At 73.4% G+C, this 56,058-nt stretch carries 50 protein-coding genes (2 of these 50 only partly in view); 14 read left to right on the top strand and 36 right to left on the bottom strand.

Going from position 1 to position 56,058, the window contains the following annotated elements:
* Both ABZ854_RS01815 and ABZ854_RS01810 read left to right on the top strand, forming a co-directional pair.
* Positions 1 to 237, top strand: partial view of a hypothetical protein gene (locus ABZ854_RS01815; RefSeq protein WP_129307274.1) — the 3' portion only. Its footprint begins 57 nt before the window's first position; the window shows 237 of its 294 coding nt (coding positions 58-294); the start codon falls outside the window, past its left edge; its stop codon occupies positions 235 to 237.
* A 229-nt stretch (positions 238 to 466) separates the two neighbouring features.
* Positions 467 to 748, top strand: a complete 282-nt coding sequence (locus ABZ854_RS01810) for a hypothetical protein (protein WP_361202603.1) — start codon at positions 467 to 469, stop codon at positions 746 to 748.
* 107 nt (positions 749 to 855) lie between these two features.
* On the opposite strand, the gene ABZ854_RS01805 is transcribed toward ABZ854_RS01810, so the two are convergent.
* From ABZ854_RS01805 to ABZ854_RS01750, 12 genes are all read right to left on the bottom strand, one after another.
* Positions 856 to 1,200, bottom strand: coding sequence for a hypothetical protein (locus ABZ854_RS01805; RefSeq protein ID WP_361202600.1), 345 nt, complete (start codon positions 1,198 to 1,200; stop codon positions 856 to 858).
* A gap of 179 nt (positions 1,201 to 1,379) precedes the next feature.
* Complete coding sequence (locus ABZ854_RS01800) at positions 1,380 to 1,688, bottom strand: hypothetical protein (RefSeq protein WP_361202597.1); 309 nt, start codon at positions 1,686 to 1,688, stop codon at positions 1,380 to 1,382.
* Between the two features lie 149 nt (positions 1,689 to 1,837).
* Entirely contained in the window at positions 1,838 to 2,272 is a 435-nt protein-coding gene (locus ABZ854_RS01795; RefSeq protein WP_361202594.1) for a hypothetical protein, read from the bottom strand.
* Between the two features lie 46 nt (positions 2,273 to 2,318).
* Entirely contained in the window at positions 2,319 to 2,558 is a 240-nt protein-coding gene (locus ABZ854_RS01790) for a hypothetical protein (RefSeq protein WP_361202591.1), read from the bottom strand.
* Between the two features lie 199 nt (positions 2,559 to 2,757).
* The gene (locus ABZ854_RS01785) at positions 2,758 to 4,170 is read right to left on the bottom strand and encodes a condensation domain-containing protein (protein ID WP_361202588.1); all 1,413 of its coding nucleotides are present in this window, start codon (positions 4,168 to 4,170) and stop codon (positions 2,758 to 2,760) included.
* 136 nt (positions 4,171 to 4,306) lie between these two features.
* Positions 4,307 to 5,281 (bottom strand): ABC transporter substrate-binding protein, encoded by a 975-nt coding sequence (locus ABZ854_RS01780; RefSeq protein ID WP_361202585.1) that lies wholly within the window; start codon positions 5,279 to 5,281, stop codon positions 4,307 to 4,309.
* Between the two features lies 1 nt (position 5,282).
* Complete coding sequence (locus ABZ854_RS01775; RefSeq protein WP_361202582.1) at positions 5,283 to 7,244, bottom strand: ABC transporter permease subunit; 1,962 nt, start codon at positions 7,242 to 7,244, stop codon at positions 5,283 to 5,285.
* Positions 7,244 to 8,476: a glycine betaine/L-proline ABC transporter ATP-binding protein gene (locus ABZ854_RS01770; RefSeq protein ID WP_361202579.1), complete on the bottom strand. Its 1,233-nt coding sequence runs from the start codon at positions 8,474 to 8,476 to the stop codon at positions 7,244 to 7,246. The genes ABZ854_RS01775 and ABZ854_RS01770 overlap by 1 nt, the downstream gene beginning before the upstream one ends.
* Positions 8,476 to 10,005, bottom strand: a complete 1,530-nt coding sequence (locus ABZ854_RS01765) for a GMC oxidoreductase (protein ID WP_361202576.1) — start codon at positions 10,003 to 10,005, stop codon at positions 8,476 to 8,478. Before ABZ854_RS01765 ends, ABZ854_RS01770 begins: the two co-directional genes overlap by 1 nt.
* 60 nt (positions 10,006 to 10,065) lie before the next feature.
* Positions 10,066 to 11,586: an aldehyde dehydrogenase family protein gene (locus tag ABZ854_RS01760; protein WP_361202573.1), complete on the bottom strand. Its 1,521-nt coding sequence runs from the start codon at positions 11,584 to 11,586 to the stop codon at positions 10,066 to 10,068.
* A 190-nt stretch (positions 11,587 to 11,776) separates the two neighbouring features.
* Positions 11,777 to 12,226 (bottom strand): DUF664 domain-containing protein, encoded by a 450-nt coding sequence (locus ABZ854_RS01755; protein WP_361202801.1) that lies wholly within the window; start codon positions 12,224 to 12,226, stop codon positions 11,777 to 11,779.
* Positions 12,227 to 12,237: 11 nt separating this feature from the next.
* Complete coding sequence (locus ABZ854_RS01750; protein ID WP_361202571.1) at positions 12,238 to 13,632, bottom strand: MFS transporter; 1,395 nt, start codon at positions 13,630 to 13,632, stop codon at positions 12,238 to 12,240.
* 163 nt (positions 13,633 to 13,795) lie between these two features.
* Between ABZ854_RS01750 and ABZ854_RS01745 the strand changes: the two genes are divergently transcribed.
* Positions 13,796 to 14,770 (top strand): LysR family transcriptional regulator, encoded by a 975-nt coding sequence (locus ABZ854_RS01745; RefSeq protein ID WP_361202569.1) that lies wholly within the window; start codon positions 13,796 to 13,798, stop codon positions 14,768 to 14,770.
* Here ABZ854_RS01745 and ABZ854_RS01740 read toward each other — a convergent pair.
* Positions 14,735 to 15,658, bottom strand: a complete 924-nt coding sequence (locus ABZ854_RS01740; RefSeq protein WP_361202567.1) for a helix-turn-helix domain-containing GNAT family N-acetyltransferase — start codon at positions 15,656 to 15,658, stop codon at positions 14,735 to 14,737. The genes ABZ854_RS01745 and ABZ854_RS01740 overlap by 36 nt on opposite strands.
* 110 nt (positions 15,659 to 15,768) lie before the next feature.
* Positions 15,769 to 16,821, bottom strand: a complete 1,053-nt coding sequence (locus ABZ854_RS01735; protein ID WP_361202565.1) for a hypothetical protein — start codon at positions 16,819 to 16,821, stop codon at positions 15,769 to 15,771.
* Positions 16,822 to 17,013: 192 nt separating this feature from the next.
* Between ABZ854_RS01735 and ABZ854_RS01730 the strand changes: the two genes are divergently transcribed.
* The 4 genes from ABZ854_RS01730 (at position 17,014) to ABZ854_RS01715 (ending at position 24,608) form a co-directional block, all read left to right on the top strand.
* The gene (locus tag ABZ854_RS01730; protein WP_361202563.1) at positions 17,014 to 20,007 is read left to right on the top strand and encodes a type 2 lanthipeptide synthetase LanM family protein; all 2,994 of its coding nucleotides are present in this window, start codon (positions 17,014 to 17,016) and stop codon (positions 20,005 to 20,007) included.
* A 59-nt stretch (positions 20,008 to 20,066) separates the two neighbouring features.
* On the top strand, positions 20,067 to 20,270 hold the full coding sequence (locus ABZ854_RS01725; RefSeq protein ID WP_361202561.1) for a hypothetical protein: 204 nt from the start codon (positions 20,067 to 20,069) through the stop codon (positions 20,268 to 20,270).
* Between the two features lie 143 nt (positions 20,271 to 20,413).
* Positions 20,414 to 23,359 (top strand): AAA family ATPase, encoded by a 2,946-nt coding sequence (locus ABZ854_RS01720; RefSeq protein ID WP_361202559.1) that lies wholly within the window; start codon positions 20,414 to 20,416, stop codon positions 23,357 to 23,359.
* Between the two features lie 124 nt (positions 23,360 to 23,483).
* Positions 23,484 to 24,608, top strand: coding sequence for a hypothetical protein (locus ABZ854_RS01715; RefSeq protein ID WP_361202557.1), 1,125 nt, complete (start codon positions 23,484 to 23,486; stop codon positions 24,606 to 24,608).
* A 112-nt stretch (positions 24,609 to 24,720) separates the two neighbouring features.
* On the opposite strand, the gene ABZ854_RS01710 is transcribed toward ABZ854_RS01715, so the two are convergent.
* The 4 genes from ABZ854_RS01710 to ABZ854_RS01695 form a co-directional block, all read right to left on the bottom strand.
* Positions 24,721 to 24,870, bottom strand: coding sequence for a hypothetical protein (locus ABZ854_RS01710; protein WP_164992316.1), 150 nt, complete (start codon positions 24,868 to 24,870; stop codon positions 24,721 to 24,723).
* A 31-nt stretch (positions 24,871 to 24,901) separates the two neighbouring features.
* Positions 24,902 to 25,066, bottom strand: coding sequence for an LxmA leader domain family RiPP (locus ABZ854_RS01705; RefSeq protein ID WP_361202555.1), 165 nt, complete (start codon positions 25,064 to 25,066; stop codon positions 24,902 to 24,904).
* A 215-nt stretch (positions 25,067 to 25,281) separates the two neighbouring features.
* The gene (locus tag ABZ854_RS01700) at positions 25,282 to 25,428 is read right to left on the bottom strand and encodes an LxmA leader domain family RiPP (protein WP_361202553.1); all 147 of its coding nucleotides are present in this window, start codon (positions 25,426 to 25,428) and stop codon (positions 25,282 to 25,284) included.
* Positions 25,429 to 25,458: 30 nt separating this feature from the next.
* Entirely contained in the window at positions 25,459 to 25,617 is a 159-nt protein-coding gene (locus ABZ854_RS01695) for an LxmA leader domain family RiPP (RefSeq protein ID WP_361202551.1), read from the bottom strand.
* Between the two features lie 204 nt (positions 25,618 to 25,821).
* On the opposite strand from ABZ854_RS01695, the gene ABZ854_RS01690 reads away from it, so the two are divergent.
* Positions 25,822 to 27,063 (top strand): helix-turn-helix transcriptional regulator, encoded by a 1,242-nt coding sequence (locus ABZ854_RS01690; protein ID WP_361202549.1) that lies wholly within the window; start codon positions 25,822 to 25,824, stop codon positions 27,061 to 27,063.
* Positions 27,064 to 27,105: 42 nt separating this feature from the next.
* Here the strand turns inward: ABZ854_RS01690 and ABZ854_RS01685 are convergent, their stop codons facing one another.
* The 5 genes from ABZ854_RS01685 to lxmK form a co-directional block, all read right to left on the bottom strand.
* Positions 27,106 to 27,954: a hypothetical protein gene (locus tag ABZ854_RS01685; RefSeq protein WP_361202547.1), complete on the bottom strand. Its 849-nt coding sequence runs from the start codon at positions 27,952 to 27,954 to the stop codon at positions 27,106 to 27,108.
* Positions 27,955 to 28,246: 292 nt separating this feature from the next.
* The gene (locus ABZ854_RS01680; protein ID WP_361202545.1) at positions 28,247 to 28,858 is read right to left on the bottom strand and encodes a flavoprotein; all 612 of its coding nucleotides are present in this window, start codon (positions 28,856 to 28,858) and stop codon (positions 28,247 to 28,249) included.
* A 175-nt stretch (positions 28,859 to 29,033) separates the two neighbouring features.
* Positions 29,034 to 30,017, bottom strand: a complete 984-nt coding sequence (locus tag ABZ854_RS01675; protein WP_361202543.1) for an LLM class flavin-dependent oxidoreductase — start codon at positions 30,015 to 30,017, stop codon at positions 29,034 to 29,036.
* Positions 30,018 to 30,037: 20 nt separating this feature from the next.
* A complete protein-coding gene (locus ABZ854_RS01670) occupies positions 30,038 to 31,180 on the bottom strand; it encodes a T3SS effector HopA1 family protein (protein ID WP_361202541.1) in 1,143 nt (380 codons plus the stop codon).
* Positions 31,177 to 32,343 (bottom strand): class V lanthionine synthetase subunit LxmK, encoded by a 1,167-nt coding sequence (gene lxmK / locus ABZ854_RS01665; protein ID WP_361202539.1) that lies wholly within the window; start codon positions 32,341 to 32,343, stop codon positions 31,177 to 31,179. The genes ABZ854_RS01670 and lxmK overlap by 4 nt, the downstream gene beginning before the upstream one ends.
* A gap of 152 nt (positions 32,344 to 32,495) precedes the next feature.
* On the opposite strand from lxmK, the gene ABZ854_RS01660 reads away from it, so the two are divergent.
* The 3 genes from ABZ854_RS01660 to ABZ854_RS01650 are packed head-to-tail and all read left to right on the top strand — an operon-like array spanning position 32,496 to position 36,947.
* A complete protein-coding gene (locus ABZ854_RS01660; RefSeq protein WP_361202537.1) occupies positions 32,496 to 34,301 on the top strand; it encodes an ABC transporter ATP-binding protein in 1,806 nt (601 codons plus the stop codon).
* On the top strand, positions 34,294 to 35,595 hold the full coding sequence (locus ABZ854_RS01655; RefSeq protein ID WP_361202535.1) for a pitrilysin family protein: 1,302 nt from the start codon (positions 34,294 to 34,296) through the stop codon (positions 35,593 to 35,595). The genes ABZ854_RS01660 and ABZ854_RS01655 overlap by 8 nt, the downstream gene beginning before the upstream one ends.
* Positions 35,592 to 36,947 (top strand): insulinase family protein, encoded by a 1,356-nt coding sequence (locus ABZ854_RS01650; RefSeq protein ID WP_361202533.1) that lies wholly within the window; start codon positions 35,592 to 35,594, stop codon positions 36,945 to 36,947. Before ABZ854_RS01655 ends, ABZ854_RS01650 begins: the two co-directional genes overlap by 4 nt.
* An 87-nt stretch (positions 36,948 to 37,034) precedes the next feature.
* Here the strand turns inward: ABZ854_RS01650 and ABZ854_RS01645 are convergent, their stop codons facing one another.
* From ABZ854_RS01645 to ABZ854_RS01620, 6 genes are all read right to left on the bottom strand, one after another.
* A complete protein-coding gene (locus tag ABZ854_RS01645) occupies positions 37,035 to 38,024 on the bottom strand; it encodes a malate dehydrogenase (RefSeq protein WP_361202531.1) in 990 nt (329 codons plus the stop codon).
* A 415-nt stretch (positions 38,025 to 38,439) separates the two neighbouring features.
* Positions 38,440 to 39,552 (bottom strand): DUF2690 domain-containing protein, encoded by a 1,113-nt coding sequence (locus ABZ854_RS01640; protein WP_361202798.1) that lies wholly within the window; start codon positions 39,550 to 39,552, stop codon positions 38,440 to 38,442.
* Positions 39,553 to 39,812: 260 nt separating this feature from the next.
* Positions 39,813 to 40,499, bottom strand: coding sequence for a response regulator transcription factor (locus tag ABZ854_RS01635; RefSeq protein ID WP_361202529.1), 687 nt, complete (start codon positions 40,497 to 40,499; stop codon positions 39,813 to 39,815).
* A complete protein-coding gene (locus ABZ854_RS01630; RefSeq protein ID WP_361202527.1) occupies positions 40,496 to 41,659 on the bottom strand; it encodes a sensor histidine kinase in 1,164 nt (387 codons plus the stop codon). Before ABZ854_RS01630 ends, ABZ854_RS01635 begins: the two co-directional genes overlap by 4 nt.
* A gap of 221 nt (positions 41,660 to 41,880) precedes the next feature.
* Positions 41,881 to 42,456, bottom strand: coding sequence for a DUF3017 domain-containing protein (locus tag ABZ854_RS01625; protein ID WP_361202525.1), 576 nt, complete (start codon positions 42,454 to 42,456; stop codon positions 41,881 to 41,883).
* The gene (locus tag ABZ854_RS01620) at positions 42,443 to 43,300 is read right to left on the bottom strand and encodes a bifunctional methylenetetrahydrofolate dehydrogenase/methenyltetrahydrofolate cyclohydrolase (RefSeq protein ID WP_361202523.1); all 858 of its coding nucleotides are present in this window, start codon (positions 43,298 to 43,300) and stop codon (positions 42,443 to 42,445) included. The genes ABZ854_RS01625 and ABZ854_RS01620 overlap by 14 nt, the downstream gene beginning before the upstream one ends.
* A gap of 288 nt (positions 43,301 to 43,588) precedes the next feature.
* Between ABZ854_RS01620 and ABZ854_RS01615 the strand changes: the two genes are divergently transcribed.
* Positions 43,589 to 44,158 (top strand): RDD family protein, encoded by a 570-nt coding sequence (locus ABZ854_RS01615; protein ID WP_361202521.1) that lies wholly within the window; start codon positions 43,589 to 43,591, stop codon positions 44,156 to 44,158.
* Positions 44,159 to 44,564: 406 nt separating this feature from the next.
* On the opposite strand, the gene purH is transcribed toward ABZ854_RS01615, so the two are convergent.
* Positions 44,565 to 46,136 carry a bifunctional phosphoribosylaminoimidazolecarboxamide formyltransferase/IMP cyclohydrolase gene (gene purH, locus ABZ854_RS01610; protein WP_361202519.1) on the bottom strand — a complete coding sequence of 524 codons (1,572 nt, stop codon included), beginning with the start codon at positions 46,134 to 46,136 and terminating at the stop codon, positions 44,565 to 44,567.
* Complete coding sequence (gene purN, locus ABZ854_RS01605) at positions 46,133 to 46,771, bottom strand: phosphoribosylglycinamide formyltransferase (protein ID WP_361202517.1); 639 nt, start codon at positions 46,769 to 46,771, stop codon at positions 46,133 to 46,135. The genes purH and purN overlap by 4 nt, the downstream gene beginning before the upstream one ends.
* 336 nt (positions 46,772 to 47,107) lie before the next feature.
* On the opposite strand from purN, the gene ABZ854_RS01600 reads away from it, so the two are divergent.
* Entirely contained in the window at positions 47,108 to 47,944 is an 837-nt protein-coding gene (locus ABZ854_RS01600; RefSeq protein WP_361202515.1) for a hypothetical protein, read from the top strand.
* 110 nt (positions 47,945 to 48,054) lie between these two features.
* On the opposite strand, the gene ABZ854_RS01595 is transcribed toward ABZ854_RS01600, so the two are convergent.
* Positions 48,055 to 49,755 (bottom strand): DUF6350 family protein, encoded by a 1,701-nt coding sequence (locus tag ABZ854_RS01595; RefSeq protein WP_361202795.1) that lies wholly within the window; start codon positions 49,753 to 49,755, stop codon positions 48,055 to 48,057.
* Positions 49,756 to 49,868: 113 nt separating this feature from the next.
* Here ABZ854_RS01595 and ABZ854_RS01590 point away from each other — a divergent pair, with 113 nt between their 5' ends.
* Positions 49,869 to 50,747 (top strand): sigma factor-like helix-turn-helix DNA-binding protein, encoded by an 879-nt coding sequence (locus ABZ854_RS01590; protein ID WP_361202513.1) that lies wholly within the window; start codon positions 49,869 to 49,871, stop codon positions 50,745 to 50,747.
* 239 nt (positions 50,748 to 50,986) lie between these two features.
* Here the strand turns inward: ABZ854_RS01590 and sucD are convergent, their stop codons facing one another.
* The 4 genes from sucD to ABZ854_RS01570 form a co-directional block, all read right to left on the bottom strand.
* Entirely contained in the window at positions 50,987 to 51,871 is an 885-nt protein-coding gene (gene sucD, locus ABZ854_RS01585; RefSeq protein WP_361202511.1) for a succinate--CoA ligase subunit alpha, read from the bottom strand.
* A gap of 27 nt (positions 51,872 to 51,898) precedes the next feature.
* Positions 51,899 to 53,080: an ADP-forming succinate--CoA ligase subunit beta gene (gene sucC / locus ABZ854_RS01580; protein WP_129307312.1), complete on the bottom strand. Its 1,182-nt coding sequence runs from the start codon at positions 53,078 to 53,080 to the stop codon at positions 51,899 to 51,901.
* 680 nt (positions 53,081 to 53,760) lie between these two features.
* Positions 53,761 to 54,981: a VWA domain-containing protein gene (locus tag ABZ854_RS01575; protein WP_361202509.1), complete on the bottom strand. Its 1,221-nt coding sequence runs from the start codon at positions 54,979 to 54,981 to the stop codon at positions 53,761 to 53,763.
* 157 nt (positions 54,982 to 55,138) lie between these two features.
* Positions 55,139 to 56,058 carry the final stretch of a DUF5682 family protein gene (locus tag ABZ854_RS01570; RefSeq protein ID WP_361202507.1) on the bottom strand. 1,534 nt of this gene lie beyond the right edge of the window, so the window shows 920 of its 2,454 coding nt (coding positions 1,535-2,454); its start codon lies off the right edge, out of view; its stop codon occupies positions 55,139 to 55,141.

Below are 56,058 nucleotides of genomic sequence, written 5' to 3'. Positions count from 1 at the left end.
GCCAGCGGTACCGCCTACGCCGGCGGCATGGGCGGCGAGCACGGCGGCGACCACGGCGACCGCTTCAACATCACCCAGAGCTCCCAGTGCCGGTCGCACGACCTGAACCTGGACGTGCTCGGCGAGGTCGGCCTGCTGAACGGTGTTCTGGGCAACGCCCTGAACGGCGAGGGCAACCCGGGCGCCCAGGCCACCAACCTCGGTTCGACCATGGGCTGCAACAACAGCGCGTTCTGAGACCTTGTCCGGCGCTGCGGCGCGGGACGGTGAATGGTCCCGGCACCGGGCCGAAGGCCGGGTGCCGGGACCATTTGTGTGCGCCGGAATTGCCGAACCCGTCAAACCCAGTGAAAAACAATCGGTTTCGGCGCGTCGCACGATATTTTCGAGAATTTCGTATCAGCCTTTATGGCACAGCTGGCGATTTCGCAAAAGATCGCACCCACCTCATTTCACCGGAGATCACATGCACAAGCTCCGCACCACCGCCGTTCTCCTGGCCGCGTTCGGAAGCCTCGGCCTCCTGGGCGCCGGAACCGCCTATGCCGGCCAGGGCGGGGGCCACGGTGACGAATTCCAGATCACGCAGAGCAGCACCTGCCGGTCGCACGACAGCAACGTCGACATCCTCGGGGCGGTCGGCATCCTCAACGGCCTGGGCGGCAACCTGCTGAACGGCGAGGGCAACGCGGGTGCGCAGCAGTCGTCCCTGGGTTCGAGCATGGGCTGCAACAACTCGTTCAAGTAGGACGAGCAAGCACGGCACGCAGGGCCGAAGAACGACGGTCCCCGGCGCTCCGACCAGTGGTCGGGACACCGGGGACCGTCGTCTGTGCGGGCGGTCCGCGCGGGTGCTCACCACTCGATGTGCGGCTTCTTGAAGCCCTTGGGCAGCTTGGCCGTGTTGGAGCAGTCGATGTGCTCGCCGACGCTGGTGGAGCCGCCGTCCGTCAGCCGGTCGTCGGGGAACACCACGCGCGGGCGGTCGGACGTGGAGCAGTCCTGCGCCTGCCTGATGACGTGCTTGCCGTCCTTGTCCTGCAGGGTCTCGCTCTTGTGCACACAGACGGTGCCGCCCTGCGCGGTGGTCTCGCAGCCGTCGGCGGACCCGGCGGCGTACGCGTGTCCGGCGCCGACACAGAACGCGGCGAGGCTTCCGACGAGCCCGGTGACCGTGGCGATCTTCCGTGTAGCGAACATGAGTTGTCTTCCTTTGCGGCGTGAGTTGTTTGGGGAGTTCCGTCGGGAGTACGAGGGAGCCCGGGCGCGCGTGCCGTCACCGGCCGTGCGCCCGGGCCGGAGAGGTCCAGACAGCGGCGCGGCCCGGACGCCCGCCCCCGACAGGGTCGACGTGCGTCCGGGCCGCCTTGGGTGCGTACTTACTGGTCACCCTGGTTCTGCTCGTAACCGCCCTGCTCCGGACCGGCGTTGCCCTGCACCTGCGGCTGCGCCTCGGGCTGGGCCTGCTGCTCCTCGGGCTGAGCCGCGGGCTGCATCTCCGGCTGGGTCGCCGGCATGTTGTAGAGGTAGTCGCCGCCGGTGGCCACGGCGTTGGCCGTCGAGTTGGCCACAGCGGTGATCTGCGGGGGCGCGTCCTCGCCGCCGGCGGCGGAGCTGACCCCGGCACCGAGGAAGGAGATCCCCGCGACGGCCGCCGCTACGACTGCAACGCGCTGAAACTTACGCATGGAAAGACCCTTTCGTGTCCGGGCGGACGCCCGGCCTGACTACTTAGTGTGAGCATATACACACAAAACGTAGTTCCCGAGGATCTGGCCACGCTCATGCGGCGCGTATGCCCCGACTGCCGTACGGAGTTACGGTGCCCCGAGCGGAATCAGGGTGCCTCCACCGGAAGGATCCGGCCCATGGGGCGCATCGCCGCGTCTCCGGCCCAGCCCGGCTCGTCGGCCCTGAGCGGCGCCACACCCATCGTGGGCTGCGTCGGGGCGACGCCCATCGTGGGCTGCGTGGGAGAGACCCCCACCGTCGAGGGGTTGCAGGTCACCGTGGGGCCGTACAGCTCCGAGCCGTTGCCCAGGACGGCGGGCACCCGCACCGGCTGCTGCTGCTTGCAGGTGTCCTGGTGCGGCAGGCTGCCACCCTCGGGAACCTCGCCCTTGATCCGCTGCGTGCAGCTGAGGTTGCCCAGGAGGTCGCGCGTACAGGTTCCCGGGTCTGCGGCGGCGTGCGCCGGAGTGAGGCCCAGGCAGGACGCGGCGAGGCCGCCGACGAGTCCCGAGACGGCCGCGATCTTCTTCCTGCTGAACATGTGGTGCGCTCTCCTTGGTAGGGATGCCCGGATGACGCGACCGGACTCAGCCGGCGATGTTGTACTGGCGGCAATTGGTGTTCACGGTGCCGGCGTAGCCGAGGACGGGGACCGGGACGTCGTTCTCGGACACGGTCTGCGGGCTGCACTCCTGGTAGGGGCGGTACGTGGTGGTCGCCTGCGGCTCACTGCCGTAGCCGTCCGCCATGGCGGGGGCGGCGCCCACGGCGGACAGTCCGCCTGCGACCGCCACTGCTGCGATCACGACCTGCTGAAGCTTGCGCATGGAACCCTCGGTCCTTTGCTCATACGGCGAATTGATGGCCCAGTGCGGCTGCAACGCGCACTGGCGGTGGTGGTGAAACCCGCTTCGTACGGACTATCCGTCCCAAGTGGGATGTGGTTACCCGGAATCACCCGTTGGGTGTCAACCGGCCTCAACCAGACACATCAGATGACGAATCACCCGGGGGCGGGAACGGGCGTCAGGAGAGTGCCGGCTCCGCGAGCAGCGGGCGCTCGGGTGCGGGCACGGAGAGGATCAGGTCGCGCAGTCTTTCGACGTACCGCCGTACGTTCTTGTACGCGATGTCGGTGTCGGGGTAGCGGCAGGCGAACCACAGGCCCTCGTTGAGCCGGTTGACCCAGGCGCACAGCTGGTCGCCGTACGACACCCGGATCAGCCCGTACGCCTTCTGCTCGGCCCAGTCGGCGGCGCCGGGGAGCAGCCGGGCGTCCACGTACGAGATGATCGAGTACATGTCGGGCGAGGTCGGCCGGAAGTCCGCGCCGAGCAGCCTGAGCACGCGCGCCAGCGGAATGCGTGCCAGCGTCCGGTTGGCCCGCAGTTCGGCACGTACGGTGCTGAGCGCGGTCTGCAGGTCCGGCGCCGCGGGCACCTCGATCGGCGCTCCGCCGACGTACCAGCCGACCGAGTCCGACCACGCCGACTTCAGCCGGGTGTGGAACGGCACGACGGTGCGGTAGACCGGCTGCCCGCCGAGTTCGTGGACGATCAGGCTGGTCGCGGCGAGGATGCCGACGAGGCTGCCGCCGTAGGGCCGGCAGTACGCCTCGAACGCGGCGGCGGCGTCCGCGTCGACGAGCGGCTCGCACACCAGCTTCTGGGTGGGCAGCTCGCCGCCCGGCTGCAGACCGAGGTCGACGGGGAACTCCGGGAGCCGGCCGTCGCACCGGGCGATGAACTCCCGCCAGCGCGCGACGATCGCGTGGGTATCGTCGATGCCGTCCGCGTTCGCCCGCTCCTGCTCGCAGAAGTCGACGTAACTGCCCACGGACGGGCTGCTCACGGGCACGCCGGTGACGTCCGCCGTGTACAGCGCGGTGATCTCCTCCGGGATGCGGTGGATCGAGTAGGCGTCGACGTTGGTGTGGTCGAAGGCCAGGTACACGCTGGTGGTGTCGTCGCGAACGACCGCCGCGTAGATGAGGTTGGGCCAGCCGAGCGCGTCCGCCGTGGCGTCGAACCGGTCCTGGAGATAGCGGACCAGCGCGGCCGGGTCGGTGAAGTCGCCGACCTCCTCGCGGTGCAGGGACACGTCGTTCTCGTCCAGCGTGAACCGCTGCATCTCGTCGCCGGCCCACCGGAAGCCGCTGCGCAGCGTCTCGTGCCGCAGCGTCCAGCCGCGCAACGCCCGTTCCAGGGCGTCGAGGTCGGCCCGGCCGGGCAGGTCGAAGGCCGCGCCGAGCCAGGTCGGTACGAACAGCCCGTCCTCCCGTACCGACCGGGCGGTCCTGATGTGCGACTCCTGGATGTACGCCGGCGGCCGCGGATCCGGTGGCAGCGCCGCCGCGGCCGCGATGGTCGCCGGGCTGAACCTCCACTCGACGAGCCGTCCTGGCCGGACCTCGCAGCGCTGGATGTCAGAAATTCGCACGGTGGCGTCTCCTTCGCAGAAGACACCAGCTTGCTGAAGGGCGGGCCGTACGCGGGCCACGGGCGCGGTGGAGATCCGCTTTTCAGCGGGATGTGTGATGCCTCGAACGAGGAAGCGAGGCATCACGACATCGGTGTCAGGACAGCCACTTCTTCCAGACGGACGGGTGGCTGTCCACCCACTTCTTCGCCGCGTCCGCCGGTTTCATCTTCTTCTCGGCGATCATCAGCGAGACCTCGTTCTGGTCCTCGGTCGTCCACTTGAACTTCTTCAGGAACCGAGCCGCCTTCCCGCCCGACTTGGCGAAACCGGCGTTGAGGTACTTCTGCAGCGGGGTGCGCGGGTAGGCGCAGGCGACCTTCGCCGGGTCGGCGTCGCAGCCCTCCTTGTACGGCGGCAGCTTCACCTCCGTCATGGGCACCTTCTCGAACAGCCACTGCGGGGCGTACCAGTACGACAGGAACGGCTTCTTCTCCTTGGCGAACTGCTTGATCTGGGTGATCTGCGCCGCCTCGGAACCGGCGAAGACGACCTGGTAGTCCAGCTTCAGGTTCTTCACCAGCGCCTTGTCGTTGGTGACGTAGGACGGGGAGCCGTCCATCAGCTGGCCCTTGCCGCCGCTCTCCGCGGTGCGGAAGAGGGAGGCGTACTTGTTCAGGTTCTTCCAGTTCGTGATGTCGGGGTGCTGCTTGACCAGGTAGGTGGGGACGTACCAGCCGATGTGCCCGGTGACCCCGAGGCCGCCGGCGGGCGCGATCGTCTTCTTGTCCTCGACGTACCGCTTCTCCTGGTCGGGGTGGCCCCAGTCCTCCAGGATGGCGTCGACGCGGCCCTGGCTGAGCGCGTCCCAGGCGGGCACCTCGTCGACCTGGACGGTGTCCACGCGGTAGCCGAGCTTGTGCTCCAGGAGGTACTGGGCCACGGCCACGTTGGACTGGGCGCCGACCCAGGACTGCACCGACAGGGTGACGGTCTTCGAACCCCGCGCGTTGGCGAACGGCGAGGCCTGCTTGGTCATGTCGGCGGCGCCGCAGCCGGTGAGCAGCGTCAGCGCGGACGCGGCGGCGACGGCCACCGACACGGTCGTACGGATGTGGGTGCGTGTACGCATGTCAGGCTCCCTTCCTCGCGCGACGATCCGTCGGCTGCGTCACCCGGTCGAGCATCAGGCCGAGGCAGACGATGGCGGCACCGGCGACCAGGCCGGTCGCCAGGTCGCCCTGGGCCAGGCCGAAGACGACCTGGTAGCCGAGCGCGCCACCGCCGACCAGGCCGCCGATGATGACGACCGCGAGGACGAGGACCACGCCCTGGTTGACGGCGAGCAGCAACGAGCGGCGGGCCAGCGGGAGTTGCACCTGCCAGAGCTGCTGGCGGCTGGTCGCGCCGAGCGAACGGGCGGACTCCAGCGCGGCCGGGTCGACCTGCCTGAGGCCCTGCGCGGTGATCCGGACGACGGCCGGCAGCGCGTACACGACGGCCGCCGCTGCGGCGGGGGCGCGGCCCACGCCGAACAGGGCGACGACCGGGATCAGGTACACGAACTGCGGCATCGTCTGGAAGACGTCCAGGACCGGGCGCAGGGCGCGGTCGACGCGGTCGCTGCGGGCGGCGGCGATACCGGTCGCGAAGCCCAGGACGAGGGTGACGGCGACGGCGGCCAGCACCTGCGACAGCGTGTCCAGGGACGGATTCCACACGCCGAGCACGCCGATCGCGGCCATCGCGAGCACGGCCGTCAGGGCGGTGCGCCAGGTGCCGATCAGCCAGGCCAGCGCGGCGACGACCAGCAGCACCGCCCACCAGGGCAGCCCCTGCAGGCCGGAACGGACCGGGTTCAGGACCCAGGTGGTGAAGTGGGCCGCCCAGTCTGCGGTGCCGCCGACGACCGGGACACCGGAGTAGAGGTGGGAGGTCATCCAGTCGACGGCCCGGTCGACGGGCGAGGCGATGTCCACGGTCCAGGAGGCGGGCCAGTCGGGCCGGCCCAGGAGCCGGGCGGCGAGCGCGACGGCGACGGTACCGCCGAGCACCGCGGCGAGGACTGTGGCCCGGGCGTACGGCCCTCCGAGCGGGCCGGAGTGCTCGCGGCCGGCACCGGCCGCGCCGGTCACGCGGTCCAGGACCACCGCCAGCAGCACGATCGGGATGCCGGCGGCGAGGGCCGCGCCCACGTCGACGGAGGCGAGGGCCTGGTAGACGCGGTCACCGAGCCCGCCCGCGCCGATGACGGAGGCGATGACGGCCATGGACAGCGCCATCATGATCGTCTGGTTGAGGCCGAGGAGGAGTTCCTTGCGGGCCAGCGGGATGCGGGCGGTCAGCAGCCGCTGGCGGGCGGTGGTGCCGAGCGACTCCACGGCCTCCAGGACCTCGGGGTCGGCGCCGCGCAGGCCGAGCGCGGTGAGGCGGGCCATCGGCGGGGCGGCGTACACGACGGTGGCGAGGACGGCCGCGGGGACGCCGATGCCGAAGACCAGGACGACGGGGAGGAGGTACGCGAACGCCGGGAGCACCTGCATGGTGTCCAGCACCGGGCGCAGGGCGCGGTCCATGCGGTCGGAGAGGCCGGCGGCGAGGCCGAGGAGCGCGCCGACGGCCACGGAGACGAGGACGGCTACGACCATGAGGGCGAGGGTCTGCATCGTGGGCACCCACATGCCGAGCGCGCCGCAGGTGAGGAAGGCGACCGCCGTGCCGAGGGCGAGCTTGATGCCGCCCAGGCGCCAGGCGAGGAGGGCGCCGAAGGCGGTGACTCCGGCCCAGCCCGCGGCGAGGAGGGTGAGGTAGACGGCGCGGACCGCGATCACGACGGCGTTGCTGATGTAGCCGAAGAAGTAGAGGAAGAGGGGGTGGCTGTCGCGGTTGTCGATGATCCAGTCGTTGACCTTGCCGAGGGGGTGGGAGAGGTCGACGGTGAGGGGGGTGGGCCAGTTGCCGCTGCCCCAGTGGGCGTTGAGGATCGGGGCGAGGATCGCTGCCGCCAGGGCGAGGACGAGGAGTTTGCGGGCGGCCCGGGATTTCAGGAGGGCCGGGGTTCTCGTACTGGACGTCGTCGCTGTGAGCGTTGCCATCAGACGGCCTCCGTGGTGGGGTCGGCCGGGGGCGGGGTCGCTTGCCCGTGCTTACGGGGTGCCGCTGCGCCCACCCGTGCCGCCCCAGCGGCACGATTGCCCGCAGCTACGGAGGCGTCGGTGTCCGCTGCCGGGTGGGCTGTCGCCCCAGCTGGACGACTGCCCGCAGCTATGCCGGCCACTACTCCGAGCAACTGCTCGTGGTCCACCACTCCCAGGCAGCGGCCCTCGGTCATGACTCGGGCCGGGGTGCCCGTGCGGGCTACTGCTTCTATGGCTTCGGAGACTGTGGTGTCGGGGGTGACGGCGGGGCCGCCGGTGGTTTCGGCGGGGGTGGCGGGGCGCATCGCGGTGCGGCAGGTGAGGACCTGTTCGCGGGGGACGTCGCGGACGAACTCGCGGACGTAGTCGTCGGCCGGGGAGCCGACGATCTCCTCCGGGGTGCCGAGCTGGACGACCTGGCCGTCGCGCATGAGGGCGATGCGGTCGCCGAGTTTGAGGGCCTCGGCGAGGTCGTGGGTGATGAAGACCATGGTGCGGCCCTCCTCGCGGTGGAGGCGGGTCACCTCGTCCTGCATGTCACGGCGGATCAGCGGGTCGAGGGCGCTGAACGGCTCGTCGAAGAGGAGTACCTCGGGGTCGACGGCGAGGGCGCGGGCGAGACCGACGCGCTGGCGCTGGCCGCCGGAGAGCTGGCCGGGGCGGCGCTTCTCCATGCCCTCCAGGCCGACCTTGGCGACGACCTCGGCGGCCCGTGCGCGCCGCTCGGCCTTGCGGACCCCCTGGACCTCAAGGCCGTACGCCACATTGTCGAGGACCGTGCGGTGCGGGAGCAGGCCGAAGTGCTGGAACACCATCGCGGCCCGGTGGCGGCGCAGTTCGCGCAGCCGGGAGCGGTCCATGGCGCGGACGTCCTCGCCGTCGATGGCGATCGTGCCGGCCGTCGGCTCGATGAGGCGGGTCAGGCAGCGGACGAGGGTGGACTTGCCGGAGCCGGACAGGCCCATGACGACGAACACCTCGCCCTTGCGGACGTCGAAGGAGACGTCCCGGACGGCGGCCGTGCAGCCGGTGCGGGTGCGCAGCTCGGCGGGGTCCAGGGCGGCCAGTTCCGGGTCGGCGGGGACGCGGTCGGCCTTGGGGCCGAACACCTTCCACAGGCCGTCGACGGAGAAGACGGGCGTGGCGGCGTCGTCGGTGGGGGGCTTGCGGGTGGGGACCGTGAGCGCCATCAGGCGTCACCTCCTATCAGGTCGACGGCCTTCTCCCCGACCATGAGGACGCCGATCATCGGATTGACGGCGGGCATGGTGGGGAAGACGGACGCGTCGGCGATGCGGATGCCGTCGAGGCCTTGGATCTTCAACTGCGGGTCGACGACGGCGAGTTCGTCGTCTGCGGCGCCCATCCTGCAGGTGCCGGCGGGGTGGTAGACGGTGTGGGCGACCTTGCGGGCGTACTCGCTGAGTTCGGCGTCGCCGAGGATCTCCGGGCCGGGGCAGACCTCGCGCTTGAGCCAGCCGGCGAGCGGTTCGGATTTGGCGATCTCGCGGGCGATGCGGATGCCGTCGACGAGCGTCCGGGCGTCGTAGTCGTCCTCGTCGGTGAAGTACCGGAAGTCCAGGGCGGGCTTCACGGCCGGGTCGGCGCTGGTGAGGTAGAGCCGGCCGCGAGACTTCGGCTTGGGGATGTTCGGGGTCATGGAGACGCCGAACTCGGGCCGCTGGTAGCCCAGTCGCTCGGGGTTGTCGGTGAACGGGATCTGGTAGAAGTGGAACATCAGGTCGGGGCCGGCGTGGCCGGGGTCGCGGCGCACGAAGAGGCCCGCGTCGGAGTCCATCGCGGAGTTGTCGGGGATCGGCCCGTTGGTCTCCCAGACGATGACGGACTCGGGGTGGTCGAGCAGGTTCTCGCCGACGCCGGGCAGGTCGTGGACGACCGGGATGCCGAGCGCTTCGAGGTCCTGGCGGGGGCCGATGCCCGAGTGCAGCAGCAGGCGCGGGGAGTCGACGGCGCCGGCGCACAGGACGACCTCGCTGCGGGCCCGTATCAGCAGGTCCTCGCCGTCCTTGGTGCGCACGTGCACGCCTTCGGCGCGGGTGCCGTCCAGCTCCAGCCGGTGGGCCCAGGTCTCCAGGAACAGGTGCAGGTTGGGGCGTTCGTCCATGACCGGGTGCAGGTACGCCACCGACGCCGAGGACCGTTTGTTGTCCTCGGGGTGGTAGGCGAGGTCGAAGAATCCGACGCCCTCGCTGAAGGGTTTCTGGTTGAAGCCCTCGACGCGGGGTACTCCGAGTGCCGACTGGGCGGCGTCGACGAAGTCGCGGGCGATGGCGTTCCGGTCCTTCTCGTCGACGGGGACGATGTTGTTCTTCAGGCGGGCGTAGTACGCCTCCATGGGCACCGCGCCCCAGCCCTTGGCGCCGGCGGCCTCCCACTCGTCGAAGTCGGAGGGCAGGGGCTTGAAGGCGATGAGGGTGTTGTGCGAGGAGCAGCCGCCGAGGACGCGGGCGCGGCTGTGCCGAATGTGGGAGTTGCCGCGTGGCTGCTCGGTGGTCGGGTAGTCGTAGTCGAGGTCGCCGCCGAGGAGGCCCATCCAGCGGCGCAGGGTGAGGACGTCGTCGCGGCCGACGTCGCTGGGGCCGCCCTCGATGACGGCGACGGTGACGTCGGGGTTCTCGGTGAGGCGGGAGGCGATGACGGAGCCCGCCGTGCCGCCGCCGATGACGACGTAGTCGTAGACGTGGGGGGTCTCGGACATGGGGGTGCTACTCCAGAGGGGCCAGAGGGGTCGGTCGGAGAAGAGGGAGGACGGGTGGGCTCAGCCGGCGAACCAGCGCACGGGTGCGGGCGCGAGGTTCTCGTACACGTGCTTGGTCTCGCGGTACTCGGCGAGCCCGGCGGGGCCCAGTTCGCGGCCGGTGCCGCTCTTGCCGAAGCCGCCCCACTCCGCCTGTGGCAGGTAGGGGTGGAAGTCGTTGATCCAGACGGTGCCGTGGCGCAGGCGGGCGGCGACGCGGCGGGCGCGGGCGGTGTCGGCGCTCCAGACGGCGCCGGCGAGGCCGTACTCGGTGTCGTTGGCAAGGAACACGGCCTCGTCCTCGGTGCGGAAGGTCTCCACGGTGAGGACGGGCCCGAAGACCTCCTCGCGTACGACCTTCATCTCGCGGTGGCAGCCGTCGAGGACGGTCGGCTCGTAGAAGTAGCCGGTGGCGGGGCGTTCTGCGGAGGGCTCGGGCCGCTTGCCGCCGCAGCGCAGCAGGGCGCCCTCGGCGAGCGCGGAGGCGACGTACGCCTCGGTCTTGGCGCGCTGCTGCTCGGAGACGAGGGGCCCGCACTCGACGCCGGTCTCGGTGCCCCGGCCGAGCCTGATCCGCTGGGCGCGGCGGGCGAGTTCGGTGACGAAGCGGTCGCGGACGGACTCCTCGACGATGAGGCGGGCGCCGGCCGAGCAGACCTGGCCGCTGTGGATGAACGCGGCGTTGAGCGCCTGGTCGACGGCGGTGTCGAAGCCCTCGTCGGTGGCGCAGGCGTCGGCGAAGACCACGTTGGGGTTCTTGCCGCCGAGTTCGAGGGCGACCTTCTTGACGGTGGGCGCGGCGGCCTGGGCGACCTTGACGCCGCTGACGAGGCCGCCGGTGAAGGAGACGAGGTCGACGTCGGGGTGTTCGGCGAGGCGGGCGCCGACGGTGTGGCCGGGGCCGGTGACGAGGCCCGCCACGCCCGCGGGCAGGCCCGCCTCGGCCAGCAGCTCGATCAGCGCGATGGTGGTCATCGGGGTGATCTCGCTGGGCTTGACGACGAAGGTGTTGCCGGCGGCGAGGGCCGGCGCGATCTTCCAACTGGCTTGGAGGAGCGGGTAGTTCCAGGGGGTGATGAGGGCGCACACGCCGACGGGTTCGTGCACGACGACGCTGTGGACGCCGGGCGAGCCGGCGTCGACGACGCGGCCGGGCGCCTCGGCGGCGACCAGGTCGGCGAAGTAGCGGAAGGCGTCGGCGACGCAGTCGATGTCGACGCGGCCCTCCTCGACGGTCTTGCCCGCGTCGCGGCTCTCCAGCAGGCCGAGTTCCTCGCGGTCGCGGACGAGGAGGTCCGCGACGCGGCGCAGGAGTGCGGCGCGTTCGGCGACGGGGGTGCGCGGCCAGGGGCCGGTGTCGAACGCCTGCCGGGCAGCGGCCACCGCCCGCTCCGCATCCTTCTCGTCACCCTCGGCGACGACGGCGAACGGCAGGGCGTCCGCCGGGTCGACGATCTCGCGCGTGGCGCCGGAGACCGCGTCCAGCCAGTCCCCGCCCGCGTGGATCGTCGCCCGGGTGTCTCGTTCCGTTCTGTCCGCCATCATCCGTATTGCCTTCCGTTCCAGTTCCGTACCCCTCTGTCACACACGTGACCCACTCGGGGACCGTGACCGCCTGCCCGGCCACCCGAATCGCATGCGCGATCGGTGACCGAAAGTGCGGGGGGTCACTACTAGTTCGGAAGAAATGTAATGAAAACGGATATTTTGTCCGCCCTGGGGGTCCGGCTCCTCAGAACTGGAAGCCGGCGAGCGGGTCCTCCCCCACCCGCCCGTCCACGACCTCCCTCAGCAGGTCGGCGTGGCCGGTGTGCCGGCCGTACTCCTCGATCATGTCGACGAGCAGCCGCCGCAGGCTCGGCGACTCACCGGTGCGCGAGACGTACGCGGCCCGGTACCCGGCACCGCCGTCGGCGACGGCCTTGGCCACATGCTCGCGGGAGCGGGCGACCGCGTCCCGCCACAGCCCGTACAGCGTCTCGGGCCTGTCCGTGCCGGCCGTCCGCCACTCCCAGTCCGGCTCGGCGTCCCAGTCCACCGCGTCCCACGGCGCGGGCATCGGCTGTCCGAGCAGCCGCCGGGTCAGGTACTCGTCCTCGACGAGCGCGAGGTGCTTGAGCAGCCCGCCCAGCGTCAGCGAGGACCCTGTGACGGTACGACGTGCCCGGGCCGTGTACGGCAGCGGTCCGGCGCTCAGACGCGGGACAGTGGGCGTTCCCGGTCCGGCGTGACCGTGTGCGACCGGCGTCCACCGCCGTACCCGACCACCACGAGTGCCGTGGCCGCCAGGACGATCAGGGCGACGACGCGCAGGGACGGGCCCATGCCCTGGGTGAGGTCGGTGTGGGTGGACAGGATCGTGCCGGTGACGGCGACGCCCAGCGCGGCGCCGGTCTCGCGGGCGGTGGTGCCGAGGCCGGAGCCGAGGCCCGCCTGGTAGGGCGGGAGGGAGGTGACGACGCCGAGGGTGAGGGCGGGCATGGACAGGCCGGTGCCGGCGGAGATGACGAGCAGCCAGCAGGCGTAGCCCCAGTAGGGGGTGCCCGCGTCGGCGGTGGAGGCGCCGAGCAGGCCGAGCCCGATCAGGGCGAGCCCGCTGCCGATGACCGCGCGGGGACGGCCGGACCAGCGTGCGGCGAACCGGGGGACGAGGAACATGCCGATGGTCAGCGGCATGATCGCGACCCCGGTGAGGGCGGCGCCGTAGCCCTTCACGCCTTGCAGGTACTGCGAGTTGAGGAAGAAGAGGGAGAACAGGCCGAAGAAGCCGGTGGCCGTGCCCAGGCAGGTGGCGCGCAGCCGGGGCGAGGCGAAGACGCGGGGGTCGAAGAGGGGCGCGGGCGAGCGCAGGGCGTGGACGGTGAAGGTGCAGATCAGGACGGCGCCTGCCGCGAACGCGCCGAGGATGCGGGCGGAGGTCCAGCCGTACGACTGGCTCTCGATGATGCCGAAGAGGACGGCGACGAGACCGGCGGTGAGCAGGAGGGTGCCGAGCGGGTCGGGGTGGCTGTGCGCGGAGCGTTCGGTGCGCGGGGTGGTGACGGCGACCGCGAGGGCGAGGAGCCCGGCGAGCGGGACCATGACGGCGAACAGGGCGCGCCAGGACAGGAACTGGCCGACGAGGCCGCCGCCGATGTTGCCGGCGGCGCCGCCCAGGCCGAGCGCCAGTGTCCAGGCGGCCATCGCGCGGGCCCGGTGTTCCGGTGTGGTCAGCTGCATGATGATCGACAGGGTGGCCGGGGTGATCAGGGCCGCTCCGGCGCCGGACAGGCCCCGGCCCGCGATGAGGACGGCCGGGGTGGTGGCGAGGGCGCTGGTGGCGGCGCCGGCCGCGAACAGGGCGAGGCCGGTGAGCAGCGCGCCCTTGCGGCCGTTGCGGTCGCCGAGCGCGCCGGCGGGGACGAGGAGGCCGGCGAAGACGATGACGTACGCGTCGACGGTCCACAGGATCTCGCTGTGCGAGGGGTGCAGGGAGGATGAACTCAGTTCCGGTATCAGCAGGTTGATGGCGGCGACCATGCCCTGCGCGACCATGACGCAGGCACACAGGGCGAGCAGGGTGGAGCGTTTCAGGGCGTGCGCGGGCACGGCTCCTCCTGGGAGCTAGGCGGTGGGTGTGGGATGTCCACGGGACACTCGCGGGCTGTCCATGGATGCTCGCGGGCTGCGTGCTCCAGCCGACCCGTGGGCTGCCCTGTCACCGTAGGCTCGGCGGTGACCTGCTTTCCAGTGCAACCTTTGCAAGGGGTACTTGCGCGTGACGCAATCCAATGAGGAGTCCGGTGCGGCGGCGGACGCCGGGGCCGTCGACCTGAATCTGCTGCTCGCCCTGGACGTGCTGCTGGAGGAGCAGAGTGTGCGCGGCGCGGCCCGCCGGCTGCATCTGTCGGAGCCCGCCATGAGCCGCACGCTCGGCCGGGTCCGCAAGGCGCTCGGCGACCCGGTGCTGGTGCGTGCCGGACGCCGGATGGTGCCGACGCCGCGCGCGCTGGCGGTGCGGGCCGAGGTGAGCGCGGTGGTGGAGCGGGCCCGCGCCCTGTTCGCCGCCGGTCAGGACACCGACCTGCGCACGGTGCACCGGACGTTCACGATCATCGGCCACGACACCATCGCCGCCGCGCTCGGCGCCACGCTTTTCGCCCGCGCCGCCCGCGACGCGCCCGGCATCCGGCTCCGGTTCCTGTCCGAGAGCCATGTCGACGGGCCGTTCCTGCGGCAGGGCACCGCCGACCTTGAGGTCGGGGTGATCGACGCGGTCTCGCCCGAGGTGCGCGTGGAGCGCCTGCACGAGGACCGGATGCTGGGCGTCGTACGGCCCGGACATCCCTTGCTGGACGGCGAGTTGACGCCCGAGCGGTTCGCGACGGCCGCCGAGCACCTCATCGTGTCCCGGCGCGGCCGGCTGCGCGGCCCCATCGACGACGCGCTCGCCGAACTGGGTCTGGAGCGCCGGGTGACGGGCAGCGTCGGCACCTTCCCGGGCTCACTGTTCGTGCTGCGCGAGACCGATCTGATCGGCCTCATCAGCTCCTGGTTCCGCCCCCTGGCCGCCACCCTCGGCCTGGCCGTCTTCGAGCTGCCCCTGCAACTCCCCGCGATCGAGGTCAGTTTGGCCTGGCACCCCCGCCACGACGCCGACCCGGCACACGCCTGGCTGCGCTCCTGCGTGCGGGACCTGATGGCCCAGTGGTCAGCCGGCGGCTCCGGGGCCGGCACCCTCGCCTGACAGCCGCTTCTCGAACCAGTGCCCGGCGTACGGGTTGTCGTCGTAGCGCGGGATCTCGGTGTACCCGCACGCCCGGTACATCGCCTGCGCCTCGGTGAGCACGGGGTGCGTGTCCAGCCGTACGACGTCCAGACCGCGCTCCCGGGCCTGTCCCTCCAGCCCCTCCAGCAGCCGCCGGGCCAGGCCCAGCCGACGGGCACCCGCGCTCACCCACACGTGCCGGATCTCGCCGACGCCCGGCTCCAGCCGGCGCAGCGCCCCGCAGCCGACGGGCCGCCCTTCCTCGTACGCCACGAGGAAGGCACCGGCGTCCCCGGACACCTCCTCGGGACGGACGAGCGCGGCCTTGTCGAAGCCCTCGGGGAAGCGGGTGTCGAGATCGGCGGCATAGGCGTCCAGGCAGGCCAGCGCGTCCGGGGCACCGCCCTCGACGACCTCCACCCGGATCCCGGCCAGCCGCAGCAGGCGCTCCGCCGTCGCCATCGCCCCGGTCAGCTCGGCCCGCTGCGCCGGCGTGAGACCTCCGAGCAGCCCGGCGACCAGGGCGTCGGACCTCCGGTTCTGCTCCCCGATCTCGACCCGCCCGGCCGGCGTCGGCTCGATCGTCCGCTGCCGGTTGTCGTACGCGGCCACCCCGACCCGGACCAGGTCCTGCGCCTGCAGCGCCTTCGCCATCCGGCTCAGATACCCGGCATCCAGCCCGAGCCGGCCGCGCAGCTCCCGCAGGGACACCCCGGTCCCCTCCCCGATCTCGAACAGCAGCCGCGCCTCCCCGAGCGGCCGGTCCTGACCGAGGTAGTGCTCGTCCAGGGCCCCGATGCGCCGAGTGAAGTACCGGTTGAAGCGACGGAAGGCGGCGACCTGCTCCGCCGAGACTGATTCGGCCATTCTTTGACTTTAGTCAAAGAATGGTGACGGAGTCAGGGCCTGTCCGGCGGATCTTCGTGGAGCAGCCCGTGCCAGGCGTCGCGGGCCCACGAAGATCCGCCGGACAGGTCCTAGGCGGTGCAGGACGCGTTCGTCGGGCAGAAGGAGGTCAGGGCGGTGGTGAGGGGGGTGCGGATCCGGTCGGCGGGGAGGTCTTCCGGGCCGCTGGAGCGGATCGCGTAGAGCGTGCCGTCGGGCGCCTGGAAGCGGTGGTCGATGACCTGCCGGGCGCCCTTGTCCTCGTCGTCGTAGCGGTACGACAGCTCCGCCCAGGCGTCCCCCGAGTCGCTGCCCCGGGCCTGGAAGCCGGGCTCGTGGGCGTAGCCGTAGCCGGGGTCGTTCTCGGCGAGGTCCAGGGACTCGGACGGGGTGGCCTCGGACAGCTCGAAGATCTGCAGCTGGCGTCCGTCGGAGGGGGAGTCGTAGTACACGACGGCCGCCTTCTCCCCTTGTTTCTGCCGCCTCGTCCAGCCCTCCGGGACGGCGAGGGTGTAGCCGACGGGGTCGGTGGTGAGGCGGTATCCGGCGGGGGCGGTGGGGGCACCCTGGGTGGTGGGGGTGGCTCCGGGGGTGGGGGTGCCGGCGGGCTCGCTGTCCGGTGCGGTGGTGGTTGCGACGACGGTCGGCGCGGCGGAGGCGCCGGTGGTGCCGCTGCCGCCGCCGTGGTCCCGGCCGACGTACCAGACCCCGAAACCGGAACCGAGTCCTACGACGACCATGGCGACGAGGAGCGCCGCGAGGCGGGCATTGGCGCGAGTTCGGACGGTGGCGGGGCCCGGTGCGCCGGGCTGGGGCGGGGCGTATGTCGGTGGTGGGGGCGGAGGCGGGCCGACGTAGGTGTTGGCCGTGGACCAGCCGGGCGGGGGCGGGGCGTTGACCACGGTCGGGCCCGGCGCGGGGGGTGGGGGGTCGCCTCGGCGGCGGTCGGCGTCCGCTGGGGTCGGGGGTGTACGGGGTTGGTGCAAGGGCGGGGGCGGGATGTTGGTCAGGGGTCTGGTCGTCTCCGTCGTCTCCGTCTGGGGCACCCTTTCCGCCTTCTCCTTCCCCTCCTCGGTGGGGGTGTGGCTGTCGACGACCGCCTCACCCGGCCGTTCCTGTCGGTCCCCGTCGTTCCCGTCGCTCATCGCGAACCCCCCGAATCACCGTTCCTGTGCCGCTTTTCGACGGTAGCGGCGAAATCGGGCGGGGGACCCGTCGGTGACGTAACCGGAGGGGGCCGTTCGCCGGCGGTGCTGGTGTGAAGTGGGGTGGGGGTGCGGGAACTTGGGGGGTGATTACCCATCCCGGCCGGGTGCGCCGATGACATGGTTCAGGGCGTGAGCGAGCAGCGGACAGCCCTGAAGAGCGCGCCGCCACCGGCCGGCGTCGGAGCGGTGGTGGCGGAGGACGCGGCCGGGCTCCGGGACGTCGTCCTCGACGCGGTGCCCGAGGAGCCGTCGGCGCCGGACCCGGCCGACACCGGCACCCTGCGCCAACTGGCCCACCCCTTCCGCTCGTTCATCGCGGAGGCGGAGTCCCTCGTGTGCGGGCGGCCGCCTGCGGACCCCGGGGTCGATCTCGGCGCGGTGTGGGCGGGCGTCGCAGGCGGTCTCGCCGAGCGGCTGGCCGATCTCGCCGGCCGGGTGCTGGTGCGGGAACTGGACGAGGCCCGTGCGGCGGGGCGGCTGCGGGGGCGAACCGGAGGGGAGCGGTACCTCGACTTCCTCGGCGGTCTCGGCGGTCGCACCGCGCTCACCCGCCTCTTCGCCACCTACCCGGTGCTGCCCGGCCTGCTCGCACGGGAGGCGTACGGCACCGCGCAGGCCCTGGCCGAGCTGCTGGACCGGCTGCGCGCCGACCGTGCGGTGCTGGACGGAGGGCTGCTTCCCGGCGCCGGCACCGTGCGGCTGACGGAGGTGGACCTCGGTGCCGGCGACCGGCACGGGGGTGGCCGTTCGGTGGCGGTGCTGCGGTTCTCCGACGGGCGGCGCCTGGTCTACAAGCCGCGTCCGCTCGGCCTGCACCAGTGCTGGAACGGCCTGCTGGACTGGTTCCGCACGGCCCTGCCGGACCTCGCGCCGCGCGGCGTGACCGTACTGCCCCGGGGCGACTACGGCTGGGCCGAGTTCGTGACGCCCGCGTCCTGTGCCGACGAGGCCGAGGTGGCCCTGTTCTACCGGCGCCAGGGTGCGCTGCTGGCCCTGTGCCATGCCATCGACGCGACCGATCTGCACGCGGAGAACGTCATCGCCTGCGGCGCGCACCCCGTCGTCGTCGACGTGGAGACGCTGTTCCATCCGGCCTGGCAGCCCCGTACCGACGTCGGTGACGATCCGGCGCCGGCCGCCCTGGACGACTCGGTCGCGCGGACCGGGCTGCTGCCGTGGCTGTTGTCGACGGACGCCGGGGACGTGGACGTGTCGGCGTTCGGCGGGGGCGGCCCGGACGCGGCCGCGCTGAGCGTGCGGGACTGGGCCGGGCTCGGCACGGACACCCTGCGCCTGGTACGGCGGCCCGCTCCCGCTCCCGGCGGCGCCAACCGGCCCACGCTGCACGGCCGTACCGTCGAACCACTGGACCACGGCGACAGCCTGCGCACCGGCTTCGCGCTGGGCTACCGCGCGGTGCTGGCCGGCGCCGAGGAACTGACCGGCGCGGACGGCGCACTCGCACGCTTCGCCGGGCATCCGACGCGGGTCGTGATGCGTCCCTCGCACGTCTACGCCACGATGCTGGCCGAGTCCGTCGCCCCGGAACGCCTCACCTCCCGCGAGGCGCACGCCGCCGCCTTCGCCGGCCTCACCGCCGAGACCGGGCTCCCCCACCTGCGGGAACTGGCGCCGTACGAGCGTGCCGACCTCCTCGCCGGTGACCTGCCCCTCTTCACCGGCCGCACCGACGGCCGCCGCCTCACCACCTCCCGCGGCGAGCCCCTCCCCTTCACCCCGGCCGCCTCCGGCCTCGAAGCCGCCCGAGCCAAGATCGCCCGCATGTCCACGTCCGACCTCCGCAAACAGGACTGGGTGATCGCGGCGACCTTGGCGACGTCAGCGGCAAAAGGGGGCGGCGGTGCATCCAGGCACCTGACCACTCCGGCCCAGCGCACCCCCTCAAGGGGCGCGGGGAACTGCGCGACCAGCCACAGCACACCCGCAGCCACCCAGCGCACCCCAGCCCCCCTGGCCCTCGCCCGCCAACTCGCCGAAGGCCTCCTCACCCGGGCCGAACGCAACGCGACCCGCACCAACTGGATCGGGCTGGAGACCCTGGACGACGGTGCCTCCTGGACCGTCGCCCAGCTCGGCGGCGGACTCGCCGACGGCTACACCGGCACCGCCCTCTTCCTGGCCGAACTCGGCGCGCTCACCGGCGTAGAGCGCTACAGCGCCGTCGCCGCGCACGCCGCACGGGCGCTGCCGGACCTGGTCGGCGTACTGGCCCGCTACCCGGCGCTGGCCCAAGAGGTCGGACCCGGCGGCTACTTCGGGCTGGGCGGCATCTGCTACGGCCTCGTCCGGCTGGCCGGCCTCCTGGACGACGGCGCCCTGCGCGCGGCGCTGCGGCCGGCCCTGACCGCCCTGGCCGCGGCGGCCGACGCCCCCGGCCAGGACCTCGGTGTGGGCAACGGTCCGGCCGGCGGACTCGCCGCGCTGCACGCCGTGCACGCCGAGACCGGTGATCCCGAAGCCGCACGCCTCGCGGACACGTTCGCCGCCCGGCTGGCCGAGGCCGTGGACGCCGGGCAGGGCTACGGGGAGCCCGGCTTCCTCAGCGGCGCCGCGGGGGTGCGGTGGGCGCTGGGGCTGCGAGAGGGGGGCGGGATACGTCCCGGCGGCGGGCGCGGGGCGTCCCGCGACGGCGCCGGGACACCGTCGGCCGCGTTCACTCGTCCGGGGGGCGACCCGGACGAGTGGCCGGCCGACGGCGGGGGCTCGGGGGAGCTGGGCTGGTGCCGGGGACAGGCGGGTGCGGTGCTCGCCCTGGGCGGCGAGGCGGCGGGTACGCCCCTCGCCCACCGGTTCCTCGGCGCGGTCGCCGACCGGCCTCCCCTGGCCGACCAGTCGCTCTGCCACGGCGAACTCGGTGTGATCGAGGCCCTGATCGAGCTGGAGCGGTCCGGCCACCCGGGCGCGCGCCGGCTCCGCGTGGCGGCCGGCCGACATGTGATCGAGGCGGTCGAGCGGGACGGCGCGCGCTGCGCCACCCCGGACCACGTCCCCACGCCCGGCCTGCTGCACGGCATGGCGGGCATCGGCTACGGCCTGCTCCGGCTGTACGACCCCGGGGAGGTTCCCTCGGTCCTCCTGCTGCACCCCGGGCGCCCCCACTGACGTACCGACGACCACCAGCACACGGACGACACCCGCGCATGGAACCGAAAGGAAGCACCATGGACGAGAACATGATGAACGAGTCGGAGTACACCCCGGCCGAGGAGTCGCTCGACGAGACCGAGGCCGGGAACGGCGCCGGGACAGACGCCGCGGCGCGCAGGCGGCGGTCGAGAATCCTGGCCGGGCTGACCGTCGGAGCATGTGTACTCGGCGCGAGCGCGGCCGGCTTCCCGACCCCGACTATCGTCAGCATCCGCTGAGGAGTTCAAGCATCCCCTGAGGAGGCGGGAGCGACCCAGGCACCGGCACCGCGAAAGGCCCCGGCAGGTCCGGTCTCCACGGAGGCGGGACCGCCGGGGCCTTCGCCAACCCCGGGAATTGTGGCGGACGTTACAATCCGCGCATGCGTACCCGTGCAGCCGTCCTGGTGGGGCGGTCGAGTGAACTCGCGACACTGGGCACGTATGTGGATGGCGCCCGGCGGAGCAGGGGCGGTGCCCTGTTCCTCGCGGGCGAGCCCGGCATCGGCAAGTCCCGTCTGCTGCGGGAAGCGCTGGACTCGGCGTCGGCCGCCGGGATGCCGGTGCTGCGGGGGCGGGGCAGCAGTACGGGGCCGGCCGTGCCGTTCCGCCCGCTGGCCGAGGCCCTGTTGTCGGCGACCCGGGGCGGCCTGGACCCGGCCCGGTGGGCGGACCTCGGCCCCTACCGTCCCGTTCTCGGCAGGCTCGTACCGGAGTGGGCCGAGCGGGAGGAGCCGCGCGGTGACGCCTCGCTGGTGGTGCTCGCGGAGGGAATCCTGCGCCTGACCACCCTGGCGGGCCGGGAGCACGGCTGTGTGCTCGCCCTGGAGGACCTGCACGAGGCGGACCCGGAGACCCTCGCCGTCGTCGAGTACCTGGCCGGGAACCTCGCCGGGCAGCCGGTGCTGCTGCTGGCCACGCTGCGTTCCGGGGCGGGCGGCGCCGCGGTGCTGGCCGACGAACTGACCCGGCGCGGCGACGGCACCGTACTGACGCTCCCCCGGCTCGACCGGCCGCAGGTGCACGAGTTGATGGCCACCTGTCTGGAGACGCGCCCGGAGTGCCTGTCCGACGGGGCGTCGGAGCGGGTGTGGCAGGACAGCGGCGGCAACCCCCTCATGGTCGAGGAACTGCTGCACAGCATGATCACCTCGGGTGACCTGGTGGACGACGAGGGGGTGTGGCGGCCGGCCGGGACCTCCGTGGCCGCCGTGCCGCCGACACTGCTGCGGGTGATCGGCGCCCGCGCCGACCGGCTCGGCGACGAGGTCACCCGGCTGCTGTCGGTGGCCGCCCTGCTGGGCCGGCGGTTTCCGCTCGCCCTGGTCCGCCGCGTCCTGGGCCTGCCGGACCACGCGCTGCTCGGCGAGGTCCGCTCGGCGGTCGAGGCCCAGTTGCTGGTGCCGGACGAACACCAGCCGGGCTGGTACGCGTTCGCGCACCCGCTCGCGCTGGAGGCGCTCCGCGGCCGGCTCGCCGCGGACGAACTGGCCGCGCTGGCACGGCGGGCGGCGGAGGAGACGGAGGCCGCGCAGCCCGGCCTGCCGGGCGATTGGTGTCAGTTGGCGGCCCAGCTGCGGGAGTTCGCGGGCGAGCCGGTGGAGGCGGCGCGGCTGTACGTCGAGTGCGGGCGCCGGGCGACGGCGGACGGGGCGCCGGGTTCGGCGACGGCCGTACTGCGGCGGGCCCGGGCAACTCTCGCGCAGGCCCGCGGTGGCAGCGCGCACCACGAGGTGCGGCGCGATCTGCTGGAAGCCCTGTTGCACGCGCTCGCCGAGGACGGCCAGTTCGAGCAGGCGGTGGGTGTGGTCGACGAGCTGACACTGTACGCGCCGGGCGACCGGGCCCGGCGGATCGACCGGCACATCCGGCTGGCCTGGGCGGCGCAGGTCTCCGGGCACTGGGCGGAGGGACATGCGCAGGTGACGGCGGCCCGTGAGCTGGCCCCGGGGGTGGCCGGCCCGGAGCAGCTGGCCGCGCTGGACGCGGTCGGCGCCTACCTGGCGATCCTGAGTCCGGCGCCCGACCGGCTCGACCGGTGCGACCGGCTGGCGCGCAGCGCGGTGGAGCTGGCGGCGGGTGTTCCGCTGCCGTCGGTGATCTGCCAGGGCTGGTACGCCATCGGGTACGCCGCCCGGGAGCGGGACCTGGCCGAGTCGGACGCGTGTTTCCGGCGGGCGCTGGAGGCGGCGGTGGCGCACCGGCTGCCGATGTGGCGCAACTACGCGCTGACCGGTCTCGGCGGGAACGCGTGGCTGGCCGAGGGGGACGCCGGGCCGCTGCGGCACGCGCACGCCGAGATGCTGCGCTGCGGTGCCGTCGGGCTCGCCCAGAACGCGGCGGCGGTGCTGGGTCTGAGCGCCGTACTGGCCGGTGATTTCGAGCGCGCCGAGCGGGAGCTGGCCGCGTGCCTGGCCGAGAGCCGGCGGCTGAAGCTGGTCGCGGTGACCCACTACGTGCTGACCTCGCGGGTGGTCCTGGCGGCGCACCAGGGGCGGCGGGAGGAGATGCGGGCGGCGCTCGACGAGTTCACCGCGCTCGCCGGGGACGAGTCGGCGGAGGCGTCACAGGTGCACGGGCTCGGCGCCGCGTTCTGTGCCCTGCTGGAGGAGGACCGGCCGGCGGCGGAGCAGGAGCTGGCCCGGGTGACGGCCGAGCGGAGCCGCCGGCAGACCCCGTTCCACCTGGACGGACAGCACGGTCTCGGCGTGCTGCTCGACGTGCTCGCCGGACGGGCCGGCGAGGAGCGGGTGCGGTCCGTCGCGGCCACCAACAGCGGCCGGATGCGGTGGAACCGGCACTTCCTGGCGCTGGCGGAGGCGGTGCTGGCGGGGCGGGGCGGGCAGGCGGAGGCGGTGACGGCCGCGATGGCCCGCGCCGACGCGGCGGGCCGGGTGTTCGGCATGGCGCGCTGTCTGGGGCTGCGGCTGGTCGCGGAACCGGCGGCGGTCGAGGGCTGGGGCGAGCCGAAGGCGTGGCTGCGGGAGGCCGAGGAGCACTTTTACCAGGCCGGCGTGGGCCCGGTGGCCGCCGCCTGCCGCACCCTGCTGCGCCGGCTCGGCGAACCGGTACGGCAGCGCCGGGTCGGCACCGAGCGCATCCCCGAGCCGTTGCGCCAACGGGGTCTGACGGCACGAGAGTACGAGGTGCTGGAACTGATGCCGGAACGCCTCGGCAACAAGGCGCTGGCCGCGCGTCTGCACATCTCCCCGCGTACGGCGGAGAAGCACGTGGCCAGTCTGCTCCAGAAGACCGGCCTCCCGGACCGGGACACCCTGTTCGACCGGGCCCGCGAACTGCTCTCCCGCGGGGTGCCGGGGGCCTCTTGAGGACCTGCTGACCACGGCGGCCCGAATCTGGGGCCAGTTCCCCCATGTTTCGGGGGGCGGTGCGCCGGAGGATGGACGCGTCCGAAGCGTAGGGACGGGCAGGGACGCGTAGGAGGGGGCTGTCGTGGCACTCGGCGAGACGGTGGGGCTGTGGCCGGGCAGGCGGGGACTGAGGGGGGCGCGGCCGGGCACGCTCGCGGCGCCGCCGTTCCCCGATGTCCGCGAACTCCGGCCGCTGACCGCTCCCCCGGCCCAACGGGCGACCGTGGTGGACCTCGCGCTGTGGACCGTGGGCGCCGGCCGGGACGCCGTGCCGCTCGCAGTCGCCCGCCGCGCCGTGCCGGGGGCGCTCCCCGACCCCGCAGGCCCTGCCCGTCCCGCATGCCCCGGCGCCCCGCTCGACGCGGCCCGGGAGTCGTTGCGGCGGGGCCGGTACGCCGAGGCCGCCGCGTCGGCACGGCGGGCACTGTGGACCGGGCGGGAGCCGGAACGGGCCGAGGCGCTGTGGACCGGGCGGGAGCCGGAACGGGCCGAGGCGCTGTGGATCCTGGCCGTCGCCCTGTGGCAGGGCCCGGAGCCGGCGTCCGCCGCCGTGTTCCGGCTCAGGACCCTGTGGGCGGAGCACGCCGACGGCCGGCCGGCGGCCCGGCTCGTCCTCGCAGGCCCGCTGGCGGTACTGCACGCCATGCGGGAACGCGAACCGGAAGCCCGGGCCGCGCTGGCCGAGGCGCGCGCCGCCGCGGCGGAGGTCGACCCCGCGGGCGGAGCCGTCCTGCTGCCGCTCCTGACGGCCGAGGTCGAGTCGCTGGCCGGTCGGCCCGAGCGATCCCTCCACCTGCTGGAGGAGGCGGCGCAGGCAGCGGCCCCGCTCGGCCTCGAACGGCTGCGGACGGCGGTGGACCGTGCGGTCGTACGAAGGCGGGGGGAGCTGTACCCGGAGGGTGTACGGCGGCTCGGGGACGGCGGTTGGCCCGGGGAGACGGGTGGGCCCGAGCGAGAGGTGGGCCGGGGGTGTGCTGCGGAAGCGGTCGCGGCGGCGGGCCGGGCAGTGGCCGAGGCCGTGGCGACCGATTCCCCGGTCGCCCAGGCGCTGGCCCGGCTGGACCGGGCGGAGGCGCTGCGGTGGGCCGGCCGGCCGCAGGACGCGCGCCGGGAGGTGTGCCTGGCGGGTCTGTGTTTCGCCCGCAAGGGCCACGTTCCCGGGGTGAGCCGGGCGGCGGCGCGGCACGCGGCGCTGGCGTCCGCCTGATCGCCTCACCGCCTGACCGTATTTACACCTACCTACGCACGCTTGAGGGGCAGGGGGCCTGTCGGCCCACCTGCCCCTCAGTGTTCGTCGCCCCCCGGTGGCGCCCCGTCGGCTAGACGCTGACGGTCGCCACGGTGCCGGTGCACGTCGTGGTGACGTACGAGAAGATCGAGGTCGTCGGCAGTTCCCGCTCCGCCGAGGCCGCGAGTTCCGCGACGTCCACGAAGTACCGGTAGCCCTCGATGAGTTCCTGCTCGCTCACGACTTCTCCTCGCACTCCGTGTGGTGGTGGGTCAGCAGGTGTGCTCGGCGGTGAGCGACAGGGTGATGCCGCTGATGACGCTGGCGAGGCTCAGGGACAGGGACGCCTCCTCCTTGGTCACCGTGGTCGCCTGGGCGGCCAGCTCCTCGACGTCGGTGTAGGCGGCGAAACCGTTCATCAGGTCCTGAGCAGACATGTGGGTCTCCTTCGTGGTGTCGGAATGCCCGTTGCCCGGGCACATCTCATTTCTACGGGGCATGACATTCAGGAGTCAAGAGTCATGACATTTTCAGTCAGATTCTCTGTCGCGACCGACTCCCCGGGAACGCCAAGCAGGGGCAGAGAGCCTGACGGCTTTCCTGCCCCTGCTGAGGGAACGCGCTGGGTCGAGCACTCACACGGGGACCCCGGCTAGTTGGTGATCGTCGGGGTCGCGGTCGTGGGGTAACTGATCGTGAAGATGGTGGTCGTCGGGAGGTACTCCCCCGCCGGAGACGCCGCGAGCTCCTCGGCGTCGGCGAAAGTGCGGTACCCCTCGACCAGATCGTGTGCGGTCATGACTCGGGCCTCCTGATGCGGGCGGCGGGCTCAGCAGCCGGTGTCGTAGGTGTGCACCAGGCTGATCGTCACGAGGGTGACCGCGAGCGACATCGACTGCTCCTCCTTGGTCACCGTCGCCGGCTGCGCGGCCAGCTCCTCCGCGTCGGTGTAGGCGTCGAAACCGTTCATCAGGTTCTGGGCGGACATGGGTGTCTCCTTCTGACGTCGGAACAGGGGTGAGGTCCCGGCCCGCGATAGCCCGGCGGGCCGTGCACCACTTTTCTACGCTCCATGACATCATCAAGTTTCGTGACTACATTTGTCATTGCAATGCGAACCAAAGGACTGGAGCGGCCGTCGGCGCCGTAAGCTGGCTCCCACTCCTTGACACGGACGCGGAATGGACGGCGCATGGAACTGTTGGGCCAACCGGAGTTCGGCCGGCTGCTGCGCAGGCTGCGGGTCGAGCGAGGCTTGTCACAGGCGGACCTCGTGGGCGCCAAGGTCTCCGCCAGCTACGTCTCGCGGCTGGAGTCGGGCGGCCGGGCCGTCACGCCCCAGGCGGCCGCGCATCTGGCGGACCGGCTGGGGATCGCGGCGGACGTCTTCCGCGTCTCCCCCGGCACGGCGGCCACCGACCGGGCGCCCGCGCTGCTCGCGGCCGCGGTCACCGCGCTCGACGACGGCGCGCCCGCCGAGGCCGTACGACTGCTCGCCACGTGCGCCGCGCTGCCCGACGTCTCCCCCGCCTACGCCTGGCAGGTCCTCTGGCAGCTGGCCCGCGCCCACGAACGGCTCGGTGACGTGCCCGCGCGACGGGACGCCCTGGAGCGGCTGCGGCCAGTCGTCCAGGAGGCGGGGATCACGCATCTGCGGGTACGGGTCCTGGCGGCGCTGTCCGGCTGTGACCGGACGCTCGGCGACACGGAGGCGGCCGTCGCCGAGGGCCGCGAGGCACTGGCGTCCGCGCAGGGCGCGACGGCAGCGGACCAGGCCGAGGCGCTGGCCGCGCTCGCGGCGGCGGAGGTCGAGGCGGGACGGCTCGGCGAGGCCGACGAACACGCCGGCCTGCTGCTCGAACACGCCGAGGGGGCTTCCGGGGGGCGCAGGGTGCGCGCGCTGTGGACGGCGGCGACGGTCCACGCGGCGCGGGACGCGCACGACAGGGCGCTGCCGCTGCTGGAGGAGGCGCTGCGGGCCGCGGACGCCCGGGCCGACCTGCTGCTGTGGGCGCGGCTGCGGCTGGCCGCGGTGTCCGCGCACCTCGAGGTGCACGGGGAGGTGACGGCGGAGGCGGAGCGCTGGTGCCGGGAGGCGGAGACGGCGCTCGCGATGATGGACGGGCCGGCCGGGCATCCGGCGGAACTGCTGGCCGTCCAGGCGCGGATCGCCTTCCGGCGGGGTGATGTGGCCGGCGCGGCCGGACTGTGCCGGGAGGCGCTCGCCGAGCCCGGGACCATGAGCCACCACGACCGCGTCCGCACCGAGATCCTGCTGTACGAGGCCGAACTGGCCGCGGGCACGGGGGAGCCGGCGGCGGCGGAGCTGCGCCGCATCGCCGAGGAGGCGACCCGCTCCGGCAATCTCGACGTCGCCGCCCGCGCGTGGAAGGCGCTCGCGGAGGCGACGGTGAAGGGAGCGGAGCCGGCCTGAGCCGGTACAAGGCGCCCTGCCTGGACGACACTTGCCCAGCGTTCAGGGGACGGGCGTCGACGGCCCCGCGCACAGGCGCACGGCGTCCCAGGCGCTCCGGGTTCCCGGCCCCCGGGTCGTCTCCTCGGCGGTGTCCATGGCCTCCGCGACGAGGTCGAGGTAGACCAGCAGTTGCTCGTGCCAGACGACGTACGAGGCGAAGTCGTGGGCGTGGGTGAAGCCGCGGATGACGAGGGCGCGGTGGGCGGCGGCCGGGGAGGGCTGGGCGCCGTAGCCCTCCAGCAGGGCGCGCGCGAGCGCCGGGTAGTCGGCGGGGCCGCACACTCCCCAGCGTGCGCCCGCGGCCATCTCGGCGATCTCGGCGAGCTGCCAGGCGAGGTCGAACTCCCAGCAGCCGAGGGTGATTTCCTCACCCGTGAAGAGCACCGGGCGCCCGGAGCCGGTCGGCAGGATCAGGTTGCCGAAGGCGGGGCCGCCGTGCAGCAGGACGCGTGGGCCTGGTCCGTGTGCGGCTTGCTCGCTCCACTCGGCGATCAGCCGCAACCGCCGGTCCCCCAGGCGGGATCGGGCCGTGGCGTGCAGACGCGGTGCCTCACCCGGGCCGGTTCCGGTACGCAACCACCGGGCGAGCCGGGCGGGAGCCGGCGGCACGCCGGGCGCCTCGGGCTCCGCGCCGGGCGGCGGGCCGGCATGCAACAGCCGCAGGGTCGCACCCAGTCCGCGTACGGCATCCCGTACGGCCCGCCGGGCATCCGGGTCCCGCTGGTCCTCCCGGAGCACCGTGGCAACCGACCGCGTTCCGGGTGCCCGATAGCGCAGGACGCCTTCCTGTACGACATCGGGGGCAGCCAGGGCGAGCCCCACGGGCGCCGCCCCGGACGTCGCCCGCACCCGCCCCGCCCACCTCTCGCCGGGCAACCTCAGCGGCGCCTCCCGCGCCGCCCCGGGCCGACGCGCCCACACATACCCACCCCCGGGCACCGCCACAACGGCCGTGACGACACGCCGAGTCCCCAACTCCCGCACCAGCCGCTCCCCCACCCCGACCCGCACCCCGCTACCGGGAGCGACCTGGGGCGTGGCCGCGCCGGGCTGCACCGGGGCGGAGCCGGCAGGCACCGGGCCTGACCGCGCCGGGCCGGAGGCGGCAGCCGCCGGGGTGGCAGGCAGCGGAATGGAGGGGTCAGGCTGCGCCGGCATGGGCTGGGTCCTTCAGGGGGTGGGGGCGGGGGTGGTGGGTGGTGATGAGATCCCAGAGGGTGGAGAGGGGGGCGGCCACCGAGGCGTCGTCGCGGCCCGTGGAGGCGCTGCGGCCCGGGTGCGGGGGTGCGATCAGGACGTTGTCGTACCGGCCCAGTGTCTGGAGGTGGGCGCGGTAGGCGGGGTTCGCCTCGGCGCCCGGGGGCAGCGCGGGGGCGATGCCGATGACCGCCCGGGTGCACTGGAGTGCCATCAGGACGGGTGTGTCGGCGAGGCCCTGGGCGAACCGGCCGATGAAGTTCAGGCCCGCCGGGTGGACGGCCACCGCGTCGGGCCACTGGGCCAGTTCGACGTGGTCGACGGGCGGGGTCGCGGCGTCGGCCGTGGTGCCCGGCCAGGCGTCCAGCAGCACCTCGCGGCCCAGGATGGCCGTGAGCGCGGGCCTGCTGACGAAGCGTTCGGCGCTGCGGGTGACCGCCACGCGGACCTCGGTGTCCGGGTGGGCGATGCGCAGCCAGTTCAGCCAGTACGGCAGGAACGCCACGCTCAGCGCCCCGGTGCCGAAGAGCAGCAGCCGGCCGGGCGCTGCGGGCACGTCACCTGATGGGCCGGTCCCCGGTTCCGGCCCGGCGGCGGCCGGCCTCGGGTCGGGGGTGTGCTCCGGCGGAACGGCGGCCGGGCCCCGCCCCCGCCCCGGGCCGGTGCCGACAGCCGTCCGGGCCGTACCCTCCCGGGGTTTGCCGACGGCTCCCTTACGGGCGGTTCGCGGCTCAGCCATGGAGTTCCTCCACCGCGGTGAAGACGTCCTCCAGGTCCCTGATGGCCTCCTCGGGGCTGTGGACGAAGTGGACGCCGCCGACGTTGAGGATCAGCTCGTCGATGCCGGCCGCGCGGTACCGGGCGAGTTCGCGGGCGATGTGCGCGGGACTGCCGTAGACGAACACGCCCTTCTCGACGAGCTGTTTGGCCTTGACCAGCAGGTCGTCCTCGCGGCGCACGTTCAGTCCCGCACGGCGCAGCATGTCGAGGTAGTGCGGGGCGGTGAGGTGCCCGGCGGACATCTTCGCGGCGAGGGCGGCCGGGTCGCGTCCGGGGCGGTCGACGGCCAGGTGCACGACGGTCGCCACGCGCGGTGGCCGGCGGTCACCGGCACCCTCCTCCAGCGCGGGCAGGAGGACGTCGCTGACGTATTCGGTCGGCGTGAGCCAGGTGATGGCGACGTCGGCCACGCCGGCGGCGGACCTCGCCATGGCGGGGCGCAGCACTCCCGCACCGACCTCCACGAGCGGGTGCGGCCGGGTCGGCGGCAGCTCGACACGCATGCGGAAGTATTCACCGGGCTCGGCGGTGCCGCCGTCGAGCAGGGTGCGGGCGGCCGTGAGGAACTCCGTGGCGGCGGCGCGCGGGCTGGCGTACGGGGCCCCGTTGATGGAGGCCACGAAGCCGGGGGTGGCGGGGCCGTAGCCCATGACGACGGGCCGGCCGGTGATGTGCGCGAGGGAGCGGGCCTGCAGCGCGGCGTCGAACGGGGTGCGCAGCGCCGTCAGGGACACACCCGTGCCGACCGGGACGCGCAGCCCGCGGCCGGCGAAGTGCGCGAAGAGCTGGAGGCTGTCGATGTGCAGCGACTGCCCGGTCCACAGGCGGCGGGCGTGCCTGCGGACGGCGAGTTCGGCGTAGGGCAGGACGTCGTCGACGCCCTCCGGCTGGTAGGGGATCATCACGGCGGGCGTGACCCGCTGGGGCATGGCCATGGCTTGGGTCCAATCGGGGGTCAGCGCCCGGCGGCGGCGAACGGCTGCGGCAGGCCGGTGAGCAGGGGCGGCGCGGCGTCGTCGTACGGCCGGGCGTGGCCGGCGGCGGTCGCCGGCGGCGGCAGGACGCTGCGGGGCGAGGTGGCGTTGTGGGCGGGGTCGGCGGGGTCGATGCCGGCGTCGCGCAGGCTGTCGTGCACGGCCTGGTGGAGGCTGCGGGCCGTGGGGTCCTCGGCGTGGGCGACGAGGCCGGAGGCGACCGCCGCGGCCCGGTGCTCGCCGAAGCTGACCCGCCGCATGCCGGGGCGGTCGTCGGCGGGTTCCCAGGCGGCGCCGACGCCGGGGGCGAGTTCGCGTACGAAGTCGGAGACGGTGCCGCCGAGTCCGGGCAGGCCGCGGGCGGTGTCCGCGAGGAGTTCGGCGGCACCCCAGCTCTCGGCGCCCAGGTAGACCACGCAGGCGTCCTGCCGGGGGTAGCCGTTCCGGGAGGAGGCGATCTTGGCGCGGTACGGCAGCTGTTCGGCCTCCAGCAGGCCGAGCACGGCGGACCAGACGGCCGGTGCGGCGTCGGGGCCGGTGACGTGCAGGTAGACCCGGAGGGTGCCGGTGGAGCGGCCGCGCGCGGGGACGGTGCCCTCGCAGAGGAAGAAGCCGGGGGACACCGCCGGGCGGGCGGCGTCCAGGTGCACCCGGAGGCGGCCGTCGGTCCGGATGCGGGTGGTGTCGACGCGTTCGCGGTCCATCAGCACCCGCACTCCGTCGAGTACGACGGGGACGTGCCGGTCGTCGCCCTCACCGGCCTGCTCCACGACCCGGGTGAGCCTGCGGTGCGGCATGGCGTCGAGCAGCCGCGCCTCCAGGGCGGTGTCGCGCAGTTCGCGGGGGGCGGCCGGCTCCTCGTCGGTGCGGCCCATGTGGTGGCGGCGGTACAGCTCCGAGGCGAGGGCGGCGCGCAGCGCGCGCGGGTCGTCGGCGGTCACGTCCCGGCCGCCGGCCACGGCTGCCGTGGCGCCGCGGGCGACGGTCGTGCCGGCGACGATGCGGAGGATGCCGGGGGCCAGGAGGGCGGGGTGGGGCGCCGGTGCGGTCGTGACCGCCGCGGTTTCGACGGCGCCGGTCACTGCCGCCGTCACCGCGGCTGTGGCGGTGGATGCGGTGTTCATGCCTGGGTTCCCTCCCAGCCGAGTACGGACACGAAGGCCGCCGGGGAGAGCAGGGCGGTGCGGCCGATGCCGGCGGCGGCGCGCTCGGCGGCGGAGAGGCGTGCGCTGTGCTCGGCGGAGGCGAGGAGCCGGTCCAGCAGGTGCCAGCCGGCGAACGCGGTGGCGCGGGCCAGCAGGCCGGGGTCCTGGGCGGCGGCGTCGGGGCGCATCTGGCCGTAGCCGCGGTGGAAGGCGCCGATCAGGGGGGTCACCCGGGCCAGTTCGGCGGTGCCGGTGGCGACGACCTCCGCGTGGGAGACGGGGACGCCGGGCGCCTGGGCGAGGCCGGAGGGCACCTTGAGCACCGCGCGGTAGAGCCAGTCGCCGGCGAAGGCGCCCAAGTCGCGGGCCGGGTCGCCGTGGCGGAACTCCTCCCAGTCGGTGAGCAGCATCGGGCTGCCGGGCGCGGTGAGGAACTGGTCCAGGCGGAGGTCGCCGTGGACGGGGGTGCGGGGGGCGCGGGACTCGGCGGCCCGCAGGTCGTGCAGCGCCCGGTGCAGCGCGCTGTCGCCCTGCAGCAGCCGCCAGGCCTCCAGGGCCCCGGCGCTGGCCCGAACGTACGCCGCCCAGGGCAGGGCGCGCAGGTGTCCGAGGGGCGGGAGCGGCGGGGGCGCGTCCTCGATGCCGGTGCCGTGGGCGGGGCGCAGCGCGTGCAGGGCGCCGACGATCCGGCCGGCCTCGTGGGCGAGGGTCTCGTCGAACTCGTCCCGGCTCGCCAGGTCGCTGCCGGAGACGGAGTCGGCGACCAGCTCGAAGGCGAGGAGCCGGGCCGCCTCGTCCGAGCCGATGAGCTTCGGGCGGGGCATCGGCACGCCGTCGGACCGTTCGCCGGCCCGCTCGTCGGCCGCGGCGGCGGCCCGCTCGAAGGCGAGCACGCGACGGAACCGGCGTAGCGACTCCTCGGCGGGTCCGCCGATGTGCTTGACGAAGACCGAGCGGTCGCGGGTGGTGAGGCCGGCCCAGTTGTCGTTGCGGCCGGGGAAGGCCTGCAGCGCTTCCTCGGTGAAGTCGCCCAGGTCCAGCCGGTGCAGGAGCGCCGGTACGGCGGGGAAGTCGGACAGATCCGCTGGGGCGAGCCGGCGGCGGGTGCGCTCGTCCGGCGGCGCCATGGTGTCAACCGTCATGACTCAGGACCGTAGCCGCGCACCAGACCGTCTTGTCAAGAGAAATGACAAAGTTGACATGAGACTTGACATGGCGGCCGCGCGGCCGGTTATCTCGGTTCCCGTACCGGCCACGCGTTCGCCGTGGCGGCAGCCGACCCCGAGGAGCAGCCATGCCGGCCGAACAGATGCGCTCGAAACCGCCGCGACCCCGTCTGCGTGTGCTGCGTCAGGTGGTGCTGGACGGCCGGAACACCGTCCCGGCCGTACTGCTCGCGCTGGCCGCCACTGGCGCGACACTCGCGGTGCCGCTGGTCGTGCGCCGGGTCGTCAACGGCTTCGCGGAGCACCGGGCCGTGACAGGATCTGTCATGCTGATGACCACCCTGGCGCTGTTCGGCGCGGTGGCCTCCGCCCTGTCCTCGTTCCTGCTGGCGCGGGCCGGCGAGAGCATGGTGCTGAGTGTCCGGCAGCGGGTCGTGGCCCACGCCCTGCGGCTGCCGCTGCCCGGAGCCCGCCGCCTCGGCTCCGGTGAGCTCGTCGCCCGGGTCACCTCGGACTCCTCCCAGCTGCGGTCGGTGGTCGACATCGGGGTGACCCAGCTGCCGATGGCCGCCCTCACCGTCAGCGCGACGCTGATCATCATGGGCCTGCTCGACTGGGTCCTGCTGCTCATCGTGGTGGGCACGTTCACGGTCGCGGGGCTGGCGATCGCGGTGTTCATCAAGGGCATCCGGCACAGCACGGCCGCCCAGCAGGAGGCCATCGGCGAGCTGGCCCAGCGCTTCACCTCCGCGCTCGGCGCCCTCGCCACCGTGAAGGCGTGCCGCGCGGAGACGCAGGTCACCGACGCCATCGCCGGGGACGCCACGAACGCCGCCGGCTCCGCGGTGAGCGCCGCCCGGCGGCAGGCGTTCGTCACGCCGATCATGGGACTCGGCCAGCAACTGGCCCTCATCGGCGTGGTCCTGGGCAGCGGGGCCCGGCTGGCGTCGGGCGCGCTCAGCGTCGCCGGGTTCGCCGCGTTCCTGCTGTACCTGCTCCAGCTCGTCGCCCCGCTCACCCTGGTCGCCAACGGCGCGTCCCGGCTCCAGCTCGGGTTCGCGGCCCAGTCGCGCATCGAGGACGTGCTGGCGGAGGAGCGGGAGGACGCGGTGTCCTCGCCGGAGGGGGAGGCGGACGCGGGAGCGACGTCGGACGCGGGGGCCGCCGGTGCGGCGCATCCCGGAGGAACGGCGGTCGAGTTCGACCAGGTCGTCTTCAGCCACGACGGCGAACACCGGGCCGCCGACGCGCTGTCCTTCACCGTGCCCCGGCGCGGCGTCACCGCCCTGGTCGGCCCGTCCGGCGCCGGGAAGACCACGGCACTGAACCTGGTCGAACGGTTCCTCGTGCCGGGCGGCGGTGCCGTACGGGTCCTCGGCCGCGACACCGGCCGCTGGCCCCTGCACGAACTGCGGGCCCACGTCGCCTACCTGGACCAGGCGTTCACCCTGCTCGAAGGCACCGTGCGGGAGAACCTGCTGCTCGGCCGGGCCACCTCCGTCGACGACGACGCGTTGTGGACGGCGCTGGCGGCGGTGGGGCTCGACGAGGCCGTGGAGCGGCTGCCCCAGGGCCTGGACACCACCGTCGGCCGGGGCGACGACCTCTCCGGCGGCCAGCGGCAGCGGCTGGCGCTGGCCCGCGTGCTGCTGACCGACGCGTCCGTGGTGCTGCTGGACGAGCCGACCTCCCAGCTCGACAGCATCAACGAGAACCGGCTGCGCGAGGTGGTCGACCGGCTGTCCCGCGACCGTGCGGTGGTGGTCGTGGCGCACCGCATCTCGACCGTGCGCCAGGCCCACCACATCGTCGTCCTGGACGAGGGACGCTGCCTGGACGCGGGCACGCACGACGAACTCCTCGACCGCTGCGGGACGTACGCCGAGCTGGTACGCGGCCAGCGTCTGGGGCTGCGGGTGACGGCGGGTGTCTGAACGGACGGGCTCCCTCTCCCGGTTCACCCTGCACAACGGCCTCCGCGTGGTCCTCGCGCCCGAACCCGGCACCGGGGTGTGCGCGGTCGGCGTGCACTACGGCGCCGGGTTCCGGGCGGATCCGCCCGGCCGGGCCGGGCTCGCGCACCTGCTGGAGCATCTGATGTTCCGGCGGCGCACCGGGCCCGGCGGGACCACGGGCGGCGTGCCGGCCGGGGGTTACGCCAACGCCGCGACCAGGGCGGACTCCACCGACTTCCACCAGGTGGTCCCGGCCGCGCTGCTGCCCGACGCGCTCGCCGCCGAACGCGACAGGATGGCCGGCCCGCGCCCGACGGCCGCCGACCTCGCGGCGGAACTGGACGTCGTGGCCGAGGAGATCCGGCGCAACGTGACCGGCCGGCCGTACGGCGGCTTCCCCAAGGTCCCGCTGCCCCCGCTGCTCTACGGCGACTACGCCAACACCCATGACGGATACGGCGATCCAGACGTACTGCGCCGGGTCGGGCCCGAGGAGTGCCGGGACTTCTTCGACCGGCACCACGCGCCCGGCAACGCCGTGCTCACCGTCGTCGGTGACGTGTCCCCCGAGGCGGCCCGCGGGCTGGTCGAGAGGCGGTTCGGCGATCTGCCCGCGCGGCCGTTCACGCCCGCGCCGGTACGGGACGAACCGGCGCCGGACAGCGATCGGTACGGCCGGTACACCGACCCGCTCGCCCCGCTGCCGGCCGTCAGTGTCGGCTACCGGCTGCCCGACCCCGCCGTCGACCTGCCCGGCTACCTCACGCACGTCCTGCTCGCCGCGCTGCTCGAACACCGGCTGCGCGCACGGCTGGTGACGCGGGAGCGGGCGGCGGTGGCGGTGACCGCCGACTGCGGTCTGGTCGGCGGCCCGTTCGCCGCCCGGCACCCGGTGACCTTCGCCTGCACCGTCACCCACCCGGAGACGACCCGCGCCGAGACCGCCGTGGACGCCCTGGACACCGAACTGCACGCGCTCGCGTCCGAAGGCCCCGGTCCCGGGGAACTCCGCCTGGTCGCACGCCGGTGGATCAGCGGGCTGCTGCGCGGGCACGACGCCCCGCACGCCCGCGTGCGCTCCCTCGGCGCCTTCGAACTGCTCCACGGCGACGCGTCCCTCCACCACCGGATCCCCGCCCTGCTCGCCGCCACGCCCCCCACGGACACCGCGGCAGCGGCCCGCCACCTGCGCGACACACACCGCGCGATCCTCACCCTGACCCCGGCACGCCGCGTCATTCCCCACCCCATTCGCACGGAGGCCCGCGTATGACGTCCGTCGGCTCGCTCACGGCCTGCGCCGACGTCCGGTTGGCCGGTGGGCTGCGGGTCACCGCGGTCCGGCTGCCGACGGTGCCGCGGGTGGAGGTGCGGCTCTCCGTGCCGCTCGGCGCCGCCACCGCCACCAGCGCCGCCGCCGACACCGCGACGGCGGCCGTACTCGCCGCGTGTGTGCTGCGGGGCACCACCGGCGCGGACGGCATACCGGTCGAGCAGGCCCTGGGCATGGTCGGCGGTGACGTCGTACCGCTTGCCGGGGCCGGGCGCCTGGTGCTGCGCGGCGGGGTGCTCGCCGACGGTCTGGGCCCCCTGCTGCGGACCCTCGCCGGTGCGGTGGCCGCGGGCACGTACACCGACGACGACGTGGCCGCCGCGCGCACCGTGCTGGGCGGGCAGACCGCGGTGGCCCGGATGACGCCCGCCGTGGCCGCGCACGCCCTGCTGGAGCGGCACGCCCCCGGCTGGACGGCCGGCCCGCAGGAGCCGCCGTCACCCGAGGACATCGCCGGGGTCACCCCCGAGCGCGTACGCGCCCTGCACGCCCGGGCGCTCGTGCCGTCGTACGCCCGACTCGTCCTGGTCGGCGACCTGGACCCGGCCGCGGCGACGGCGGCGGCACGTTCGGCGTTCGCCGGGTGGACCGCGGCCGAGGCACCCCGGCCGCAGGCCCCCTCCCCCGCCCGGCCGCTCCGGTTCACCCCGGGCGTCCTCGCGCTCCACCCCGCCGTACGGCCCGGCACCGCGCAGATCCGGCTCTGCGCCGTACGGGACGGCGAACCGCTCGGACCGGCGACACGGCTGGCGGCGCTGGTGCTCGGGGGGTACCCCGGGTCCCGGCTCGGCACCCGGCTGCGGGAGCGGCACGGGTACACCTACTCCGTGCAGGCCTGGGCGGAGGAACGGCCGTGGCGGCAGCCGTGCGGCGACGGCGGCGGGCGCGAGGAGGGCCACCGGCTGCTCGTGGAGGCCGACACCGCCCCTGAGAAGACCGCCGCCCTGCTGGACGCGCTCGGCGACGAGCTGGCGCGGATGGCGGACGAGCCGCCCTCGGCCGGTGAGGTGGCCGCGGCCCGCGCCCACTTCGCCGGGGCCTCGCTGATCGCCTGGTCCACGCAGTCCGGCCTCGCGGACGCGCTGGCCGACCCCTCGCCCGGAGCGCCCGGCAGCCCCGCCGAACTGCGTGAGCCCGTGGACGCGCTGCACCGTACGTCCGCCGCGGCCGTCGCCGACGCGGCGCGCACCGCTTGCGCCCCCGGCGGATTCGCCGGGGTGGTCGTCGGCGCGGCGGGCGAGCCCCGACCAGCCCACTGGTCGGTCGTGCCGTCGCCCCCGGCAGCCCTGTGACGCGACGGCCCCGGGCGGTCGGAACCGCCCGGGGCCGGGTGACACGGGTGTACGGGCCCGAGGTGGGCCCGCGTTCACATCAGGGGATCAGATGAGGCCGAGGCCGCGAACCGCCTCGCGCTCCTCCGACAGCTCCTTGACGGAGGCGTCGATGCGGGCGCGGGAGAAGTCGTTGATCTCCAGGCCCTGGACGATCTCGTACGCGCCGTCCTTCGTGGTGACCGGGAAGGAGGAGATGATGCCCTCCGGCACGCCGTAGGAGCCGTCCGACGGGATGCCCATGGAGGTCCAGTCGCCCTCGGCGGTGCCGTTGACCCACGTGTACACGTGGTCGATGGCGGCGTTGGCGGCGGACGCGGCCGACGAGGCGCCACGGGCCTCGATGATCGCGGCCCCACGCTTGGCGACGGTCGGGATGAAGTCCTCGGCCAGCCACTTCTCGTCGTTCACGGTCTCGGCGGCGTTCTTGCCGGCGACCGTGGCGTGGAAGATGTCCGGGTACTGGGTGGCGGAGTGGTTGCCCCAGATCGTCAGGCGCTTGATGTCGGCGACCGTGGTGCCCGTCTTCTTCGCGAGCTGGGTCAGCGCGCGGTTGTGGTCGAGGCGGGTCATCGCGGTGAAGCGCTCCGCCGGTACGTCCGGGGCGGCGGCCTGCGCGATGAGGGCGTTGGTGTTCGCCGGGTTGCCGACGACGAGGACCTTGATGTCGTCCGCGGCGTGGTCGTTGATGGCCTTGCCCTGCGGCTTGAAGATGCCGCCGTTGGCCTCCAGCAGGTCACCGCGCTCCATGCCCTTGGTGCGCGGACGCGCGCCGACGAGGAGGGCGACGTTGGCGCCGTCGAAGGCCACGTTCGGGTCGTCCGAGATCTCGATGCCCTGCAGCAGCGGGAACGCGCAGTCGTCCAGCTCCATGGCCGTGCCCTCGGCCGCCTTCAGCGCCGGGGTGATCTCCAGCAGGCGCAGCTTGACCGGCACGTCCGCGCCGAGCAGCTGGCCGGAGGCGATGCGGAAGAGCAGGGCGTAACCGATCTGGCCGGCCGCGCCGGTGACGGTGACGTTCACGGGAGTGCGGGTCATGGCGTTCTCCGTATGACAGCTGGCGGTGGGGCGTCCCCGCCCCGTGCGGTTTGATCGATCTCTTGGTATCAAGAGATCTCCACACGTCAGGCTATCGCGCATCCGGGATACGAGATGTCCCGGGCTGTGTGGCTCAGCCCACAAGGCCGCCGGACGGGAGCGGGACCGAGTCCGGGGTCGGGGTCGGGGAGGGCAGCAAGCGGCGGCCGCCCGTCCGGGAGAGGGAGGACGAGGGCGGCCGCCGGTCGGGGATACCGTTTCCGGACTCCCGTGGGGGTACGTTTCGCGTGCCCGGTATCGGGGGGGGCATGCACGGCGGAACGAGATTCCCCGGGAATCCCTGCGAGGGCCCACGAATGCCTACGCGTGCCTACGCCTGCCTAGGTGTGCCTACTCGTGCTTCTTGCGGCCACCGCTAGGTGGTGCAGCCCGTCCGGCCCGAGGCGAGCGTCGCGCAGGCCTTGGCCCGGGCCGCGCTGCCGACGGCCACCATCGGGGTGTACGCGATCGTGTCCCCGGGCGCGCTGATGGCGCCGCTCTGCCGCGTCTTCCCGCCCGTCAGCACCCGCACTTGGTCGCCCTGGGCGGCGCCGGTGATCCGGGCCCAGGCCGCGCCGCAGGTCTTGCTGTAGCGGACCTCCAGGATGGTGGTGCCGACGGCGACGGACTTGACGGTGGTCACCAGGTCGCCGCTGCACCCCATGGCCTCGGCGTCCTTGCCGGTGCAGGCGGAGCCGGCGCATTTGACGCCGGCGGGCAGGTCCGGGCGGCTGCTTGGGCTCGGGGAGGTGGAGGCAGCGGTGTCCTTGCCGTTCGCACCACCACCCGCACGAGTGAAGAAGAAGACGGCGCCGATGACGACGAGCACGCCGACGACCCCGGCGAGGAACATCGTCAGCCGCTGCCGGCCCGCTCCTCCGGAGCCTCCACCGCCCACCGCCCCTTCGTCACCCGGGCGCCGGTCCTCCGGGGGCGGGCCGTACGGGCCAGGAACGGATGCCTGAGTCCACCCCGGCCCGTCCGGAACGGCAGCCCCGGACGCCCCGGACGCCCGCGAAGGCGAAGACGAGGGCGCAGGGGGCGCGCCCGACGGCGAGGGCCCCCGATATCCGGCCATCCGCCATGAGTTGCCCGCCGCACCACCGCCGCTGCCCGCGTCCTTCCCGTCGCCAGTGCGGTCACGGTCACCAGGCTCTTCCAGGGCCGCCCGGGCCTCCGAGACCCGGTTCGCCTCCATCGTCCGGTCGTGCCGCGTCTCCGTGCGGTGCCAGGCGCGTTCGGCCAGCTCCCAGAAGGTGGTGAGGTGGGCCGGATGGACGCCGGTGACCTCGGCGAGCGCGACGACCGCTCCCTCGGGCGCGAGGAGCCGTCCGCCCAAGTACCGTTCCCAGGACGTCTTGGCGTAGCCCGTGCGGTCGGCCAGTGCCGCGACGCCCAGGCCGCTGCGGTCCACGAGCCGCCGCAACTGGCCGATGAACTCCTTGATCTGCGGATCCAGTTCGTCCGGCAGCGCGTTCCACTTCGGCATCGCCACCCCCCGGCTTCCACCTTAGGGATGTTTGTCCGAACTGTCAGCGTCTCGGCACCGCTACGGCGCCGGGGCGGGACCCTGTGGCAGGGCGCGGACACCGTAGCGGAACGGTCACTTCCGTGCCACAGCGCACGGACAGGCGTTGAACAGGCGGTTCCTGGCAGGGAACGCTGGTTCCCGGCGGCGGTCCGCCCCTCCTCGGGGGAGGGGGCGGGCCGCCGTCACACCTCTCCCACGTCCCCACACACGCTCGCTCCTCAGCCGCCCCCGCTCCCGCCCCCGCCCGGTACGACCAGTCCCGTCTCGTAGGCGATCACCACCGCCTGCGCCCGGCTGCCCAGGTCGAGCTTGGTCATCGTGCGGTTGAGGTGGGTCTTGACGGTGGCCTCGCTGATGTAGAGGCGGTCGGCGATCTCCAGGTTGGACAGGCCGCGGGCGGTGAGCTCGAGGACCTCGACCTCGCGGGAGGTGAGGACGCCGAGGTCGGGCGGGGTCCCGCCGTCCGAGGCGGGCACCTGCCGGATGGCGAAGGCCTCGACCAGGCGCCGGGTGACGCTGGGCGCGAACAGGGCGTCGCCGCCGTCGACGGCGGCCACCGCGGCGAGCAGTCGTTCCGGCCCGGAGTCCTTGAGCAGGAACCCGGCGGCTCCGGCGCGCAGCGCGCCGTAGACGTACTCGTCGAGGTCGAAGGTGGTCAGCACGAGCACCCGGGGCGGGCGTCCGCCGGCCTGGGCGAGGATGCGCTCGGTGGCCTCGATGCCGCTCATGCCGGGCATCCGGATGTCCATCAGGATCACGTCGGGCAGGGTTTCGGCGGCGAGCCGCACCGCTTCCTCGCCGTCACCGGCCTCGCCCACGACCTCGAAGCCGGGCGCGGCCTGGAGCAGGCCGACGAGTCCGGCGCGGATGAGGAACTGGTCGTCGACGACGAGCACTCTGGTCATCTCGTACGGTCGTCCCCCCGCCGCGCGTCGGACGCGGAGGCGGGCAGGGTCAGATGGACCTGGTAGCCGCCCTCGGCGCGTGGGCCGACGCTGATCGTCCCGCCGTAGAGCTTGGCCCGTTCGCGCATGCCAATCAAGCCGTGACCGGTGCCCGTCGGCACTCTGTCCGGATTCACCCCCTCTCCGTCGTCGGTGATGCGGACGCTCAACTCGTGCGTGCTGTAACGGAGTTCCACGTGGGCCTGGGCCGGCCCAGCGTGCTTGAGGGCGTTGGTGAGGGCCTCCTGGACGACGCGGTAGGCGCACAGTTCGACGCCGGGCGGCAGCGGGCGTCCGGTGCCCTCGACGGTGAGGTCGACGGGCAGGCCGCCGACCCGGACCCGGTCGAGGAGGTCGGTGAGCCGGGCCAGGGTGGGCATGGGGGCGCGTTCGGGGGCGGACGGGTCCTCCTCGCGCAGCACGTGGAGCATGCGCCGCAGTTCCTCCAGGGCCTCGCCGCTGGTGTCCGCGATGGTGCCGAGCGCGCCACGCGCCTTGCCGGGGTCTGAGTCGAAGACGAACCGGGCGAGGCCCGACTGCACGGAGATCACCGACATGTGGTGGGCGACCACGTCGTGCAGTTCGCGTGCGATCCGGCCGCGTTCCTCGGCGACCGCGCGGCGGGCGCGTTCGGCCTGCTCGGCGCGGAGCCGGCGGGTGAGTTCGGCGGAGCGGCGGGCGAGTTGGCCGAACCAGACCAGCACCGAGGTGTAGAGCAGCGCCTGTCCCACGACGGACGCCATGGACGGACTGTCGCTGACCACACCGGCGTACACCCAGACCCCCGCCATGCAGGCCGCGCAGGCGAGGGCGGTGCGCGGCGGGCGGACCGAGGCGACGGTGTAGAGGGCGAGCATGGAGCCGAAGGTGGACACCACCGGCCAGTAGCCGAGGCTGACGTAGACGACGGCGGCCGCCTCGACGGCGCCGAAGACGGCGAGCGGCCACCGGCCACGCAAGGCGACCGGGAGGTGCGCGAGAGCGACCAGGACGTAGGCGCGGGCGTCGAGTTCCGGCCAGCCCTGGGACCGTGACTCCCGGCTCAGGAGTACGGCGACCACCGCCATGGCGACCGCGATCAGCGTGTCGACGGCGAGCGGGCGGGGGGTCCTCAGTCGCATCGCCGCAGGGTAGCGCCGGGACCGGGGTGGCGCAGTCAACCGAGCGCGGTACCGCGGAAGTTGCAGCGCGCGGACGGGCAACCACCCGTGGTGGTACGGCGGTTCCACCCGGGGTGGGACGCGCGGGCGGGCGTACGGCCGTACCGTCGTCGGCGCCGGGGGGTACGGCCGGTGGCCCGCGCCCCTGGGGGAGACGCGGGCCACCGGCCGTTCGGTTGCGATTACTTGGTGACCGTGAAGTGGAGCGTGTCCTTCAGGACCGGAATCTCCAGCAGCGGTTTGGGCTGGGCCATCAGCGCGAGCAGGACGATGGCCAGACCGAGGATGCCGTAGGTGACGATGTCCGTGAAGCGCGAGCGGACGGCGAGCATGCCGACGCGGGGCAGGACCCAGCGCATCACCGCACCGGCCAGCAGGGCGGCGCCGATCAGCACCATGCCGTAGCGGAACACGCCGAGCGCGGTCAGCAGCAGGCCGAGCGCGACGGCGGACAGCACGAGGAGGATCGGCCACTGCCGGGCGGGCGCGGGGGCGTCCCTGGGGGCCGCCCGGCCGCCGCCCTCGGGCCGCGCGGTGTCCCGCGTGAACAGCGGGAACCGGCGGGTGGTGCGACGCGGGCGCCCCTGAGCGTCGGGGGCGCTGACGGCGTCACGGGCGGTGGGCTCGGCACCGGTCTCGGCACCGGTCTCGGCGGACGCGGGAACCTGGGCGTGGTCGCCCTCGTCCGCACCGCCGGCCGGCACCGTGCCGTGGGCCCCGCCGGGCCGTCCGGCCTCGGCCGGCTTATCGCTGGGCACCGCGTTCCGCCGCCTCGACGACGTTGACCAGCAGCTGCGCCCGGGTCATCGGGCCCACACCGCCGGGGTTCGGGGAGATCCAGCCGGCCACCTCGGTCACGTCCGGGTGGACGTCGCCGACGATCTTCCCCTCGGCGTTGCGGGAGACGCCGACGTCCAGGATGGCGGCGCCCGGCTTCACGTCCTCCGCGCGGATCAGGTGCGGTGAGCCGGCGGCGGCGATGATGATGTCGGCCCGCTTGAGGTGGGCGGACAGGTCGCGGGTGCCGGTGTGGCACTGGGTCACGGTGGCGTTCTCGCTGCGCCGGGTGAGCAGCAGCGGCATGGGCCGGCCGATGGTGACACCGCGTCCGACGACCACGACCTCGGCGCCCTTGATCTCCACGCCGTGGGCGCGCAGCAGGCTGAGGATGCCGTTGGGGGTGCAGGGCAGCGGGGCGGGCTCGTTCAGCACCAGCCGCCCGAGGTTCATGGGGTGGAGGCCGTCCGCGTCCTTGTCCGGGTCCATCAGCTCCAGGATGCGGTTCTCGTCGATGCCCTTGGGAAGGGGTAGCTGGACGATGTACCCGGTACAGGCCGGGTCCTCGTTCAGCTCGCGGACGACGGCCTCGATCTCGTCCTGGGTCGCCGTGGCGGGCAGCTCCCGCTGGATCGAGGCGATGCCGACCTGCGCGCAGTCGCGGTGCTTGCCGGCGACGTACTTCTGGCTGCCGGGGTCGTCCCCGACGAGGATCGTGCCGAGGCCGGGCGTGACGCCCTTCTCCTTCAGCGCCGCCACGCGGGCGGTCAGATCGGACTTGATCGCGGCTGCGGTGGCCTTGCCATCGAGAATCTGGGCGGTCATGACCCCATACTCCCGGATGACCGCCCCCCGATTCCAATCCGGGGGCACCACCGTCCGGCACCTGGAATCCGCCGGACCCCGTCGCGGGGCCGTCCCGGATGTCCGGTCATGATCGATGATGTTGCACTTGCACAACACATGCCGAATGCGACTGGACAAGAACTTGTCTCTCCAAGGACGATGAGCGGCGCAGTCTCGCGGTTCGGGTGGGGGGCAAACCGCTCAATTCCTGACGTTCCTCCGTGCCTTCCGCGTCCGTCCCCGCAGGTACAACGGAGGAAACACGCCATGAGTTTCGGCGACCCGAACAATCCTTACGGTCAGCCGCAGGGCCAGCAGCCCGGTTACGGCTACCCCCAGCAGCCCGGCTACCAGCAGGCCCCCCAGGGCGTCCCGCCGCAGCAGGGCTACGGCTACCCGCAGCAGCCCGGCTACCCCGGCTACCCGCAGCAGGGCGGCTACGGCATGGAGCCGTCGTACGCCAACTGGGGCCAGCGGTTCCTGGGCACCCTGGTCGACGGCCTCGTCTTCCTGGTGCCGTACATCCTGATCCTCGTGGGCAAGAACACCCCGGCACTGCTGCTGGTCGGCGCCCTCGCCCTGATCGGCCTCGCGATCTGGCAGCTGATCCAGGAGGGCCGCACCGGCCAGACGGTCGGCAAGAAGGCCCTCGGCATCCGCCTGGTCAAGGAGGAGACGGGTCAGCCGATCGGCGTCGGCATGGCCTTCGTCCGCCGCCTCGCCCACTTCCTCGACAGCATCGCCTGCTACCTCGGCTGGCTCTGGCCGGCCTGGGACGCCAAGCGCCAGACGTTCGCCGACAAGGTCTGCGGCACGATCGTGATCCGCACCCAGTAGCCTGCGGCCCGCTCAACCGAACAACCGAGGGCGCGCCTCCTTATCGGGAGGCGCGCCCTCGCGGCGTCCGGAGAACGGCTCAGCCCGCCGCCCACCACAACGCCCGGACCAGCCCGGGCGTTGGCGGACGTGTTGCGGACGGCGGAGGGCGGCGGGTGTGCCGACGCGGAGCTATGTCTCAGCGAGTTGCCGGCCAATGTGATCCGGCATGTCGGGGAGGGGGACGTGTGGCTGGAGTTGTCCGATCCGGGGCCGTACTCCTGGCTCGTGCGGCGAAGCCCCGGTGCGGACGAGGAGTCCGGCCGGGGCCGGCTGGTGGTCGGTGCCGTGGCCCGGCGCTGGGGTGTGGAGCGCCGGGGCGGGGGCAAGACCATGTGGTGCGAGGTGCGCGCGGAGGCGCCCCGCGTCAGTGGAAGAAGTGGCGGGTGCCCGTGAAGTACATCGTGACGCCGGCCTTCTGGGCCGCCTCGACAACGAGTTCGTCGCGGATGGAACCGCCCGGCTGCACGATGGCCTTCACGCCGGCGCCGATGAGGATCTCGGGGCCGTCAGGGAAGGGGAAGAACGCGTCGGAGGCGGCGTAGGCGCCACGGGCGCGCTCCTCACCGGCGCGTTCGACGGCCAGCTTGCAGGAGTCGACGCGGTTGACCTGGCCCATGCCGACACCGACCGAGGCGCCGTCCTTGGCGAGCAGGATCGCGTTGGACTTGACCGCCCGGCACGCCTTCCAGGCGAACGCCAGCTCGGCCAGCTCCTCAGAGGTGAGCGCATCGCCCGTCGCCAGCGTCCAGTTGGCCGGGTCGTCGCCCTCGGCCTGGAGGCGGTCGGTCTCCTGGAGGAGGACGCCGCCGTCGATCGCCTTGACCTCGACCGGGTTGGCCGGGCCGTTCGCGGCCTTCAGGACGCGGATGTTCTTCTTCTTGGTGAGGGCCTCCAGCGCCCCCTCCTCGTAGTCCGGCGCCACGATGACCTCGGTGAAGATCTCCGCGACCTGCTCGGCCATCTCCTTGCTGACCGGCCGGTTCACGGCGATGACGCCGCCGTACGCGGAGACCGGGTCGCAGGCGTGCGCCTTGCGGTGCGCCTCGGCGACGTCCGAACCGACCGCGATGCCGCACGGGTTGGCGTGCTTGATGATCGCGACGCAGGGCTCGTCGTGGTCGTACGCGGCACGGCGGGCGGCGTCCGTGTCCGTGTAGTTGTTGTACGACATCTCCTTGCCGTGCAGCTGCTCGGCCTGGGCCAGGCCGGCGCCCTCGGCGTCGACGTACAGCGCGGCGGGCTGGTGCGGGTTCTCGCCGTAGCGCAGAGTGTGGGCGCGCTGCCAGGTCGAGCCGAGGAAGTCGGGGAACTGCGAGTCGTCGGCGGGCGCGTAGGAGGACGCGAACCAGCTCGCCACGGCCACGTCGTACGACGCCGTGTGCTGGAAGGCCTCGGCGGCCAGCCGCTGGCGGGTGGTCAGGTCGAAGCCCCCGGCCTGGACGGCGGCCAGGACGTCGGCGTAGCGCGCGGGGCTGGTGACGACCGCCACGGAGGGGTGGTTCTTGGCGGCCGCGCGGACCATCGACGGGCCGCCGATGTCGATCTGCTCCACGCACTCGTCGTCCGAGGCGCCGGAGGCGACGGTCTCGCGGAACGGGTAGAGGTTGACGACGACCAGGTCGAACGGCTCGACGCCCAGCTCGGTGAGCTGGCGCCGGTGGTCCTCCAGGCGCAGGTCGGCGAGGATGCCCGCGTGGACCTTGGGGTGCAGGGTCTTGACCCGGCCGTCCAGGCACTCGGGGAAGCCGGTCAGCTCCTCGACCTTGGTGACGGGGACGCCGGCGGCGGCGATCCGGCCGGCCGTCGACCCGGTGGAGACCAGCTCGACACCGGCCTCGTGCAGGCCGCGCGCGAGGTCTTCCAGCCCGGTCTTGTCGTAGACGCTGACGAGTGCCCGGCGAATGGGGCGCTTCGTGCTCTCGGCGGTGGCGGTCACTGGATAACTACCTTTCGTCCCTCAATGCGATAGCCGTTGCGGGCGAGCCGCCCCACGACCTCGACGAGCAGCCTTCGCTCGACTTCCTTGATGCGCTCGTGCAGCGCGCTCTCGTCGTCCTCGTCCCGGATCTCGACCACGCCCTGGGCGATGATCGGGCCGGTGTCGACGCCGTCGTCGACGAAGTGGACGGTGCAGCCGGTGACCCTGGCGCCGTAGGCGAGCGCGTCGCGAACGCCGTGGGCCCCGGGAAAACTGGGCAGCAGGGCAGGGTGGGTGTTCACGAACCGGCCGCCGAAGCGGGCCAGGAACTCTTTGCCGACGATCTTCATGAAACCCGCGGAGACCACGAGGTCGGGCTCGTGGGCGGCCACCGCCCCGGCGAGGGCCGCGTCCCACTCCTCCCGGGTGGCGTGGTCCTTCACCCGGCACACGAACGCCGGCAGCCCGGCCCGCTCGGCGCGGGCGAGCCCCTCGATGCCGGTGCGGTCGGCCCCTACGGCGACGATCTCGGCGCCGTACGCCTCCGTGCCGGTGCGCTCGATCTCGTCCAGGAGCGCCTGCAGGTTGGTGCCGGATCCGGAGACCAGCACGACGAGGCGCTTGACCGCTGGGCCAGCGGGGGTGGCGGCCACAGTGGGGCCCTTTCTCGGAGAAGCGATGTGAAGCGATGTGAAGCGATGTGTTCAGCCAGCTGGTTTTGTACAGTCATACGAATGCTTCGCGCCCCGGTATACGGGGAAGTCTACGAAGCGGCCGACCGCCAGCAACGATACCGGCACTCCGGACGGCCCCCACGGGACGGGGGCGTGACCGGGAGGTAGCGTTCGGCGGGGACCGAGACGTGCGGCCTCGGGAACGCGAGCGAGGTGCGGTGCGTTTCCGGAGTGGAAGCTGATGTGGAAGCTCGTGCGGACGCTTGGACCCTGATGCCGGACAGCCGCACTCACCTAGGGGAAGACGCTCTTTTGATGCCGGACCGCAGCCTGCGACTGCTCACGTTCCCGACGCGCTCGGAGCGGGGAGGGGAGCGTGGCGCCGTGCTGCTGCGGGAGCGGCCGTCCTCCCCGCCGCCGGAGGCGCCCCCGGGCGGGCAGGGCCGTCCCGGTGGGCACGGTGCTGATGGGCGTGGTTCCGGTGGGCAGGGCGACGACAATCCGTTCGCGCCGCCGCCAGAGGGGACTCCGGATCGGCCGTGGCAGCCCCGGCGGCCCGAGGGTTCCGACGGCTCCGGGGACTCCGACGGCTCGCGCGGTGATTCGCCGTGGGGCAGTCAGTGGAGCGACCGGCAGCCCGGCCGCTCCCCCGGCGGCTTCGGCGAGCGGCCCGGCGTCGGCCCCGGGGGACCCGGCGGACAGAACGGCTCCACCGGCCCCGGCGGCGCCGGCGGTTCCGGAATGCGCTGGGACCCGACGGACCCGGCCCAGCGCCGCGCGCGGTACGCCCTGCTGTCCGGCATGTGGGCCGTCTTCTTCGCCCTGTTCACCTGGCCGTACGTGGCGCTGCTGCTGGGTGCGCTGGCCCTGTACTGGTCGATCAGCTCGCTGCGCGCCAAGCCGCGCGGCCAGGACCCCGACAGCCCGCCGCCCGCCCAGCCGCAGGGCCGGCCCCAGACCACGGCGGCGGTCGGCGGCCTTGTCACCGCGTCGCTGGCGCTGGCGCTGGTGGCGGCGAGCTTCACGGTCCAGCTGGTGTACCGGGACTACTACACGTGCGTCGACGATGCTCTGACGCATGAGGCGAAGCAGACGTGCCAGCAGTTGCTGCCGCATGAGCTGCGGGGCGTGCTGGGGGCGGCCAACGAGTAGGTCCAGTGCACGGCGTTGGGTGGGCACCCGGTGTCGGTCGCTGTGCCCACCCGTTCCGCCCTGCGGAACACCTGCCCACAGCGGGGGGGGCGGCGGGCTCGCCGTGCGGCTCAGGTCGCGGGGTCCTCTGGGTCCTTCGAGGCTTCTTTCAGGGCTGCCCAGCGAGATTCTCTGGAGAGGTCGTCGTGCCAGGGGAGGGTGGATTCGGGGTCCGCGGGGAGGAAGTCGTACAGCTCGTCCTCGGGGCGTGGGCCACTCGTCGGGGCGGGTTCGCTTGTCACCGCCTTCGCGGGTGAGACGGGTGTCGGGGGGTTCGGCTGATCGGCCTTGTCCTCGACCTTGTCCTTCGCCCTGCGCGTCCATGGCTTCCACCATCGACTGACCGAGGTCGGCTCCGACACCCCTGACTCCGGCTCCGGCTTCTCGTCGGCCTTCTTCCCCGTGTCCGGTGCGCCGGCCGCCTGGGGCGGGATGGCGCGGGCCGCCTTGCGCCGGCCGCGCAGTCGCCAGGCCCGGACGCACACGGCGACGGGCAGCGCGACGACCACCGTCCACACGAACGCCGCCCCGCCGGTCTGCCACCACACCGGGCCGAAGTGCGCCAGTGCCGCGACTCCCAGGGCCCCGGCCGCCGCGCCGGCGAGTACGGCGAGGAGCAGGGCGAGGACCGCCGCCGCCAGTACGACGACTCCCGCCGTCCGGCCCACCGACCAGCGCACCACGGGCACCACGGGCTTCCGCTGCTCGGGTCCTTCACCCCGCTTGTCGCGCTGCCGGCGCCGTACCGCCGCCCGCGCCACGAACCAGCCCACCGTTGCCCCGGCCGCCACCGGAACCGCACCGGCGGCCCAGTTGAGCGGGGTGCCGGGGCCCGGGTCCGGGACCGCCGCCAGGAGGGGGAAGGGGGGCAGCAGCGGGGCGGGGTCGGAGGCGAAGGCGTTGACGGCGTGGCCGGCGCCGAGAGTGAAGCCGGGGCCGAGGGCGTAGGAGGCCGACCACAGAGCCGCGTTCGGGATCAGCGCGATGCCGAGGAGCAGCACGGCGAACCGGCCGCTCCAGCCCTCCGTCAGCTGCAGGAAGGACGTCCGCGCCGAGTCCCCATGCCACACCAGGGAGACCGCCAGGAGCAGCGCGCCGCCGCCGAGGAGCACGGCCGTACCGGCACCGGCGGCGCGTACGGCCGTACCCAGCCGGGCGCGTGCGTCCGTTCCGCTCAGTCGCCGCAGCCGCTTCGGGACCGCGCGGACCAGGGGGTCGCGCGGACTGCCGTAGCCCGACCAGACCCCGGCGGCGGCCGAGCAGGCCGTGACGAGCGGCAGGCACAGGGCCACGGTGGTCCATTCGGGGCGGAGTTCACCGCCGGAGCAGTAGAGCGCGGCGGCGGTGCCGACGGCGAGGTAGCCGAGGACGACGCCCGTCCAGGCCGTTCGGGCCCGTACCGGCGGGGGGCCGTCGGGTTCGGCGGAGGCGTCGGTCGCGTCGCGGGCCGCCCGGTACAGCAGCCAGACGGGGAGGGCGAGCAGCAGCAGGGGCGTCACGTGGACCGGCATGGGCGCGCCGGACAGCGTCTCGGTGCGGACCAGTCCGGCGCCGTGCCCCAGCAGCCACAGCGCGGCGGCGATGTGCAGGGCGCCGGCCGGTCCGCTGTCGGGGTACGGCGAGCTGATCCACAGGCCCAGCACGAGTACGGCGAGTGCGGCGAGCCCGAGGCCGGCGGCCAGGACGCCGCTCAGGAGGCTCGCGCCGAGCCCGGGTGAGCGGTCGCGCAGCCGGGCGAGCAGGGGCGACGACGACGGTCGGCGGGCGGTCATCTGGGTCACGCGGCCATGCTCCCAACGACACGCGCTTTCCCGTCGTAACAGGCGAACCCCGGAAGTGTCGCTCAATATACGTTTATGTTCTTTTTCGTACAGAGGGGTGAACTGTGACGCAGGTACCGGAGACAGTCGCCTCGGCCGTCGGCGCGTCAGTCGGCCCGGGGAAGCAAGAGCCGCCGTCGCCGTCCTCCCTGACGCCCGCTCAGGCCTTCGACGCGCTCTACGCCTTCTGCGCGCCCGCCCTCGTACGCCAGACCTATCTGCTCTGCGGGCGCCGCGAGCTGGCCCGGGAGGCCGTGGAGCGGGCGTTCCAACTCGCGTGGCAGCGCTGGCCGGAGGTGGCCCGGGACCGGGACCCGGCGGGGTGGGTCCGGGCGGCTGCGTACGACTGCGCGCTCTCCCCCTGGCACCGGTTCCGGCCGCGCTACCGGCATCCGGAGCCGCCGCCGGCCGACGCGGGCCACCGGGCGCTGCTGAGCGTCCTGCTGACGCTGCCTCCGTCGTACCGGCGCACGCTCGTTCTCTACGACGGTGTCGGGCTCGACCTGCCCGAGACGGCGGCGGAGACGGAGGCGAGCACTCCGGCGGCGGCGCGGCGGCTAACCCATGCGCGTGACGCGCTGGCCGCGCGGCTGCCGGAACTGGCCGATCCGGCGGCGCTGCACGCGCAGCTGCTGGAACTGGCGTCCACGGAGCGGTTGCATGCGGCGAAGCCGCCGGTGGTGCGGACCGGTGGGGAGCGGCGCAGCATCTTCTGGACTCGGGCGGCCATCGCGTTCACCGTCGCGATCATCGGGGCGACGGCGCTGACGCTGCGGACGGCGCCGACGCACTACTCGGCGCCGATCGGGCCGGCCGAGGCGGTGCAGGGCGTGCCGCCGCCGGCCGCCCTGGGCCCCCTGTCCCGAGAGGAACAGGCCCTGCGGGCCAAGCTCCGGGCCGCCGAGGCGAGCGGCCCGGAACGCCTGTCGCCGACGGCCTGGTGAGCGCGCCTTCCAGCACCCCGCCGTGCGGGGCCCGGTCCGCCCCCGCCTGCGGACCGTCGTAGCTTGTCGCGCAGTTCCCCGCGCCCCTTACGGGGCACGTCATCGCTGCGGGCATGCGTGCCGCTAGGGGCGGCACGGGTGGGCGCAGCGCCACCCGGCAAGCGCCGGTGAGCGAAAACACGGTGGGCCCGCCCCGAGTGACGGGGCGGACCCACATGCGGTCAGCGAAAACGCTGCGCTCAGCCGGCCAGGATCTCGCGGGCGAGCTTCGCCGTCTCGGTCGGGGTCTTGCCGACCTTGACGCCCGCGGCCTCCAGGGCCTCCTTCTTGGCCTGGGCCGTACCGGAGGAACCGGAGACGATGGCGCCGGCGTGGCCCATGGTCTTGCCCTCGGGCGCGGTGAAGCCCGCGACGTAGCCGACGACCGGCTTGGTCACGTTCTTCGCGATGAAGTCCGCGGCCCGCTCCTCGGCGTCGCCACCGATCTCACCGATCATCACGATCAGGTCGGTGTCGGCGTCGGCCTCGAACGCGGCGAGCGCGTCGATGTGCGTCGTACCGATGATCGGGTCGCCACCGATGCCGACGGCCGTCGAGAAGCCGATGTCACGCAGCTCGTACATCATCTGGTACGTCAGCGTGCCGGACTTCGAGACCAGACCGATGCGGCCCGGCTTGGTGATGTCGCCCGGGATGATGCCGACGTTCGACTGGCCCGGCGTGATGATGCCGGGGCAGTTCGGGCCGATGATCCGGGTCTTGTCGCCCTTCTTGCCGGCGTACGCCCAGAACGACGCCGAGTCGTGCACGGCGATGCCCTCGGTGATCACGACGGCCAGCGGGATCTCGGCGTCGATGGCCTCGACGACCGCGTCCTTGGTGAACTTCTCCGGCACGAAGATGACGGAGACGTTCGCGCCGGTCTTCTCGATGGCCTCCTTGACGGTGCCGAAGACCGGTACCTCGGTGCCGTCGAAGTCCACGGTCTGACCCGCCTTGCGCGGGTTCACGCCGCCCACGACGTTGGTGCCGTCACCCAGCATGAGCTTGGTGTGCTTCATGCCGGTGGCGCCGGTCATGCCCTGGACGATGACCTTGCTGTCCTTGTTGAGCCAGATAGCCATGGTGTGTTCTGTCCTCGTCCTGAGTGCTTACTTGGCGGCGTGGGCCAGCTCGGCGGCCTTGTCGGCCGCGCCGTCCATGGTGTCGACGCGCTGCACCAGCGGGTGGTTGGCGTCGGTGAGGATCTTCCGGCCCAGCTCGGCGTTGTTGCCGTCGAGACGGACGACGAGCGGCTTGGTGACGTTCTCGCCGCGGTCTTCCAGGAGCTTCAGGGCCTGCACGATGCCGTTGGCGACCTCGTCGCAGGCGGTGATGCCACCGAAGACGTTGACGAAGACGGACTTGACGTCCGGGTCGCCGAGGATGATCTCCAGGCCGTTCGCCATGACCTGGGCGGAGGCGCCACCGCCGATGTCCAGGAAGTTGGCGGGCTTGACGCCACCGTGGTTCTCACCGGCGTACGCGACGACGTCCAGGGTCGACATGACCAGGCCCGCGCCGTTGCCGATGATGCCGACCTGGCCGTCGAGCTTGACGTAGTTGAGGTTCTTCTCCTTGGCGGCGGCCTCGAGCGGGTTGGCCGCGGCCTTGTCGTGGAGCTCCTCGAAGTCCGGGTGGCGGAACTCGGCGTTGTCGTCCAGCGACACCTTGCCGTCGAGGGCGAGGACGTCACCGGAGGCGACCTTGGCCAGCGGGTTGACCTCGACCAGGAGGGCGTCCTCCTTGATGAAGGTGTCCCACAGCTTGACCAGGACGTTCACGACCTTGTCGGCGACCTCGGCCGGGAACTTCGCCGCCTCGACGATCTCGCGCGCCTTCTGAGGCGTCACACCGTCGATCGCGTCGATCGGGGTCTTGGCGACGGCCTCCGGACGGGTGGCCGCCACCTCCTCGATCTCCATGCCGCCCTCGACGGACGCGATGGAGAGGAAGGTGCGGTTGGCACGGTCGAGGAGGAAGGAGACGTAGTACTCCTCCAGGATCTCCGGAGCGGTCTCGGCGATCATCACCTTGTGGACCGTGTGGCCCTTGATGTCCATGCCGAGGATGTCCGTCGCGCGGGCGACGGCCTCGTCCGGGGTGGCGGCGAGCTTCACGCCACCGGCCTTGCCACGCCCGCCGACCTTCACCTGGGCCTTGACGACGGACTTGCCACCGAGGCGCTCGGTGGCTGCGCGGGCCGCCTCAGGCGTGTCGATGACTTCACCGGCCAGCACCGGTACATCGTGCTTGGCGAAGAGGTCCCTCGCCTGGTACTCGAACAGGTCCACGCGCTTCCGTCCCTATCAGTGATCTCGCGGTTCGTTGGATGCGTGGGCGTGCCGCGAAGGGCAACGTGACGACCGCTGTGTGTCACAAGGGAGGCGCACACGGTGTCCGAGCGCGCGGCATGTCCGTCTCGCAGGTTATCGCCGCTCGCGGGGGCTCCCTAAATCGAGGGTCACACCTGAGCGGTGATACCTGTCACATGATGCCCGAATTCGGGGTGCGAGGTGGCACCGCGTGCCGGGGTATGGGCGGGCTGCGGCCGGTGTGCGAGGCCTCACCGGGCTGGGGTTGACCCGGTGAGGCCCTGTGCGGCCCCTGCGAGGGGCCTGGGCGGTTGATCCCCACCCCAATGGGGACTACCCGCCCGTGCCGCGGGTCACAGCCGGACCGGCCGACGGCGTTCGGCCGTCCGGGTCCGTCCACTCCGCGGAGCCGGTCGCGGCCGGCGGCCTTGCGCGCAGGGCGGGGGCAGGGGCGGGCAGGGCGGACAGGGGCAGGGCCGCGGGTCACCGCCTGCGCGCCGACCGAGGGAGAGCAGGATCCTCGCACGGCCCGCCCGCGGTAGCGCAAGCCCCGTGTTACCGATGGGTAGTCATGTCCCTTTTGCAGCCTCTTTCCGGCGCCATTTCGTGGTCCGGCGGCATTTCGTGGTCTGACGGCTCACAACGTGCCCGGTCCGGCGTCACGCCGTGTCCGGTATCGGCAGCGGCCGCTTCCCGATCGCCGCCGCCATCACCTCCGGGAACAGGTCCGGCGTGCAGGCGAAGGCCGGCGCCCCGAGCGCGGCGAGCGCCGCCGCGTGCTCCCGGTCGTAGGCGGGCGCGCCCTCGTCCGAGAGCGCGAGGAGCGCCACGAACTGCACCCCGGACGCCTTCATGGCCGCGACCCGCTTGAGCATCTCGTCGCGTATGCCGCCCTCGTACAGGTCGCTGATCAGCACGACCACCGTCTCGGCGGGCCGGCTGATGTGCGCCTGGCAGTAGGTGAGGGCCCGGTTGATGTCGGTGCCACCGCCGAGCTGGGTGCCGAACAGGACGTCGACGGGGTCGTCCAGCTGGTCGGTGAGGTCCACGACCGCCGTGTCGAAGACGACCAGCCGGGTGTCGATCGACCGCATGGAGGCGAGCACCGCCCCGAACACGGACGCGTAGACCACGGACGCCGCCATCGACCCCGACTGGTCGATGCAGAGGACGACCTCCTTCTTCACGGACTGCGCCGCCCGCCCGTACCCGACGAGCCGTTCCGGCACGATCGTGCGGTACTCGGGCAGGTAGTGCTTGAGGTTGGCCGCGATCGTGCGGTTCCAGTCGATGTCGTGGTGGCGCGGCCGGCTGACCCGCGCGCTGCGGTCGAGGGCGCCGGTGAGGGTGGCCCGGGTGCGGGTGGCGAGCCGCTTCTCCAGGTCCTCGACCACCTTGCGGACGACGGCCCGCGCCGTCTCCTTGGTCGTCTCCGGCATCGCCTTGTTCAGCGACAGCAGCGTGCCCACCAGGTGAACGTCGGCCTCCACGGCCTCCAGCATCTCCGGCTCCAGCAGGAGGGAGGCGAGCCCCAGCCGGTCGATGGCGTCCCGCTGCATGACCTGGACGACGGAGGAGGGGAAGTAGGTGCGGATGTCGCCGAGCCAGCGGGCCACGGAGGGTGCCGACGCGCCGAGTCCCGCCGACCGGTCGCGCCCCGGCTGCGATCGGTCGCCGCCCTTGCCGTAGAGCGCGGCGAGGGTGGCGTCCATCGCGGCGTCCCGCCCGGACAGCGCGCATCCGGTGCCGTCGGCCTGGTCCCCGCCGAGCACGAGCCGCCAGCGCCTGAGCCGCTCCCGCGCGGGGTCGGTCGCCTGGGTGGGGGCGGTTCCGGTGGTTCCGGAGGTTGCCTCGGTTCCCACGGCTGCGTCGGTCGTCATCCGCGTGCCTCCTCGCACGGCAGCTCGCGCCGCTCCCGGCGCTCCCAGAGGGGGATCACCGGAACGGTCGTCCGGCGGCCTTCCGTCCAGAGCCCCGGCGCCGGCCCGGCGCCCCCCTCCCGCGCCCTCTCCCTCTGAGCCGTCAGCGTGTCCGTTGTCATGGCGTCACTCCCACCAGGTCCTGGCCTGCGTCCTCGTCCTCGTCCTCGTCCGCGTTCTCGTCCGCGTCGTCGAGCCCCAGCAGCAGCCGTAGGACGGGCAGTACGGCGTCGGCGCGACCGGCGTCCGGGTCGGGGGCGAAACCGGGGGGCGGGGAGTTGGTGGCCGCCCCGCCCGGCCGCTCCCCCGGACCGCGCCGGACCAGTTCGCCGAGGGTTCTGCGCACGCCCGGCTCGTACGCCGAGAAGGTGCGCCTGAGCAGCGGCAGTACGTCCGTGAACGCCTCCACCGGCACGCCCGTCAGCCAGGTGTCGACCAGGCCGAGCAGTCGCTGGTCGTGGACGAGGAGCATGCCGCCCCCGCCGCCGACGAAGCCCTCGATCCAGGCGGCCCCGTCGGCCGGCGGTGTCCCCCGGGACAGGACCAGGCCCATCAGTCGTGCGGCCTCGTCGGGCCCGAGTTCGCCCTCGTCCAGCAGCAGGCGCACGGCCCGGCCCCGGAGCCCCCCCGGCACGGTGTCCCTCAGCGTCAGGTTGCGCAGCACCGCACGCCAGCGACCACGCAGGCCCGGAGGGCCGACGGAGCCGGCGGAGCCCTCGTAGCGGCCGGAGTCGTCGGAACGGCCCGAGTCGTCGGAACGATCGGAGTCCGCCCGGCCGTCTCCGTCTCCGTGGGGGCCGGTCTCCGACAGGAGCCCCACCGCCGTGTGAACCGCGTCCACATGGCCGCGCATCTCCTCCGCCGCGTCCACGTCCAGCGTGGCGCAGGCCGGCGGGAGGCCGACGAAGACGCGCTCGGCGAGGCCCGCCGCGAGGTCGGCGAGGGCGTGGGTGTCGGTGCCGCGTACGTCGCCGTACCGCAGGGAGCGGACCAGGGCGGGCAGGGCCTGGGCGAGCCGGCCGACGTCCGCGTCCAGTG

It is taken from the genome of Streptomyces sp. NPDC047028, from assembly GCF_040644095.1.
Taxonomy (GTDB): Bacteria; Actinomycetota; Actinomycetes; order Streptomycetales; family Streptomycetaceae; genus Streptomyces.
This window is presented reverse-complemented; position numbering and strand designations above follow the sequence as displayed.

Bases quoted from the DNA above. Each gene is read 5' to 3' on its own strand.
- ABZ854_RS01810 (WP_361202603.1), top strand. From the start codon at position 467: ATGCACAAGCTCCGCACCACCGCCGTTCTCCTGGCCGCGTTCGGAAGC.
- ABZ854_RS01805 (WP_361202600.1), bottom strand. From the start codon at position 1,200: ATGTTCGCTACACGGAAGATCGCCACGGTCACCGGGCTCGTCGGAAGC.
- ABZ854_RS01800 (WP_361202597.1), bottom strand. From the start codon at position 1,688: ATGCGTAAGTTTCAGCGCGTTGCAGTCGTAGCGGCGGCCGTCGCGGGG.
- ABZ854_RS01795 (WP_361202594.1), bottom strand. From the start codon at position 2,272: ATGTTCAGCAGGAAGAAGATCGCGGCCGTCTCGGGACTCGTCGGCGGC.
- ABZ854_RS01790 (WP_361202591.1), bottom strand. From the start codon at position 2,558: ATGCGCAAGCTTCAGCAGGTCGTGATCGCAGCAGTGGCGGTCGCAGGC.
- ABZ854_RS01780 (WP_361202585.1), bottom strand. From the start codon at position 5,281: ATGCGTACACGCACCCACATCCGTACGACCGTGTCGGTGGCCGTCGCC.
- ABZ854_RS01775 (WP_361202582.1), bottom strand. From the start codon at position 7,244: ATGGCAACGCTCACAGCGACGACGTCCAGTACGAGAACCCCGGCCCTC.
- ABZ854_RS01770 (WP_361202579.1), bottom strand. From the start codon at position 8,476: ATGGCGCTCACGGTCCCCACCCGCAAGCCCCCCACCGACGACGCCGCC.
- ABZ854_RS01765 (WP_361202576.1), bottom strand. From the start codon at position 10,005: ATGTCCGAGACCCCCCACGTCTACGACTACGTCGTCATCGGCGGCGGC.
- ABZ854_RS01760 (WP_361202573.1), bottom strand. From the start codon at position 11,586: ATGGCGGACAGAACGGAACGAGACACCCGGGCGACGATCCACGCGGGC.
- ABZ854_RS01740 (WP_361202567.1), bottom strand. From the start codon at position 15,658: ATGGCCGAATCAGTCTCGGCGGAGCAGGTCGCCGCCTTCCGTCGCTTC.
- ABZ854_RS01735 (WP_361202565.1), bottom strand. From the start codon at position 16,821: ATGAGCGACGGGAACGACGGGGACCGACAGGAACGGCCGGGTGAGGCG.
- ABZ854_RS01725 (WP_361202561.1), top strand. From the start codon at position 20,067: ATGGACGAGAACATGATGAACGAGTCGGAGTACACCCCGGCCGAGGAG.
- ABZ854_RS01720 (WP_361202559.1), top strand. From the start codon at position 20,414: ATGCGTACCCGTGCAGCCGTCCTGGTGGGGCGGTCGAGTGAACTCGCG.
- ABZ854_RS01705 (WP_361202555.1), bottom strand. From the start codon at position 25,066: ATGTCTGCTCAGGACCTGATGAACGGTTTCGCCGCCTACACCGACGTC.
- ABZ854_RS01700 (WP_361202553.1), bottom strand. From the start codon at position 25,428: ATGACCGCACACGATCTGGTCGAGGGGTACCGCACTTTCGCCGACGCC.
- ABZ854_RS01695 (WP_361202551.1), bottom strand. From the start codon at position 25,617: ATGTCCGCCCAGAACCTGATGAACGGTTTCGACGCCTACACCGACGCG.
- ABZ854_RS01690 (WP_361202549.1), top strand. From the start codon at position 25,822: ATGGAACTGTTGGGCCAACCGGAGTTCGGCCGGCTGCTGCGCAGGCTG.
- ABZ854_RS01675 (WP_361202543.1), bottom strand. From the start codon at position 30,017: ATGGCCATGCCCCAGCGGGTCACGCCCGCCGTGATGATCCCCTACCAG.
- ABZ854_RS01670 (WP_361202541.1), bottom strand. From the start codon at position 31,180: ATGAACACCGCATCCACCGCCACAGCCGCGGTGACGGCGGCAGTGACC.
- lxmK (WP_361202539.1), bottom strand. From the start codon at position 32,343: ATGACGGTTGACACCATGGCGCCGCCGGACGAGCGCACCCGCCGCCGG.
- ABZ854_RS01660 (WP_361202537.1), top strand. From the start codon at position 32,496: ATGCCGGCCGAACAGATGCGCTCGAAACCGCCGCGACCCCGTCTGCGT.
- ABZ854_RS01650 (WP_361202533.1), top strand. From the start codon at position 35,592: ATGACGTCCGTCGGCTCGCTCACGGCCTGCGCCGACGTCCGGTTGGCC.
- ABZ854_RS01645 (WP_361202531.1), bottom strand. From the start codon at position 38,024: ATGACCCGCACTCCCGTGAACGTCACCGTCACCGGCGCGGCCGGCCAG.
- ABZ854_RS01640 (WP_361202798.1), bottom strand. From the start codon at position 39,552: ATGCCGAAGTGGAACGCGCTGCCGGACGAACTGGATCCGCAGATCAAG.
- ABZ854_RS01635 (WP_361202529.1), bottom strand. From the start codon at position 40,499: ATGACCAGAGTGCTCGTCGTCGACGACCAGTTCCTCATCCGCGCCGGA.
- ABZ854_RS01630 (WP_361202527.1), bottom strand. From the start codon at position 41,659: ATGCGACTGAGGACCCCCCGCCCGCTCGCCGTCGACACGCTGATCGCG.
- ABZ854_RS01620 (WP_361202523.1), bottom strand. From the start codon at position 43,300: ATGACCGCCCAGATTCTCGATGGCAAGGCCACCGCAGCCGCGATCAAG.
- ABZ854_RS01615 (WP_361202521.1), top strand. From the start codon at position 43,589: ATGAGTTTCGGCGACCCGAACAATCCTTACGGTCAGCCGCAGGGCCAG.
- ABZ854_RS01600 (WP_361202515.1), top strand. From the start codon at position 47,108: ATGCCGGACCGCAGCCTGCGACTGCTCACGTTCCCGACGCGCTCGGAG.
- ABZ854_RS01595 (WP_361202795.1), bottom strand. From the start codon at position 49,755: ATGACCGCCCGCCGACCGTCGTCGTCGCCCCTGCTCGCCCGGCTGCGC.
- sucD (WP_361202511.1), bottom strand. From the start codon at position 51,871: ATGGCTATCTGGCTCAACAAGGACAGCAAGGTCATCGTCCAGGGCATG.
- ABZ854_RS01575 (WP_361202509.1), bottom strand. From the start codon at position 54,981: ATGACGACCGACGCAGCCGTGGGAACCGAGGCAACCTCCGGAACCACC.